This is a genomic window from Roseateles koreensis (assembly GCF_028595305.1).
Classification (GTDB): Bacteria; Pseudomonadota; Gammaproteobacteria; order Burkholderiales; family Burkholderiaceae_C; genus Paucibacter_A; species Paucibacter_A koreensis.
The window spans coordinates 1-57671 of record NZ_JAQQXS010000001.1 but is presented as its reverse complement, the minus strand read 5'-3'; the positions used below and the strand labels follow the sequence as shown (position 1 = coordinate 57671).

The 57671-nt window shown below is 60.8% G+C and carries 47 protein-coding genes, 1 tRNA gene and 1 pseudogene (1 of these 49 running past the window's edge); 24 read left to right on the top strand and 25 right to left on the bottom strand.

Annotated elements, in window-relative coordinates; translation table 11 throughout:
- From PRZ01_RS00240 to PRZ01_RS00220, 5 genes are all read right to left on the bottom strand, one after another.
- On the bottom strand, positions 1 to 48 hold the start of the coding sequence (locus PRZ01_RS00240; RefSeq protein WP_273594748.1) for a DEAD/DEAH box helicase. Its footprint begins 2817 nt before the window's first position; 48 of the gene's 2865 nt are visible here — the first part of the coding sequence; the start codon lies at positions 46 to 48; its stop codon lies off the left edge, out of view.
- A gap of 422 nt (positions 49 to 470) precedes the next feature.
- Complete coding sequence (locus PRZ01_RS00235) at positions 471 to 2240, bottom strand: EH signature domain-containing protein (RefSeq protein WP_273594747.1); 1770 nt, start codon at positions 2238 to 2240, stop codon at positions 471 to 473.
- The gene (locus PRZ01_RS00230) at positions 2210 to 2974 is read right to left on the bottom strand and encodes an OmpA family protein (RefSeq protein WP_273594746.1); all 765 of its coding nucleotides are present in this window, start codon (positions 2972 to 2974) and stop codon (positions 2210 to 2212) included. Before PRZ01_RS00230 ends, PRZ01_RS00235 begins: the two co-directional genes overlap by 31 nt.
- A 27-nt stretch (positions 2975 to 3001) precedes the next feature.
- Positions 3002 to 4816, bottom strand: coding sequence for an anti-phage ZorAB system protein ZorA (gene zorA / locus PRZ01_RS00225; protein WP_273594745.1), 1815 nt, complete (start codon positions 4814 to 4816; stop codon positions 3002 to 3004).
- A 542-nt stretch (positions 4817 to 5358) separates the two neighbouring features.
- Complete coding sequence (locus PRZ01_RS00220; RefSeq protein ID WP_273594744.1) at positions 5359 to 5796, bottom strand: hypothetical protein; 438 nt, start codon at positions 5794 to 5796, stop codon at positions 5359 to 5361.
- 365 nt (positions 5797 to 6161) lie between these two features.
- Between PRZ01_RS00220 and PRZ01_RS00215 the strand changes: the two genes are divergently transcribed.
- The 5 genes from PRZ01_RS00215 (at position 6162) to PRZ01_RS00195 (ending at position 10275) form a co-directional block, all read left to right on the top strand.
- Positions 6162 to 6776 carry a TetR/AcrR family transcriptional regulator gene (locus PRZ01_RS00215; protein WP_273594743.1) on the top strand — a complete coding sequence of 205 codons (615 nt, stop codon included), beginning with the start codon at positions 6162 to 6164 and terminating at the stop codon, positions 6774 to 6776.
- A gap of 99 nt (positions 6777 to 6875) precedes the next feature.
- The gene (locus tag PRZ01_RS00210) at positions 6876 to 7877 is read left to right on the top strand and encodes an NADP-dependent oxidoreductase (RefSeq protein WP_273594742.1); all 1002 of its coding nucleotides are present in this window, start codon (positions 6876 to 6878) and stop codon (positions 7875 to 7877) included.
- An 81-nt stretch (positions 7878 to 7958) separates the two neighbouring features.
- Positions 7959 to 8663 (top strand): SDR family oxidoreductase, encoded by a 705-nt coding sequence (locus PRZ01_RS00205; RefSeq protein WP_273594741.1) that lies wholly within the window; start codon positions 7959 to 7961, stop codon positions 8661 to 8663.
- Positions 8664 to 8702: 39 nt separating this feature from the next.
- The gene (locus PRZ01_RS00200) at positions 8703 to 9671 is read left to right on the top strand and encodes an alpha/beta fold hydrolase (RefSeq protein WP_273594740.1); all 969 of its coding nucleotides are present in this window, start codon (positions 8703 to 8705) and stop codon (positions 9669 to 9671) included.
- Between the two features lie 67 nt (positions 9672 to 9738).
- Positions 9739 to 10275 carry a PaaI family thioesterase gene (locus PRZ01_RS00195; RefSeq protein ID WP_273595032.1) on the top strand — a complete coding sequence of 179 codons (537 nt, stop codon included), beginning with the start codon at positions 9739 to 9741 and terminating at the stop codon, positions 10273 to 10275.
- A 156-nt stretch (positions 10276 to 10431) separates the two neighbouring features.
- On the opposite strand, the gene PRZ01_RS00190 is transcribed toward PRZ01_RS00195, so the two are convergent.
- Positions 10432 to 10974, bottom strand: coding sequence for a PEP-CTERM sorting domain-containing protein (locus PRZ01_RS00190; protein ID WP_273594739.1), 543 nt, complete (start codon positions 10972 to 10974; stop codon positions 10432 to 10434).
- 267 nt (positions 10975 to 11241) lie between these two features.
- Between PRZ01_RS00190 and galA the strand changes: the two genes are divergently transcribed.
- The gene (gene galA / locus PRZ01_RS00185) at positions 11242 to 14202 is read left to right on the top strand and encodes a beta-galactosidase GalA (protein ID WP_273594738.1); all 2961 of its coding nucleotides are present in this window, start codon (positions 11242 to 11244) and stop codon (positions 14200 to 14202) included.
- Between the two features lie 29 nt (positions 14203 to 14231).
- Here galA and PRZ01_RS00180 read toward each other — a convergent pair whose 3' ends face one another.
- Positions 14232 to 16001: a bifunctional metallophosphatase/5'-nucleotidase gene (locus PRZ01_RS00180; protein WP_273594737.1), complete on the bottom strand. Its 1770-nt coding sequence runs from the start codon at positions 15999 to 16001 to the stop codon at positions 14232 to 14234.
- Positions 16002 to 16782: 781 nt separating this feature from the next.
- Here PRZ01_RS00180 and PRZ01_RS00175 point away from each other — a divergent pair.
- Entirely contained in the window at positions 16783 to 19206 is a 2424-nt protein-coding gene (locus PRZ01_RS00175) for a TonB-dependent receptor (protein ID WP_273594736.1), read from the top strand.
- A gap of 144 nt (positions 19207 to 19350) precedes the next feature.
- On the opposite strand, the gene PRZ01_RS00170 is transcribed toward PRZ01_RS00175, so the two are convergent.
- A complete protein-coding gene (locus PRZ01_RS00170) occupies positions 19351 to 20838 on the bottom strand; it encodes an NAD-dependent succinate-semialdehyde dehydrogenase (RefSeq protein ID WP_273594735.1) in 1488 nt (495 codons plus the stop codon).
- A 210-nt stretch (positions 20839 to 21048) separates the two neighbouring features.
- Here PRZ01_RS00170 and alaS point away from each other — a divergent pair, with 210 nt between their 5' ends.
- Both alaS and PRZ01_RS00160 read left to right on the top strand, forming a co-directional pair.
- Complete coding sequence (gene alaS, locus PRZ01_RS00165) at positions 21049 to 23676, top strand: alanine--tRNA ligase (RefSeq protein ID WP_273594734.1); 2628 nt, start codon at positions 21049 to 21051, stop codon at positions 23674 to 23676.
- A gap of 77 nt (positions 23677 to 23753) precedes the next feature.
- Entirely contained in the window at positions 23754 to 24461 is a 708-nt protein-coding gene (locus PRZ01_RS00160) for a UPF0149 family protein (RefSeq protein WP_273594733.1), read from the top strand.
- 55 nt (positions 24462 to 24516) lie between these two features.
- Here PRZ01_RS00160 and PRZ01_RS00155 read toward each other — a convergent pair whose 3' ends face one another.
- Complete coding sequence (locus PRZ01_RS00155; protein ID WP_273594732.1) at positions 24517 to 25011, bottom strand: SET domain-containing protein; 495 nt, start codon at positions 25009 to 25011, stop codon at positions 24517 to 24519.
- A gap of 38 nt (positions 25012 to 25049) precedes the next feature.
- Complete coding sequence (locus PRZ01_RS00150; protein WP_273594731.1) at positions 25050 to 25268, bottom strand: hypothetical protein; 219 nt, start codon at positions 25266 to 25268, stop codon at positions 25050 to 25052.
- A 297-nt stretch (positions 25269 to 25565) separates the two neighbouring features.
- On the opposite strand from PRZ01_RS00150, the gene PRZ01_RS00145 reads away from it, so the two are divergent.
- The 3 genes from PRZ01_RS00145 to PRZ01_RS00135 are packed head-to-tail and all read left to right on the top strand — an operon-like array spanning position 25566 to position 27500.
- A complete protein-coding gene (locus tag PRZ01_RS00145; protein ID WP_273594730.1) occupies positions 25566 to 26033 on the top strand; it encodes a carboxymuconolactone decarboxylase family protein in 468 nt (155 codons plus the stop codon).
- Between the two features lie 48 nt (positions 26034 to 26081).
- Positions 26082 to 26669, top strand: a complete 588-nt coding sequence (locus PRZ01_RS00140; RefSeq protein WP_273594729.1) for a hypothetical protein — start codon at positions 26082 to 26084, stop codon at positions 26667 to 26669.
- A 54-nt stretch (positions 26670 to 26723) separates the two neighbouring features.
- Entirely contained in the window at positions 26724 to 27500 is a 777-nt protein-coding gene (locus tag PRZ01_RS00135; protein WP_273594728.1) for a DUF2987 domain-containing protein, read from the top strand.
- A gap of 22 nt (positions 27501 to 27522) precedes the next feature.
- Here the strand turns inward: PRZ01_RS00135 and PRZ01_RS00130 are convergent, their stop codons facing one another.
- Positions 27523 to 28002, bottom strand: coding sequence for a GNAT family N-acetyltransferase (locus tag PRZ01_RS00130; RefSeq protein ID WP_273594727.1), 480 nt, complete (start codon positions 28000 to 28002; stop codon positions 27523 to 27525).
- A gap of 117 nt (positions 28003 to 28119) precedes the next feature.
- Here PRZ01_RS00130 and PRZ01_RS00125 point away from each other — a divergent pair, with 117 nt between their 5' ends.
- Positions 28120 to 29070 carry an alpha/beta fold hydrolase gene (locus PRZ01_RS00125; protein WP_273594726.1) on the top strand — a complete coding sequence of 317 codons (951 nt, stop codon included), beginning with the start codon at positions 28120 to 28122 and terminating at the stop codon, positions 29068 to 29070.
- Positions 29071 to 29106: 36 nt separating this feature from the next.
- Here PRZ01_RS00125 and PRZ01_RS00120 read toward each other — a convergent pair whose 3' ends face one another.
- Entirely contained in the window at positions 29107 to 29418 is a 312-nt protein-coding gene (locus PRZ01_RS00120) for a DUF4212 domain-containing protein (RefSeq protein WP_273594725.1), read from the bottom strand.
- Between the two features lie 205 nt (positions 29419 to 29623).
- On the opposite strand from PRZ01_RS00120, the gene prfB reads away from it, so the two are divergent.
- The 4 genes from prfB to PRZ01_RS00100 all read left to right on the top strand — a co-directional run bounded on the left by prfB (position 29624) and on the right by PRZ01_RS00100 (position 34824).
- Positions 29624 to 30728, top strand: a protein-coding gene (gene prfB / locus PRZ01_RS00115; RefSeq protein ID WP_273594724.1) for a peptide chain release factor 2 whose coding sequence is annotated in 2 segments (ribosomal slippage) — positions 29624 to 29704 and positions 29706 to 30728 — 1104 coding nt in all. Because the reading frame shifts where the segments join, the coding sequence is not laid out codon by codon here.
- A 117-nt stretch (positions 30729 to 30845) separates the two neighbouring features.
- The gene (pepN, locus tag PRZ01_RS00110; protein ID WP_273594723.1) at positions 30846 to 33593 is read left to right on the top strand and encodes an aminopeptidase N; all 2748 of its coding nucleotides are present in this window, start codon (positions 30846 to 30848) and stop codon (positions 33591 to 33593) included.
- A 94-nt stretch (positions 33594 to 33687) separates the two neighbouring features.
- Positions 33688 to 34710, top strand: coding sequence for a class 1 fructose-bisphosphatase (locus PRZ01_RS00105; protein ID WP_273594722.1), 1023 nt, complete (start codon positions 33688 to 33690; stop codon positions 34708 to 34710).
- 38 nt (positions 34711 to 34748) lie between these two features.
- Positions 34749 to 34824, top strand: a tRNA-Thr gene (locus PRZ01_RS00100).
- A gap of 919 nt (positions 34825 to 35743) precedes the next feature.
- Here the strand turns inward: PRZ01_RS00100 and PRZ01_RS00095 are convergent.
- The 3 genes and pseudogenes from PRZ01_RS00095 to PRZ01_RS00085 form a co-directional block, all read right to left on the bottom strand.
- Positions 35744 to 36165 (bottom strand): annotated as a pseudogene (locus tag PRZ01_RS00095) (transposase); the annotation flags it as partial.
- A gap of 139 nt (positions 36166 to 36304) precedes the next feature.
- Positions 36305 to 36913 (bottom strand): type II toxin-antitoxin system RelE/ParE family toxin, encoded by a 609-nt coding sequence (locus PRZ01_RS00090; RefSeq protein ID WP_273594721.1) that lies wholly within the window; start codon positions 36911 to 36913, stop codon positions 36305 to 36307.
- Positions 36914 to 36949: 36 nt separating this feature from the next.
- Positions 36950 to 37102, bottom strand: a complete 153-nt coding sequence (locus PRZ01_RS00085) for a hypothetical protein (RefSeq protein ID WP_273594720.1) — start codon at positions 37100 to 37102, stop codon at positions 36950 to 36952.
- A gap of 437 nt (positions 37103 to 37539) precedes the next feature.
- On the opposite strand from PRZ01_RS00085, the gene PRZ01_RS00080 reads away from it, so the two are divergent.
- From PRZ01_RS00080 to PRZ01_RS00065, 4 genes are read left to right on the top strand one after another with little or no spacing between them, the layout of a single operon-like run.
- Entirely contained in the window at positions 37540 to 38913 is a 1374-nt protein-coding gene (locus PRZ01_RS00080; RefSeq protein ID WP_273594719.1) for an ABC transporter substrate-binding protein, read from the top strand.
- Positions 38910 to 39629, top strand: coding sequence for a response regulator (locus PRZ01_RS00075; RefSeq protein ID WP_273594718.1), 720 nt, complete (start codon positions 38910 to 38912; stop codon positions 39627 to 39629). Before PRZ01_RS00080 ends, PRZ01_RS00075 begins: the two co-directional genes overlap by 4 nt.
- Complete coding sequence (locus tag PRZ01_RS00070; protein ID WP_273594717.1) at positions 39619 to 41190, top strand: ATP-binding protein; 1572 nt, start codon at positions 39619 to 39621, stop codon at positions 41188 to 41190. The genes PRZ01_RS00075 and PRZ01_RS00070 overlap by 11 nt, the downstream gene beginning before the upstream one ends.
- A gap of 38 nt (positions 41191 to 41228) precedes the next feature.
- A complete protein-coding gene (locus tag PRZ01_RS00065; RefSeq protein ID WP_273594716.1) occupies positions 41229 to 42761 on the top strand; it encodes a tryptophan halogenase family protein in 1533 nt (510 codons plus the stop codon).
- A 54-nt stretch (positions 42762 to 42815) separates the two neighbouring features.
- Here the strand turns inward: PRZ01_RS00065 and PRZ01_RS00060 are convergent, their stop codons facing one another.
- The 7 genes from PRZ01_RS00060 to PRZ01_RS00030 all read right to left on the bottom strand — a co-directional run bounded on the left by PRZ01_RS00060 (position 42816) and on the right by PRZ01_RS00030 (position 52123).
- The gene (locus PRZ01_RS00060; RefSeq protein ID WP_273594715.1) at positions 42816 to 44177 is read right to left on the bottom strand and encodes a sugar MFS transporter; all 1362 of its coding nucleotides are present in this window, start codon (positions 44175 to 44177) and stop codon (positions 42816 to 42818) included.
- Positions 44178 to 44327: 150 nt separating this feature from the next.
- Complete coding sequence (locus PRZ01_RS00055; RefSeq protein ID WP_273594714.1) at positions 44328 to 46922, bottom strand: TonB-dependent receptor; 2595 nt, start codon at positions 46920 to 46922, stop codon at positions 44328 to 44330.
- 297 nt (positions 46923 to 47219) lie between these two features.
- On the bottom strand, positions 47220 to 48542 hold the full coding sequence (gene fahA / locus PRZ01_RS00050; RefSeq protein ID WP_273594713.1) for a fumarylacetoacetase: 1323 nt from the start codon (positions 48540 to 48542) through the stop codon (positions 47220 to 47222).
- A 5-nt stretch (positions 48543 to 48547) separates the two neighbouring features.
- Positions 48548 to 48814, bottom strand: a complete 267-nt coding sequence (locus PRZ01_RS00045) for a DUF2783 domain-containing protein (protein WP_273594712.1) — start codon at positions 48812 to 48814, stop codon at positions 48548 to 48550.
- A complete protein-coding gene (locus tag PRZ01_RS00040) occupies positions 48811 to 50553 on the bottom strand; it encodes an FAD-dependent oxidoreductase (RefSeq protein WP_273594711.1) in 1743 nt (580 codons plus the stop codon). The genes PRZ01_RS00045 and PRZ01_RS00040 overlap by 4 nt, the downstream gene beginning before the upstream one ends.
- Positions 50554 to 50583: 30 nt before the next feature.
- On the bottom strand, positions 50584 to 51120 hold the full coding sequence (locus tag PRZ01_RS00035) for a VOC family protein (RefSeq protein ID WP_273594710.1): 537 nt from the start codon (positions 51118 to 51120) through the stop codon (positions 50584 to 50586).
- 28 nt (positions 51121 to 51148) lie between these two features.
- Positions 51149 to 52123 carry an MBL fold metallo-hydrolase gene (locus PRZ01_RS00030; RefSeq protein ID WP_273594709.1) on the bottom strand — a complete coding sequence of 325 codons (975 nt, stop codon included), beginning with the start codon at positions 52121 to 52123 and terminating at the stop codon, positions 51149 to 51151.
- 137 nt (positions 52124 to 52260) lie between these two features.
- Here PRZ01_RS00030 and PRZ01_RS00025 point away from each other — a divergent pair, with 137 nt between their 5' ends.
- A complete protein-coding gene (locus PRZ01_RS00025; RefSeq protein WP_273594708.1) occupies positions 52261 to 53073 on the top strand; it encodes an IclR family transcriptional regulator in 813 nt (270 codons plus the stop codon).
- A 15-nt stretch (positions 53074 to 53088) separates the two neighbouring features.
- Here PRZ01_RS00025 and PRZ01_RS00020 read toward each other — a convergent pair whose 3' ends face one another.
- Positions 53089 to 53712, bottom strand: a complete 624-nt coding sequence (locus PRZ01_RS00020) for an N-acyl amino acid synthase FeeM domain-containing protein (protein ID WP_273594707.1) — start codon at positions 53710 to 53712, stop codon at positions 53089 to 53091.
- Between the two features lie 221 nt (positions 53713 to 53933).
- Positions 53934 to 55229, bottom strand: a complete 1296-nt coding sequence (locus PRZ01_RS00015) for an acetyl-CoA hydrolase/transferase family protein (RefSeq protein ID WP_273594706.1) — start codon at positions 55227 to 55229, stop codon at positions 53934 to 53936.
- Between the two features lie 394 nt (positions 55230 to 55623).
- Here PRZ01_RS00015 and PRZ01_RS00010 point away from each other — a divergent pair, with 394 nt between their 5' ends.
- Together PRZ01_RS00010 and PRZ01_RS19290 are read left to right on the top strand one after the other, a co-directional pair.
- The gene (locus PRZ01_RS00010) at positions 55624 to 56958 is read left to right on the top strand and encodes a tyrosine-type recombinase/integrase (protein WP_273594705.1); all 1335 of its coding nucleotides are present in this window, start codon (positions 55624 to 55626) and stop codon (positions 56956 to 56958) included.
- Between the two features lie 314 nt (positions 56959 to 57272).
- Positions 57273 to 57467: a helix-turn-helix transcriptional regulator gene (locus PRZ01_RS19290; protein ID WP_409993782.1), complete on the top strand. Its 195-nt coding sequence runs from the start codon at positions 57273 to 57275 to the stop codon at positions 57465 to 57467.
- 14 nt (positions 57468 to 57481) lie between these two features.
- Here the strand turns inward: PRZ01_RS19290 and PRZ01_RS00005 are convergent.
- A partial coding sequence (locus PRZ01_RS00005) for a hypothetical protein (RefSeq protein ID WP_273594704.1) occupies positions 57482 to 57671 on the bottom strand: 190 nt, incomplete at its 5' end.

Here is a 57671-nt window from a genome sequence, read left to right as displayed (position 1 = left end):
AGGAAGCAGCTGAACTGAGGTACCGGTGACCAGCACCTTGCCCTCCAAGCGCGGCGCTGGCTGCAAGGGGCGCCCATTGACGTCCACCCAGGCGTCCAACAGGACTGCAAAATTCTGGTCCATCAGCGCGCCGCGGCTGGTCAGCCTTGGGCGCGCTTGGGATTCAGCCGGTATCGACAATGCCTCTCTGAAACTGGTGAGCTCTGGATGCCTCAAGAGTGCATAGACATCCGTCCAGGAAAGCACGAAGTCCGTTTCGGCACGCTCACCCAAACCTTCAAGAAACACCTGCTGCAAACGCGCCCCGAGGTCTGCCGACGCTGGGAATTCGTAAGGCGTGGCCAACCACTGCGCTGTCGTCGGGGCGGGTGAACGATAGCGAATGCCCTTGGCATCAAACTGAACGGCGGGCGAAGTCACCTTCTGATCGGAACTTGCAGCACCGCGAGAAAAAAAACGATCGAACATGCTTATCTTTCGCCTCTCAACCAATAACCCTTGCCTTCGGCATGTCGAAAGCCATGGGCTACCAGCCGACTCGCAAAACTTCTGAACTCACTAGGGTCGTGCATCAAGACCCAGAAACTACCGCCCTTGTCACGCCGGTCCTCATATTTGAGGCCCACTGTGCGGCAGTGAGCAATGATCTGCATGGCGTCAAACACACTCAGCTTTGTGCCCGCGCCCTCAGCTGACGCATCGTCCAAACTGTCCAAAGACTCTGCTCGCCGCTGGGCCGTCTGAGCAATCTGCTGGGCTGCAGGCCAAGCGGTCTCCGGTCGAGGTTCCACAGGTGCAGGACGGACGCGCAAATGCCCCCTGGATGCAGGCGTGCTTCTCAATAGTCGGCTGAGCTCAGCGTCGAGCTTCCCCTCCCAAGGCCCACTGTGCGAGATTCGAGTCTCATCCACCCGCTGCTTCAACTGGGTCAAAGTGAACTGCGGCTCATCCAAATCGGTCTTGAAGTCACTTGCGGCAAATATGTAGCAGGCGTTGCCGGTTGCACCAAACTCGATGACCAACAGGGGCCCGATTCGCATCACGAACGCGTTGTTTAGGCCATTGGGGTCCGTCAAGACTCGAGCTCGCCCCGCCATCCGGCTACGCAAACCCTTGAACTCAGGACTCGGATTACGCCGAGCATCAGCGCCCAAGATGAACCACATATCTGAGATCTTGGGTTCCCACTTCAACCAGTAGTCCAGACGCCGAACATCGGCACCGCCGTCCTGGGCCAGCAGCTCAAAGAAGTCCTTAATCAAGCGCCGCTTCAGCCAGCCTTCCACCATCTGGCGCGCCGCCTCATCGTTGACTTCGGCGTCCCACGCGGAACGCGCAAGCCAAGGATTGCCCACTTTCGCCAATGCGGTGTCACGCAAACCGCCATGCTCGGTCCGGTCTTCGCACTTGGAGTAACGAGACACAGTCAAGGCCGTGGCCTTGGTCGCCAGTCGCTGCGGCAAACGCAGTTCAATGCGATCGTTCACCAAATCCAGAACACCGGGCAGCCCACGCTTGTATGCAGGATCAGAGCCCGAACATACCAAGCGGACGTAGGCCATCAAGGCATCGTCCCAGACCCAGGAACTACTCGGAATGCCCAGCCCTTCGCACACCGCGCGCAGCCCGCTGGTATCCCCATTTGCCAGCGCCCCGGCGTAAGGCGCACAGGGGTCCTCACCCAGGAGATTGCGATGCTCACCTAGTAGATCCAACCAAGGCGGTGGCTCACCGCGCTGGCGGGCGCCCTTGCGCACACCGTCTAGCTTGGTACCAAGGAAACCACGCAGACGTCGCCAATTGGCCGAACCAGAATCATCATCCTCGCCACTATCTGAAAACCCAAAGTAGGCACTCAGCAGGCCCTGATAACAGCGCCTGAACTGCTTTACCTGGCCTTCCCGCTTTTCCACCGCCGACAGGACCTGGCCAAACAAGGGCCGGCGATCAATTAGACGAACCTTGTGCTTGCCAATCGGCACCGTGACGCCGTAGCACACGTACTTCAGCTCGGTGAAACTGGCGAACGTCTGGGTCTCGTAGAAGCGCGTGAGTGCGGCCTGCATGACGTCGGCATTGGGCTTTGTTTCACCGCTACCAGCCAGATCCTTGCGTATCTCCCGCAAGGCCCTGCTCATGGCCTGCGGGTCACCCCACACTGGCGCGTGGAAAACCAGCTGCGGGTCCATGGCCTCGCCCAAAGCAAGCTTCAGCGCCCCAAGCGATCTTGAATTTGACATTGATTGTTCACATTCAGGGCGTGGGTCAATCGACCATCATCCACGGCAGGTGGTGGCGCCTTCTCCTCATCCTTGCGCTCTTGCCGCGTCTTGAACTCCAACTTGAACTCGATGCGTCGGCTCGCTTCGTCATCCGCACGCAAGGAGTTAAAGGAGGCCCCGCCCACGAAGAACTTGGTGGCAATGAGCTTCCTGTCGTCCTCAGAAAGCGTGTCCGTGAGCGTGGGAGAAGCCCGCAAGAGCTCACACAGAACCCGCCCGCTACGCTCCAGGCTAAGGTTTAGGTTGAACAGGTATGAACCGGTCTGGCTGGCATAACCTTCAACAACCGCACGCTTGAACCAGAGCCGACCTGCCTTTGTATTCCTGAGCTTATCCAAAAGGCTAGGCGTGAACCGTCGAATCACTTCTCGCTGCGGCGGTGAAAGCGTGTTCTGCCCTTCTCGCTCGAACTTGCCGCGGGGGCCAAAGTCAATGGTGTTGCCGATGATGCGAACGCCCTCGAACTCCTTTTGCGTAACGACCCTCTGGACTTCATCCATCAACTCCTCAATGGCCTCGATGCGCTCGCGTTCTTCCCTATCTGCGTCCGACACCTTTTTAGTCACAGCAAGCAAAGCCACGCTCATCGTCACAAGAAAGAGAACCATCAGTGCCGACATCAGATCCGAGAACGAGATCCAGAACGGCTTTTCTCCCTCGTCGCGCGCGCGCCGGCGGGAGGAGGCTTGCATACCTAACATGTTTCAGTCTCCGGCACGTCAAGCACTTTGGGGCATGCTATCCACCACATCACCCAGGTCGCGGATCGCGTCCTTGAGGTAGCCAGTAGCTTGAGCAAGCTCCTGATGGAAACTCCGGTTGCCCTCGCGCAAGGTGGTCTCCATATGCTTGGCGAACTCGGCATGGGCCTGCCCCAGCACCTCAGAAACGGAACCTAGGTAGCTGTCCGCCTCAGTCGCTGCAGCCCCCAGGGTTTCGCTGGCTTGCCGGAGCTGATTGACCAGTTGCGCCGTCATCGCCGCCTCACGCTTGGCTGTCTCGATCGTCTCGCGCAAGTCACGCACCATCGTTGCCAAGGTGTCGCGCACCGCCTTGTGATCACCCAACACCTGCTGTGTGGCGGCGAGAGCCTGGGTCAAAGTGCTGCTGGCTGCGTTCAAACCGCCCAGCGAATCGGTCACCGACCCAGCCGCCAACTTCATATCGGTCAAACGGTCGCCGAGCGTATTGCTGGCCTGGTAAAGCCGCTCAGCACCTGTCCCCATGCGTTCAATGTTCTGTTGGGTGCTGGTCTTCAGGCCGGCAATCGCATCACGCATGGCTGCGGCAGCCGCCTCAACGGCGCCCGTCAAATCATCGACAGCCTCCGCCTGCGCCTCAAGCAAGTCCCCCGTGTGCTTGGCGATCAAAGCCTGCTGCTGCGCCTGCTCCGCCTGCGCCGAGTGCGCCTGTTGCTGCAGGCCCTTGAGTAAGGCATTGGTGCTATCGCCCAACTCGCGCATCATGCCCAGCGTCAGCTCAGCAGACTCCGTCTGGCCCTTGGCCACATTGGACTTCAGCTCATCGATGAAAGCACGCATGTGTTCATTGGCCTCGGACTGACGCGCCTGCATCTGCTGCAAAGCCTCATCCATGCGTTTGGCCATGCCGTCCACTGCGCCTGTACCGGCCTGCTGAATCTGGTTCGCAAGTGCCTCGAAGCGCATCGACGCCTGCTGGATCGTGGCTGCAGTCTGGCCCAGCATCTCATTCACACTGGTCATCTGCGAGCCAAACATTCCCTCCATCTGCGCCATGAAGCCCGAGAGCACGTCGGTCAACAACTTGTTCACCGCCTCACCTTGACTGCCGCTGACGTTCTGCACAGCATCTGAGATGCGAGCCAGGGGTTCCTTGAGCCCTTCGCTGATGCTGCTGGTGATCGTCGAGCCCAGTTGCATGCTGTTAGCGTTCATGGTGGCGATCTGCTGCTGACTGATCTCCGTCAGCACCTGCTTCAAATCGGTGACCAGCGACTCCTTCATCTGCATGGCCTGCGTGGCAGACGTCTCGCTCGCTTCAACCAAGCGCTGCAAATACTCTTCACCAGCGCCTGAGTCATACAGGCTATCAATTAGCCCACATAGCGCCTCCACCTCGGTGTATCGCCAATTGACGAAGAGCTTTTCAAACGTTGTCACCACCATCGCCAACGCAATGGCGCAACCAGAAACAATGAACGCCCCACCAACGCTTGTGATGAGAGTCTCTAAGCTGTTGCGCACAACCCCGGCATCATCTGAGACCTTGAAGCCCTGCAGTCCAAGGATCAGTCCAGAGAAGGTTCCGATGATGCCGAGGCCCGTCAGAATTCCCGGCAAGTGCTTATAGAACTCGGTGCGCAGTGGCGCATCAACCAAAGCCTGCTCAGTAAAAAAGCTATTGGCCATCGCAGTGGCACGCCACCGGCTAACTTCCATCACGCCCATGGCGTTGGCTTGCTTCTGCGGGTGCAAGGTATCCCGAAATTCGTCCCATCCATGACGTAACTCGGTACTAGTCATGACCTCGGTGCCGATGCGATCCAAGTCCAAGACTGTCCCGCTCTGGTTCATCGTTTGGAGCAGTTTCTTCGCAGTACGAAGTTCCTGGCCCACCCGTCGACCGGGAAGGACGAACTGCCAGAGAAAGGCGAGCAACGCGGCCACTAGCAGGCTGCCGACACTCCAGTGCAGAACGGTTGAAATCAGTTCAAATTGATCAGACGACATTGGCAATAGACAGGTAAATGCACAAAAGGCACCCGAACCCAAAAGAGCACTGAATGCCGAAGACAGCAAATTAGGAGGAAGACTTCAAGCCACAACAGTGGTCTTGGGGCAAGGCTGGCCGAAAGCCAGCAAGCCACGCTGCTAGCAAGCCAAGTTACTGCGGGAAGGGATCGCCAGCTCGTTGGCAAAAGAGCTCTTGGCAAGTCTCAAGAGAGGCATCGCGCGCCCAGGGCGCGGCTTGCTGCGGCATGCAGGTGTATGACATAGACCCTTCCCTTCGCCAGTACGTGCCGGCGGCTTTTGGTATTTGCCAATCGACTGTTTTAATTGGCAGTTATGTCTCAATTCTAGTTCAGCCTAAAACCTCAAGGCCGAGTGACATCAACCAACATTTGCAAGAGATCTTTAACCAAACGAAAATCTTCAGCGGCACCTGCGCTGCCATATTGACCGGCGTGCCGATTGGCTTCGATGTGCCTGCTGAACCAGCCTTCCGATGTCAGCGCGAAATGGACTCGGAAAATACAGAAACCGGTCCAACTGCGATGCATGTGCAGCGCGGTGCTCTCAAAATAGATGAACCACTTCTCATCCATTCCGCGGGGCATCGAACCACGGATGAGCTTGGACATGTCCTCAAGGCTGAACTCGCTCTCAAATGGAATCAAGACTCGCTTGGCCGGAAAAGGTCGTTTTTTGAAGTCCGATCTGAGCGCAATTGGGTGTGCATCGCTTGGGAAGATTCGTAAACTCGCTTGAGCGTTGTCGAGAATATCCAGGTCGCCCTCCCTTTTGTCTCTCAATCTAAGTCGGTCAAACTGGGCTGCTGCCGACTTTGTCTAGTACGCGCGGCTTGCGATTCCTCGGCTTTTGAGAGGCCCGCTTGGCAAGTCAGAATTCATAGCGTCCACACGACAGGCAGACTTCGCAGTCGCCAAGTCAATCGCTTCAACTTGGCTCGCGGGACGGCGACTTAAACTTCTCGCCCTTTCTGACACGCCGAGTCGCCATTTGGACACCGAAAAGCTATGTGCAGGGCATCCGGCCCTAGCCAGCGGCGGATAAATATCCCTCATTTGAGGGATCATCACTGGCCGCTGTACAACCTGCCGATCAGCATCGCAACAACGTCTCAGCACAAACCTCAAGGTCTTTTCGCGCTTCGTGTATGATGAGCATCATGCGAAATGAACCCAACCGACGAACCGCCGCCAAAGAAGCTTCACACGAGCGCATCGTGGTGGCCGCGGCACGCGCCATCCGCCGTAGTGGCTATGACGGCACGGGGGTTGCTGACATCATGAAAGAAGCCGGGCTCACGCATGGCGCCTTTTATGCTCATTTCGAATCTCGCGAAGCCATGCTGGCCGAGGCGGCAGACCGTGCCGGCGCTGAATCCAATGCCAATGCAGCGAAGGTCATTGCCAAAGCACCGCCTGAGCAGGCACTGCAAGCGCTGATGCAGGCCTATCTTTCAAAAGCGCATCTGGAGGGCATCGAAACCGGCTGCCCGGTTTCAGCCCTGGGTTCTGAAATGCCCCGCCAATCGCCCGAGGTACGCCGTGCAGCCACGCGCCGCATCAAGGAGATGATTGACCTGATCGCCCGCCAGTTGCCGGACTGGGGGCACCCCAGCGCCCACGAGCGCGCGCTCGTGACCGTGTCCACCATGGTGGGCACCTTGATGCTGGCCCGCGCGGTCAATGACGACGCGCTGTCCGACGCGCTGTGCAGCGCCACCTTGAAAAGCCTCGCCTTGCCAAAAACTGAATCCGCAGGTTGAAGCCTTTTTTTACCCAAAAATATGATGATCATCATACAAAACAACAAGAACGAACGAATCACGGAATTCGCCTCTACCGCTCGTTGAGAAGAGAACACCATGAAAGCACTCACCTTCAAACGCTATGGCAAGTCGCCCGAAATTGGGTTCACCGACGTTCCCCTCCCCGCACTGAAGCCAGACGAAGTGCTGGTTCAGGTCTACGCGGTGGGCTTGAATCCGATTGACAACATGATTCCTACGGGGACGTTCAAACCCGTTCTGCCATTCAAACTTCCAGCGACGATGGGCAACGACTTGGCCGGTGTGGTGACGCAGGTGGGTGGCCGTGTGACGCGATTCAAGCCCGGTGATGAAGTCTTTGCCTGCCTCTTCGATCTAGGCAGGGGCGCGCTCGCTGAATTCGCCGTGGTCCCCGAGAGCGCCGCTGCGCTGAAGCCTGCCAATCTGGACTTCGTGCAGGCGGCCTCAGTCCCAATGGTTGGGCTCACCTCGTGGCAAGCCTTGAAGGAGCGGGCCCAGTTGCGGCCTGGGCAAAAGGTGTTCATCCCCGCTGGGTCCGGCGGCATCGGCACGTTCGCGATCCAACTGGCAAAGCAGCTCGGCGCCAAGGTGGGAACCACCACCAGTACAGGGAATGTCCCACTCGTTCGTCGCCTTGGCGCCGACGAGATCGTCGACTACAAAAAGCAAGAATTTGAGAACGTGCTGCAAGGCTACGACGTGGTGCTTGGCACGGTCCGAGGCGACGCTATCGAGAAGTCGACTGCCATCCTCAAGCCTGGTGGGCAAATCGTCTCCATTGTTGGTCCACTGGACGCGGCGTTTGGGCATGCCAAACGGTTGAACTTCGTCTTGAGGTTTGTGTTCGGCCTGATGAGCCACAAGATCACTCGCCTTGCCAAAAAGCGGGGCGCAAGCTACTCATTTCTGTTCGTGCGCCCCGATGGTGACCAGTTGCGCCAAATCGGCGAACTCCTCAAGGAAGAGCGCATCCAGCCGGTGATCGACAAGGTGTTTCCATTCGAGCAAGCCAAAGAAGCACTGGCGTACCTCGCCCAAGGACACGCCAAGGGCAAGGTCGTCGTCAAGCTGAAATAAAGCGCCGTCGTTCAACAAAAGGCACGTCATTTCATATGACGGCCATCATTCAATACCAATTTTCACTCCACGGAATCTCTCATGAAAATCGAAAACTCTGTCGTCCTCGTCACCGGTGCCAACCGCGGAATCGGGCTGGCGTTTGCGCGCGCCTTGCTCGCCCGTGGAGCCCACAAGGTCTACGCCGCCGCCCGCGACCCCGCAACCGTGAGCTTGCCGGGTGTCGAGGCTTTGCAACTCGATATCACCCGGCCTGAAGAGATTGCTGCCGCCGTTCAACGGGCGTCTGATGTGACGCTGGTGATCAATAACGCGGGCGTTGCCCAGCCCGGTGGCTTTCTGGCGCAAGACAGCGAAGCGGTCACGCGGCGCATCTTCGAGACCAACTTCTTTGGCATGCTGAACGTCAGTAAAGCCTTCGCGCCAGTACTCAAGGCCAACGGCGGCGGTGCGCTGCTGAATGTGCTGTCGGTGGCGTCGTGGGTCAACGGCGGCGAGTTGGCCGCATATTCAGCCAGCAAGTCGGCCGCATGGTCGCTGACCAACGCACTGCGGCACGAATTGGCAAGCCAGAAGACACAGGTGCTGGGTCTGCACATGGCCTATGTGGACACCGATCTCACGCGTGGCTTCGACGTGCAGAAAAGCAGCGCCGAAGCAATTGTTCAGCGTGCGCTTGACGGCTTGGAAGCCGGCGCCGACGAAGTCTTGGCCGATGCGCTGACCGAGCAGGTCCGCCAAGGCCTGGCAGCACAGCCACCGGTCTATCTGCCCCAAGCCCACTGAGACCCGATTGTGAAAGCCCATCCTATGAGAACCCACCCGATGCGACATTTTTTGAAAGCTATGGTGCTCGGGATCACGATCGCAACAACACTGCCTTCAACAGCCGTCGAAGCGGCCGAACCGGTCTCTGCAGGCCGCCCCCAAAAGCTGCAGGTGCCCAGCCAGGTGCCGGGAGACTCCTGGCGGACGGTGCCCACCCAAACCATCACGGCGGGCGGCGTGAACTTCGCGTACCGCGAGCTTGGAAAAAGCAATGGCGGCACGCCCGTGGTGTTCCTGGTCCATCTGGCCGCAGTTCTCGACAACTGGGATCCTCGGATCATGGACGGCATTGCTGCGAAGCACCATGTGATCGCCTTCGACAACCGGGGGGTCGGCGCATCCAGTGGTTCACCCTCGAATTCGATAGAGCAAATGGCTGACGATGCCCTCAGCTTCATCAAAGCCATGGGGCTCACGCAGGTTGACCTTTTGGGGTTTTCAATGGGCGGCATGATTGCCCAGGAAATGGTGCTGAAGGAGCCGCAACTCGTGCGCAAAATGGTTCTTGCAGGAACCGGCCCAGCGGGTGGCGAAGGCATCAGCGCCGTTGCCGGGGTCGCGAACTACGACCTCATGCGAGGCTTGTTGAGCGGTCAGGACCCGAAGCAATTCCTGTTCTTCACCCGCACCCCGAATGGCATCGAAGCAGGTCAAGCATTTCTGGCGCGATTGAATGAACGCACCGCAAACCGTGACAAAGAAATCAGCATAGTGGCCTACATCGCGCAGTTGCAGGCGCTGAGCGCCTGGGGCCAAAAACGGCCGGCCGACCTTTCCGTGATCAAACAGCCTGTGCTCGTCGTCAACGGCGAGGCTGACCGAATGGTGCCAACAACGAACTCCTACGACCTGGTGCGTCGGTTGCCGAACAGCCGTTTGATCATTTACCCCGATGCGGGTCACGGCGGCATCTTTCAGTTCCATGCCGATTTCGTGCGCAGCACGCTTGAGTTTCTCGCTCGATAGCTGTCGCTATTCGCGCGTGAAAAAGCAACTCCAGCGGTTTCAGCAATATTTGACCCAGGATATTTCCATGAATGTCGAACAGGTTGTAGCCCAGTGGATGGCCGAAGAAGAGGAAGCATGCGCGAATCTGATTGCGCCCGATATTGCGCCGCAAGATCAACTCGCGGGTCTCTCCGGCATGGAATTCTTTGAGGGGATACGGTCAGGAAAAATCCCCCCCGCCCCCATCGGTGAAACGCTTGATTTCGTTGCGATTCGCATTAAGCATGGCGCGGTGGTTTTCCAGGGTCGGCCGAACCGCCGGCATTACAACCCCTTGGGAACGGTGCATGGGGGATGGTTCGCCACATTGCTCGATACCGCCGTAGGCTGCGCCGTGCACTCGACCTTGCCGGTAGGAAAAGGCTACACCACGCTTGAATTGAAGGTAAATATGGTGCGCGCTTTGACTGACAAAGTCCCGCTCGTCCGCGCCGAAGGAAAATTAATCCATGCGGGTCGCCAAACCGCCACGGCGGAAGGCCGGATCGTCGGACCGGATGGAAAGCTGTACGCCCATGCAAGCACAACTTGCCTCATCTTCGATCATCCGATTCAGAAGTGAAAACAAGGGAGGCGACCCAAAGTTCTTCAGCGCCCTGCCATCGATGGGGCTGATGGCCTTGCCCCTTCCTGCTCAATTGTCGTCACAGCGTCGCGACAACTTCAGGCGCAAAAAAAGGGCGCCGCGGCGCCCTTTTTTTTGCAGCCTGACGACTGATCAGGCCCTCTTGCCTTGGCGGCGGATCGTCGCCAAGCCAGCCAAACCCAAGCCCAGCAGTGCCAAGCCAGCAGGCTCAGGGACGGTGCCAGGATTGGTATTGACAGCGAAAGCGCCCATGTCTGGGTAACTCCCGACATCGGTCTGAGAATAGGCCCAAACGCCACTTTCATTAGTGCTCCATTTCCAAGTGTATTCACTCAGGTCGCCGTAGACACCCCAGATCAAATCGCGATTGAGAGGTGTCGGCTGGGGAGCACCCATAGCTGCGGCGTCAGCGTAAAAGTTTGCGGCAATTGCAGGGGCATCTGCCTGAAGTTGCTGAACTTGGGACAAGTTGGCGAACTGGAAGCCTGACAGCAACAAGGCATTCATGGACACTGTTTGAACACCCCAGAATGTGCTGATGTTCTGCCACTGATAGCCCGTACTCGTATCAGTGAAGGTTCCGTTTCCATTCTGAACCAAGGAGGCATTGGCGGCGCCAACAGCCCCGAGGCTCATGACAACGGCAGCGAACAGTGCAACTTTTTTAGTAGACATGTCAGTGTTCCTCAGTGGTGTTTGATTTGACTGTCATAAAAAAGTAATATTTGTTCCATCCAATAAAATCAATAACTTACCTTGTTTGCCGCGCAGAAGTGTTAAAAATTTCGACACATGACTGCTGTCACGCACCCTTTGCCCGCCATCATTTGACATATCTAGACGCAAAAACAACATAGATCGAGGAGCCGTCGTCTTCGTACATTGAAGCTGGAGCCCGTGCGCTTGACGCGAGCTTTAGCCAAACTGGCATGGACGCGACACATGGGAGATTTTCATTTGGCACGCTTGGCACGCTTGGCTCACTTTGCAGGGCTTTGGCGCTGCTTACTCATGGTGTTCGTCGGGTTCGTGGGGTTCACGTCACTGGACGTGGCCCTGGCTATGGACACCCCGCTGCTGCTGGACAAAGGTTGGCGTTTTCATCAGGGTGATTTGCCGCTCAGCCCGGCGGTTGGCCACGAGCAGACCTATCTGCAGATGAAGGCCGGCTATGCGGGCGGCCCCGCTGGCATTGACTTCGACGACTCGAACTGGCGCACGCTGGACCTGCCACATGACTGGGCGGTTGAAGGGCCGTTTGATCCCAGCGCCAATATGGACCAAGGCTATCGCCCCCGGGGATTGGCCTGGTACCGGCGCTATCTTCGGGTGGATGCCGCGCAGCGCGGGCGCCATATCGAGTTGCAGTTCGACGGCATTGCCAGCCAAGCCGAAATTTGGTTCAACGGGCATCTGCTGCACCGCAGTTTTTCGGGCTACACCGCCAACCACCTCGACCTGACGCCCTATCTGCGTTTTGGCGATGAAATCAACACCATCGCCGTGCGTGTGAATGCCGAGGCCATGGAGGGCTGGTGGTATGAGGGTGCGGGCATCTATCGCCATGTGTGGCTGTCGCAAACCGACGCCTTGCATCTGCACACGGATGGGCTGCATCTCACCCCCATGCCTACACCCACGCCGCTAAAAAATGCCCCAGCGAAGGACCGCTGGCGCCTGCCCATGGCTGTGTCGCTCGCCAACGACGGTCCCGCACCGGCCTCGGCCACGTTGGAAGTCACGCTGCTGGACCCCACGGGGCGCCAAGTGGAGCAACGCCGCGCCGAATTACACGTCGCGGCGCAATCTTCACTGGAAACAGCCTTACCCATCGACGTGACGGCCCCCCAGCGCTGGTCAGTCGACCACCCGCAGCTGTACCAGGTGCATTTACGCCTGCTGCGACAGGGCCAGGTGCTTGAACACCGCAGCTGGCACACCGGTTTTCGCACGCTGAAGTTCGACGCCCAACAAGGCTTTTTTCTCAATGGCTTACCACTCAAAATCAAGGGCGTTTGCATCCATCAAGACCACGCTGGCGTGGGTGTTGCAGTGCCTCAATCGATCTGGGCCTACCGGTTGAAGCGGCTCAAAGCGATGGGGGCCAACGCGGTTCGTTTCGCCCACAACGCGCCTCCGCCTGAAGCGCTTGATCTGGCCGATCAACTCGGCTTGATGGTGATGGACGAAAACCGGCATTTCGGCGCCGATCCTGAGACGCTGCAGCAACTGCGGTGGCTGGTACGCCGAGACCGCCACCATCCCAGCGTGATCTTGTGGTCGCTGTTCAATGAAGAGCCTTTGCAAGGGGGCGAGACCGGCTACGAGATTGCCCGGCGAATGACTGCCGCTGTCAAAGCGCTGGACACGACCCGGCCTGTCACTGCGGCCATGAATGGCGGCTTTTTCAGTGACCTGAACGCCAGCCATGCGCTGGATGTGATCGGGCTCAACTACCAGCACACCGACTACGACCGCCTGCATGCGGAGCGCCCCCAAACGCCGCTGATCAGCACGGAAGATGCCTCCGCCTTCATGACGCGCGGCGTGTACGCCCCCAGCCACGACCCGGACCGCATCCCGGCGGACGACGAGCACGCGGCGGACTGGGGGCTCAACCACCGGGCGTCTTGGACGATGCTGGCCGAACGCCCTTTCATGGCCGGCGGATTTGCTTGGACCGGCTTTGATTACCGGGGTGAGCCCACGCCCCAAAGTTGGCCGGCAGTGAGCTCGATGTTCGGCATCATGGACCTGGCCGGCTTTGCCAAGTCGGCGTTTTACATCCGGCAAGCTCAATGGCGCGAAGACCGCCCGGTGCTGCACATCGAGCCGCATTGGAGCTGGCCGGGGCAGGCCGGGCAGATGATTCCCGTCATGGTCATGAGCAACGCCCAACGCGTGGTCTTGAGGCTGAATGGCCAACCCATTGGCACGCAACACCTTGACCGGCCTGGCGTGGCGCGCTTTGACGTGCCCTACGCACCCGGCCTCCTGGAGGCGGTGGGCTACGACCACGAACACGAAGTTTCAAGAGACGCAGTTGAAACCACCGGGCCAGGGGTGTCACTGGCGCTGCAGGCCGATCGCCCCGCCCTGGCCGGTGACGGGCAAGACGCCGTGCCGGTGACGCTGTGGGTACGCGACGCGCAAGGCCGCGCCGTACCCGACGCACAAACACGGGTGCACATTGAGGTGCGCGGCGCGGGCCGCAGCCTGGGCCACGGCAATGGCGACCCGCTCTCGCATGAGGATGAAAAAGGTGCCCACCGCTCGCTGTTCCACGGGCTGGCGCAAGTGATTGTGCAAAGCCATTTCACCACCACGCCGGGGGAGATTGAGATTGAAGCTCAAGCCGAAGGCCTTGCGCCGGCAGTCTTGAAGCTTCCCGTCAAAGCCTCTAGGCTCGGCACAGACCCGGCGGCGTTGCTTGACCATGCCCTGCCCGCTGCGTTCGCGCCTGAGCAAGATCCGCCCGCCACCCGGCTGACGGAGTGGCGCACTTCTCCACTCACAAGCCGCCCGCCGGGCCCGCCGCAGCCCCTGGCTGACCAAGACATGAACACCTGGGGATGGGGCGCGCCACCCATGACGCGCGCGGCATCAGCACAAGCCACTTGGCAGCAATACCGCACCCGGTTCACGCCCCGCAACGACGTGGCGGACGGCCGGGGTGTGCTGGCGTTTGCCGCCATCCAGGGTCGCGCCGAGGTGTGGCTGGACGGCCAATGGCTCGGCCGCAAAACCGACCCCGCACCCCAGGCCCTGACCCTGCCACTGCCTGCAGGCGCGGTGCTGCGGGAATTGCGGGTCGTGATTCAATCCGACGCCGGCATGGCAGGCGGCATCATCGGAGCCGTGCAATTGCTCAAGGCACCCACCGGGCCGAGCGTGCCGCCTTGAAATCACCGGTACGCTCCAACCCCAATGGATCAGTCACGCACGATGCGCCCGGCCTTGGCTTGGGACACAGCCGCCGGGTTGTCGCTCAACCAAGCCACCAGGGCGTCGATGTCCTGGCCCAGCGTAACCCGCTCGCGGCCTCGGCCCAAAATGCTGTTGCCGTCGCCCCCTTCAGCCATGAAGTTATTGACGACCACGCGGTACGCGCGCGCCGCCTGCAAAGGCTGCCCGTTCACCTTGACCTCACCCAACTGCGGCTGGCCGTCCGGCCCCGAATGCCAGTGGTAGCGCAGGCTGCTGGACACCTGCAAAAAGCGCCATGCACTGTCACCCTTGGGCAATTGATGTTGCAGCAACTCCCGCAGCTGCGCCCCGGTCAGTGTCAGCGCCACCAACTCATTGCCAAAGGGCTGAATCGCCACCAGATCGCTCAAGGTCACCGGCTGGCCAGGCTCCACCACCAGATCAGCGCGGATACCGCCCGTGTTCATCAGTGCAATGTCCGCCCCGCCATGCTTCTTGGCATAAGCCAGTTGCGAGTCAGCAATCAGGTTGCCCAAGGTTGAATCCCCCAAGGGCGGCTTGATGGCGCGGTTCGCCCCCTCCGCCAGCAAGGCCACCGGTTTGAGTCGCACCGGCGCGGTCAAGGCCGCCGCGCGGTCCACCAAAGCCGCCAACTCGGGGCTCGGCACATAACGCGATTGCAAGACGGGGTGATTGATCGCCTGTGCATCCAGCACCTTGCCGGCGCCGTCCAGCGTAAGCCGGCTCTCGGTAATCCATCCCCCATAACTCCCACCCTGCACCAACAAGCGCCCTGCCACCTTGCAGGTATACGCCTGATGGGTGTGCCCTGTGATGATGAGGCCGTAGGCGGCGTCCAGCTCATGCGCAATTTCCACCCCACGCCCCTGCAGGCCCGGACAGGCATAACTGGGATCATTGGCGGCACCGCGGTACTCGGCGCCCTCATGAATGACGGCCACCAAAAGCTGCGCGCCTTCGGCCCGAAGTTGCGGGACCAAAGCGTTGAGCGTGGCCGCTTCATCCGCAAAACGCAGGCCGACAATTGCACGCGGCACCACCACCGATGGCGTGTCTTTGGTGATCGCGCCCACGAACGCAATCTTGACCCCATCCACCTGCTTGATGACGTAGCTCGGCAAAATGGTTTGCCCAGTTTTGGCGTCCAACAAATTGGCCGCCAGGTACGGAAAGCCTGGCCCCTTGAAATCAGGCCACAAACAGCCCTGGGGCAAGCAGTCGCCGTGCGCCTTGCGCAGCAACTCCGGCAAGCCGGCATCCAGCTCATGGTTGCCCAATGCACTGCCCACCAAATCGAGTTGTCCCAAGGCGGCCAGCGTGGGCTCGTCCTTCAGCAAGGAGGAAATCTGCGGCGACGCCCCGATCAAATCACCAGCCGCCACGAACAGCGAATTCGCCCGCTCGGCCCGCAAGCGCCGAATGGCTGTTGCCAGATAAGCCACGCCGCCCGCCGGCTGCGCCTTCAACTCGCCCGAATACGCGTCGGGCAAGCGCGGCGACAAGGGTGTCGGCAACTGTGACTGGATATTGCCGTGGAAATCGTTGATCGAAAAAATACTCAGCTCATGGGTGAGCGGTGCGCGAAGCAACACGGCCTGAGGCACAGAGGCCGCGGCACTTGCGGCGGCTGGGGGCTTGGCATCGGCCGGCGTTGACCCGGGTTGGGCGCAGGCGGCCAGCAAACTGACCAACGCAAGACTGGCGCCGGTGCGGCGCCACTGGACAAATGCGGACATACGGGCGGTGAACAGCAAGGCGTAACTCCAACAGGTGGATGACCGGTCGCACCCAAACTCTCTTGAGTTTTAAAAGGCAAAACGACCCATCTTGAATACAGAAGAAAGCATATAGGCGACAAAATCATGTCAAAGCCATTGGCGACCACGACCGGCTTCGGCCGGCTCCGATGCTCAGGCGGCGGATATTAACGCCCCAAATTGCCCCTGCGAAAAGACATACGAAACGCAACCTGTCGCAGCAATGCAACAAGTTCTAGTCCAAATGGCACATGTCACCAAACCAGAATATTCACAATTCAAAATCGCGGTCGCAGTCCCTGCTTGCACTTGCGTGTGGGCTGGGATTGGCTTGCCAAAGCGGTGCCCTGCGGATGCCCTCCGAGAACAAGATGGAGTGCACTGCGCCGGGGTCGCCATCAAGCGTGGCATGCATTGTGCTTATGACGATCCATTGACGCATCGCCATTTGCTTGTGCTGTCCTTGAGGGTCGAAGCGTCTACTGGGCGCCCGCTTTGAAGGTCAATTTTGGCCTGAAGTAGTAATCCGCAAACGTTTTCGTGCATCAAAAACGAGCGCGCCTGCGGGTTCATGGCTTGAATTGATGCGTGCGCTGCACCCTTGTTGGGCGCGGCAACTGGGCAAGCTGATCCACTGCATTTCGATGAATTTTTGGGCGAAGTCAAAAACAAGCAAACGTTTGCTTGTGCCAGGTCACCCCAACAAGTGATCCAACTGAATTTCTAAGTTTTGTTTTGTTTCGCATTGAGGACTTTTTCAGACATGAGTACACAAGCCATGGGGATTTCCCTTTTCTCGAAAACAGCGCTGAGCATTGCCATCACCTTGCTCGCTTCCTCGGCAGCACTGGCCCAAGCCGCCGCTCCAGCAGCGGCTGCGGCCGAGGAAGCTGACAGCGGCATGCCGCGAGCCAAAGAGGACAGCGTGCGCCTGGGCACCATCACCATCGTCGGTGAAGGCGGCAAGCTCGGCGCCGGCCAAATGCTCAACGAAGACGCCGTGAAAGGCCGCAGCACCGTCACCAAAGCCGCCACGGAAAAAGACCGCTCGACCGGCAACCCCTTCCAGGCACTGGCCCTGCTGCCCGGCATCAACACCTTCAACCACGACGCCACCGGCTTGTTCGGCGGCGGCTTGACGGTGCGCGGCTTCAATTCAGACCAATTGGGCTTCACGGTCAACGGCGTGCCGGTGAATGACTCGGGCAGCTACTCGGTCTATCCGCAAGAATATGTGGATCAGGAAAACGTTTGCACCCAAAGCGTGACCCAGGGCAGCCCGGATGTTGAATCCCCTCACTCCGGCGCCACCGGCGGCAATATCAGCATCAACACCTGCGACCCTGAAGACAAACGCCGCGTGCGCGTTTCGCAAACCCTGGGTGGATTGAAACTGACCCGCACGTTTGTGCGCTTTGACAGCGGCCGCTTTGCCGATGACAAGTTCAAGCTCTTCATGAGCTACTCGCACACCCAGGCCGACAAATGGAAGGGCGAAGGCTCGGCCAAGAAGGACCATGTGGACGCCGGCTTCCGCTGGGACTTGTCGCCCGACAGCACCATCTTGGGCACGGTGCTTTACAACCGCGCCATCAACAACAACTTCTTCGCACCCACGCTGGCGCAGCTCAACACGTACGGCTACAACGGCGACTTCTCGTCCACCTTCACGCCTGGCCATCTGACGGGTGTCAAGGGCACGGCGCAAGTTGAAACCGGCCCGACCCCGGCCTACTACAAGCTCTCGATGAACCCCTTCGAGAACGTGGTGGCCTCGGTTTCCGGCTCGTTCAAGCTGGCCGAAGACACCTACCTCAAGGTGCAGCCCTATTTGTGGACCGGCTTCGGCACCGGCGGCACGCAGCAGGCCGTGTTGTCTGAAACAGCCTTCTTGAACACCAGCACCGGCAAAACGGGTGCGGGCGTTGACCTCAACGGCGACGGCGACACGCTGGACAAAATCATCGTGGCCCGCGGTAGCGTGACCAAGACCTCGCGCCCCGGCGTGACGGCAGAAGTGAACAAGACGATGGGTGCCCATCAGCTGAAATTTGGCCTCTGGTACGAGCGCGCCACCCACCGCCAGACCCAGCCCGCGGTGGCCGTGGATGCCGCTGGCAACCCTAGCGACATCTGGCTGCAAAGCGGCCAGATCACCCGCCCTGACGGATCCACCTACGAAGGCCGTGACTGGAAAACCATCAGCACCGCCTACCAGGCCTACGCGGCGGACAGCATCAGCTTCATGGGCGAGCGCGGCTTGTTCACCGTCGGCTTGCGTGCACCGCACGTGACGCGTGATGTCACGAACTACGTCAACGAGAACTTCACAACCGCCTACAACATGAGCAAGGGCTTCAACGAACTCTTGCCTCAGGCGGGTGTGCGCTTCAACCTGGACAAGAGCCAACAGCTGTTCATGAACGTGGGCAAAAACTTCCGCGCACCGCCCAACTTCGCCTTCACCGGCAGCAACGTGAAATTGGACCCCACGACGGGCCAGGTGACTCTGGTGACGGCCACCAAGGCTGAAACGTCCGTCATGACGGACGTAGGCTACCGCCTGCAAACCCGCGCCCTGTCGCTGTCGGCCACCTTCTTCAACGCCGACTTCAAGGACCGCCAGGCCAACGCCTATGACTCGGCCTCACAAACCAGCACCTATACCAATGCCGGCAATGTGAACACCCGAGGCCTGGAGTTCGAAATCGGTAACGCCCCAATCGGCGGTTTCACGGCCTACGCCTCGGCCACGCTGCAAAAGAGCCAAATCAAGAACGACATCTCGGCCTTGGGGTCGGACAACCAGCAGCAAGTGATCGCCACCAATGGCAAACAGTTCGCGCTGACACCGGAGACCCTGTTCGGCGCCTCGCTGCAGTACGCGGTGGGCCCGGTTTATGCCCGCGTCAAACTCAAGTACACCGGCAAGCAATACGCCACGCTATTGAACGACGAGGAAGTACCGGCCTACACCGTGGGCGACTTCGACGCCGGCTACAACTTCGGCAACGTCGGCGTGATGAGCAACACGCAACTGCGCTTCAACGTCAGCAACATTGCCAACACGCAATACCGCAACTCCAACTCCGGCACCCGCATCAACGCGGTGGCCGTGGGCAAGGTCAAGGCCGACACACCCGCTTACTACCTCGGCGCACCGCGCTTTGTGTCCATCAGCCTGAGCGCTGACTTCAACTGATTTCGGCAGCACCCTGAGGCCCACAAGGCCCCAGGTGCCGAAACGCAGCAGCCGCTGGATCAGCGGCTGCTTTTTTTTCTCACCGCTGGATCAGCGGTTGCATTTTTCCTGTCTGCGCCGCTAGATCAGCGGCAACTCAAACGCTCATTTCTGGATATCACCCAGACACAGGTACTTGATTTCCACATAATCGTCCATGCCTTGGTGCGCGCCCTCGCGGCCCAGGCCCGATTGCTTGACGCCTCCAAAAGGCACTTCCGCCGTGGCGATCAGGCCGGTGTTGACACCCACCATGCCGTACTCCAGCGCTTCACCCACGCGGAAGATACGGCCAATGTCGCGGCTGTAGAAATAGCTGGCCAGCCCGAATTCGGTATTGTTGGCCAGCGCAATCGCCTCGGCCTCGGTGTTGAACTTGAACACCGGCGCCAGGGGACCAAAGGTTTCTTCACGCGAGCACAGCATTGCCGGCGTCACATCCGCCAGCAAGGTCGGCTCAAAGAACTGCGCACCGATTGCGCTGGCCGGCTTGCCGCCCACCAGCAGGCGCGCCCCCAGGGCTAACGCGTCATCCACATGGCGCTGCACCTTGGTCATGGCTTGATCATCAATCAGCGGCCCGATGTTCACGCCACTTTCAAACCCGTTGCCCACCGTGAGTGCGCTGACTTTGGCCGTCAGCTTTTCCAGGAAGGCGTCGTACACACCGGCCTGCACATACAGGCGGTTGGCGCAAACGCAGGTCTGGCCGGCGTTGCGGTACTTGCTGGCAATCGCGCCCTCCACTGCGCTGTCGAGGTCTGCATCATCAAACACAATGAACGGCGCGTTACCGCCCAACTCCAGTGACAGCTTTTTCACCGTGCCGGCGCATTGGCGCATCAGAATGCGGCCCACCTCCGTGGAGCCCGTGAAGGAGAGATGGCGCACCACATCGCTGTCGCACAGCACGTGGCCAATGGCCACCGAGTTGTCGGCGTCCGCCGTCAGCACGTTCAACACACCGGCTGGCATGCCAGCACGTTGGGCCAACTCGGCCACCGCCAAGGCGCACAGCGGGGTGGCCTCCGCCGGCTTGATCACCACGGTGCAGCCTGCGGCAAGCGCTGGCGCAACTTTGCGGGTGATCATGGCGATCGGAAAATTCCAGGGCGTGATGGCCGCGCAAACGCCCATGGGCTGCTTGATGACCAAATAACGCTTGTTGTTGTCGGTAGTGGGAATGGTTTCGCCGTAGACGCGCTTGCCCTCTTCCGCAAACCAGTCGATGAAGCTGGCGCCGTAGGCCACCTCGCCGCGCGCCTCGGCCAGGGGCTTGCCTTGCTCGGCCGTCATGATGCGGGCCAGATCATCGGCATGCTTATGCAGCAGTTGCGACCAGCGCGTCAAAATGGCGGCGCGCTCCTTGGCGGTTTTGCTACGCCAGGGACTCCAGGCGTTTTGGGCTGCGTCAATGGCGGCTTGCGCCTCGCTGGCACCCAGGTTGGCCACATCAGCCAGGGTTTCGCCCGTAGCAGGGTCTGTCACGGCAAACTGGCTGGCGCCACTGACCCACTCACCGTTGATCAAGGCTTGGGTGCGCAACAGGCTGGCGTCGTTCAGGGCGGACAGCGGGGATGTCTTGCTGGTCATGGTCGAAACTCCAAAAATTCAGGCTCAGGCACGAGCGGCCCGCCCTTGTACCTGCACTCTAACTGAGGCGCCCCCACCTCATCGGGCCAGGGGCCACCCATATAATCGGCGACAAGCGAAACCAGTCATGACGCGGGCCAGGCCCGCGTTTTTTGCGCCGCCGACACCCGCGGCGCCCGAATATTCAGCCGACCCGAAAGCAGCCGCCGCATGAAAGCAGCAGAAATCCGTCAAACCTTCTTGAAGTTCTTTGAATCCAAAGGACATCAGATCGTGGCCTCCAGCCCCGTGGTGCCCGGCGATGATCCAACGCTGCTGTTCACCAACGCGGGCATGAACCAGTTCAAAGACGTGTTTCTGGGCTTCGACAAGCGGGCTTACTCACGCGCCACCACGAGCCAGAAGTGCATCCGCGCAGGCGGCAAGCACAATGACTTGGACAACGTCGGCTACACCGCGCGTCACCACACCTTCTTCGAGATGCTGGGCAACTTCAGCTTCGGGGACTATTTCAAGCACGACGCCATCAGCTTTGCCTGGGAGTTGCTGACCGAGCACTTCCACCTGCCCGCCGAAAAGCTGTGGGTGACCGTTTACGCCGAAGACGACGAGGCCTACGACATCTGGAACAAGGTGGTCGGCGTACCGGCGGAGCGCATCGTGCGTATCGGCGACAACAAGGGCGGACGCTATATGTCCGACAACTTCTGGATGATGGGCGACACGGGCCCCTGCGGCCCCTGCACCGAGATCTTCTTCGACCACGGCCCTGAAGTGGCCGGCGGCCCTCCCGGCAGCCCGGACGAAGACGGTGACCGCTACATCGAGATCTGGAACAACGTCTTCATGCAGTTCAACCGCACGGAAGACGGTGTCATGCACCGCCTGCCCAAGCCCAGCGTGGACACCGGCATGGGCCTGGAGCGCCTGGCCGCCGTGCTGCAACACGTGCACTCCAACTATTCCATCGACACCTTCGTTGCCCTGCTGGAGGCCGCCAAAAAGGCGGTGGACGAAGCTGGCGCACTGAACTGCGACGCCGAAAGCGCCTCGCTCAAGGTGATTGCCGACCACATTCGTGCCTGCAGCTTCACCATCGTCGACGGCATCATCCCGGGCAATGAGGGTCGGGGTTATGTGCTGCGCCGCATTGCCCGCCGCGCCATCCGCCACGGCTACAAGCTGGGCGCCCGCACGCCTTTCTTCCACAAGATCGTGGGCGAATTGGTCACCCAGATGGGCGACGCTTACCCCGAGTTGCGCCAAGCCCAAACCCGTGTGACCGAGGTGCTGAAGCAGGAGGAAGAGCGCTTCTTCCAGACCATCGCCAATGGCATGGAAATCCTCGAAGCGGCGCTCGCCAAGGGCGACGCACAGATCGACGGCGAAACGGCCTTCAAGCTGCACGACACCTACGGCTTCCCGGTTGACTTGACGGCCGACGTTTGCCGTGAACGCGGTGTCACCGTGGACCAAGCCGGCTTCGACGCGGCCATGACCCGCCAACGCGAGCAAGCCCGCGCCGCCGGCAAGTTCAAGATGACCCAAGGCCTCGAGTACAAGGGCGCTGCAACCACCTTCCACGGCTACGACCATCTGGTGTGCGAAACCAGCAAGGTCACCGCCGTCTACATCGACGGTCAATGGGTGAACGAAGCCAAGGCCGGTGATGACGCCGTGGTGGTGCTCGACCACACCCCCTTCTACGCCGAAAGCGGCGGCCAGGCGGGCGACAGCGGCGAGTTGCGCAACGCCAGCACCCGCTTCGCGGTGGAAGACACCATGAAAATCCAGGCCGACGTATTTGGCCACACCGGCCGCGTGCTGGAAGGCGCCATCAAGGTGGGCGACAGCTTCAGCGCCCGTGTCAACGCCGAGGCCCGCGCCAAAACCGTGCGCAACCACAGCGCCACCCACTTGATGCACAAGGCCCTGCGCGAGGTGCTGGGCGCCCATGTGCAGCAAAAGGGCTCGCAAGTCACGACCGACCGCACCCGCTTCGACTTTGCCCACAACGCGCCGGTAACGACCGAAGAAATCCGCAAGGTCGAGGCCTTGGTCAACGCTGAAATTCTGGCCAATGCCGCCGCCCGCGCCGATGTGATGAATCTGGACGACGCGCAAAAGAGCGGCGCCATGATGCTGTTCGGCGAAAAGTACGGCGAGACCGTGCGCGTGCTGTCCATCGGCTCCTCCAAAGAGCTGTGCGGCGGTACGCACGTCAAGGCAAGCGGCGACATCGGCCTGTTCAAGATCGTGGCCGAATCTGGCGTAGCCGCAGGCATCCGCCGCGTGGAAGCCCTCACCGGCGACAACGCCCTGGCCTATCTGCAAGGCCTGGAAGACACCGTGCACGCCGTGGCCGGCACGCTCAAAGCCGCACCTAACGAGCTGGAACAACGGGTTCAGGCCGTGCTTGAGCAACTGCGCACTGTCGAAAAAGACCTGGCCGCCGCCAAGAGCAAGCTGGCCTCCGCCCAGGGTGACGAGTTGCTGAGCCAGGCCGTCGACATCAAGGGGGTCAAGGTGCTGGCCGCCACCCTCATCGGTGCTGACGCCAAGACCCTGCGCGAAACCATGGACAAGCTCAAGGACAAGCTCAAGAGTGCCGCCATCGTGCTGGCCGCCGTAGATGGCGACAAGGTGCAACTCGCCGCGGGCGTGACGGCTGACAGCACGGGCAAGGTCAAGGCCGGCGAGTTGGTCAACTTCGTCGCCCAGCAAGTGGGCGGCAAAGGCGGCGGCAAACCCGATCTGGCCATGGCGGGCGGCACCAACCCGGCCGCCCTGCCCGCCGCCCTTGCGGGCGTGCAAGCCTGGGTCACTGAACGGCTTTAACTTCTAAATTCAACTGACACTCTCAAGGGCTCTCGTCAATCGAACCGAGAGCCCTTGTTCTTTCTGAAGGACTCATCATGACCGACGCTTACCAAGACATCGACCACGCCAACGCGGAGCGCCTGGCCGCGCTGCTGCAGATCCTCGTGGCCGCGACGCCCGAAGACATGGACGCCGTGCCCATCGACACGCTCGACGGCTACATGACCGCGCTGATCTGCGGGCCGGTGGTGCACAGCCCCATCGCCGCCATGGACGGCCTCTTTGGCGAAAACTGGGCCGCCGTACTGGACGAACAAGACGCCACCGAAGAGTTCATGCAAGTGCTGATGACCCGCTGGAACGAAATCGCCGACAGCCTCGACCCCGAAGCCCTCTCCGCCGACCCGGAAGCGATTTTGCTCACGCCGCTGATCACCGAGTTCGACGAAGCCACCAAGGCTGACCTGCTGGCCCAGGGCGTGCTGACAGAAGAGCAGCTGAGCGAACTGCCCCCGCCCGGCGTGATGTGGGTGGAAGGCTTCATGCAAGCCGTTGAAGACAATGAGCAAGCCTGGTACGTGCACGACAGCGACAGCGAAGCGGGCCAAATGTTGGATGCCATGCTGATGTCGGTCGCCGCCGTTGCCATGCCGCCAGGCGACCAGCGCCAGGCCTATATCGCTGAGCAGTACGAGCCGGACGACGTCATCGACCAAGACGTGTTGTTGGACGACGCCCTGTTCTCCGCCCAAGACCTGCGCCTGTTCTGGCTGCAACCGGCGCCGGGCCAAACCTTGTCCTGATCCCACCGGGGCGCCACAACCCCAAGACTGCCCCAGGCACCCAGGGCGACTTGGTTCAAAGGCGCCCTGCGCAGTTGGGCGCGCCACAACGGCAACGCAGCCGCCCTTCGTGGTGGCTTTCGCCGTAGTCGCAGCTCAACTCCTCGCCGGGCTCAATATCGCGCAATGCATAAAACTCGACGCGGCCCTGGCTGATGCGCAGTTGCGCATTCGGTGCACAACTGTGGTTGATGTGCCGCAGCGCGTCTTTCGAGTCGGTAGCATCCACCGCACGTGTCTCCGACACCTCAACAATGTGGATTCGGGCCCGGCCCTTGGCACGACGCCTGGCCTCCCGCACCGAGATCGCCTCACCGCGCAATTCGCCAATCTTGCGCCGCGCAGGAATGGGCTCGGCCGCAAAAACCCCCAAGCCATCGATCACGCTATCCGCTACCGTCAGCGCAAATCGCTCGGCCGGCAAGACTTGGCCCTTGGCGGGCCGAATGGGCGCCTCGTCTTGTTTTGACGGAGAGGGTGCGGGGGGCTGGATTTCGGTCAGGCGGGGCATGACGTTATTGTCGCAGCCCGGCTCTATTCAGCTCGTCCTCAAATCGGGCGAAAAACCCCACGCCGCCCGTCGGGCGAGGCCTCGTCGTCGCTCTGCTGGCTGACAATCTGCGGCCGGGGGCCGGAGGGTCCGCCGGAGCGAGAGGCCATGGGTGCACCCAGGCGTTTGCCCGTGATCACCAAACGCGCCAATTTGACGACCTCACTGGCTTGGGCCGCCAAGGGCAACAGAGTGCCTGTGCTCAGGATCACGGCCATGAGCAAGGCTCTTGGCAACCCATTGTTGCTGCGTTGACGGCTGGACGACATTCGACACCTCCACCAGCGCCATGCTGGCTTGAAGTCGAGCAGTATTCCGGCAAGTGCCGGCAATCGCCACCCCCAAGCGACGAACTGCGGTTTCAGCCGATGGGCTGCGGCTGCAGTTGCAACTGCGATTGCAGTTGGGCATCAACGCCCCCTTGCCCCCCCCCCAAACTTGCAGGATCGCGACGGTCTGCGCTCGCGCACAGCGAGTCAATAATGCGACCACTCTGATTGAACGGACCCCGCACCATGACCGCTCCTCGCATTTCCTATGCCGACTTCGCCAAACTCGCACCCGGTGTGCCCGAGGGCTTGGCGGCGATTGGCAAGGCCGTCGGCACGTCCGGGCTGGGCAAAGACCTGCTGGAGTTGATCAAGCTGCGGGCTTCGCAGCTCAATGGCTGTGCTTTTTGCCTGCAGTTTCACCTGAATCTGGCCCGCAGCCTGCAGGTGCCCGCCGAAAAGCTGGACTTGCTGGCCACCTGGCACGACGCCCCTGTCTACTCCGACCGCGAGCGCGTGGCCTTGGCCTATGCCGAACAACTCACGCTGTCCGCACGAGGCGACATCAGCGACGCGCTGTATCAGCAGACGCTGGCTGAATTTGGCCCGGGCGATCTGAGCTTTCTCACCGCCTCCATCGCCCACATCAATGCATGGAACCGAATTGGCAAGGCGCTGCGATTTGCGCCGCCCATCAAGGCCGGCACACCATGACGTCAAGGGTGCCCAGCCAGCCCTGACGCATCCGCAATGACCGGCCCGATGGCTTTTGATACCCGCTCACGTGGGCGCCCCCTTCTGCTGGGCCTGCTCGCGCTGCTGCATGCGGCGGGTCTGTTATTTCTGCAGCACCTTCTTGCAACGCCTCGACCCGCCGCCGTGCACACGAGGCAGAGCACGCTCGTTGCGGTGCGGCTCTTGAAGGCGCAAACGGCCGCGCCCAAACCAGCGCAGCGGGAAATCAGCGCGCCGCCGGTCGATCGTCAAAATCATCTCCCCACACAGGAATCGCCTGGGGCGCCGGCAATTGCCGTACAAACGACCGAAGCACCCGCACCCAGCCCCATCGCAGGCCCGGCGGCAAGTATCGCGCCGCCAACAGCGCGACTGCTCGACAGTGCGGCCACGCGCCACGCGCTCCGCGAGGCGGCCCGCGCGCCCCTGTTGTCCGAACGGGCAGCTTCAGCCATGGGTGATGAGCCCGTCAACGCCCAGCAAAAACTGGCGCAATCCGTGCAACAGGCCGGCCATGGCGACTGCGTGAAGGGTGAGTATCTCGGCGGCGGCCTGGGTTTGCTCAGCACGCCCTTTTTCCTGCTGGCAGAGCTGCGCGGTCAGTGCAGCAAGTAATGCGTTATTCAAACGGCTACGCCATCCTTCCACCCCTCACCGACCCTCGATTCTATGAACCGCTGCACTCACTCTCACCTTCATCAGGCACTGGTCTGCGCGGTCTTGTGGACCTGCTCCTTCAGCGCTTGCGCCGAGGACGCCAAGCCCGCCACCGAACAGCTGGAAACCGTCACGGTGCAGTTGCAAAAAGACCCAGCCATCATGCCCTACGCAGAGATGAACGAGGTGCTGACCAAGCTGCAGCGGGTGGGTGAAGGGCTGGTGCGACTGGACTTCAAAGTGATGTCCAAAGACACGAAGAAACCGGTGCTTACAGCCAAATTGGCGCTCGCCACCGACGAGCGCTACCTGCCCATACCACTGGCGGCCGATGGCACTTTCTCATTGCCCCTGCTGCCCGAGGATCAAGCCAAAAATGCGGAGTTGGCCACCAACCAGACCAAAGGCAGCCTGCACATCATGGGCACGCTGGAGTTGACCGTGACGGCCGATCAACTGGACATGAAAACCGTCCGCCGCATGATGCGCGTGGGCCACAGCCTGCGCACCGAGATGTTGCCCTTTTACCTGCGCTGGATGATGCCGCAGGTCGAAGGCGTGCGCATCTGCAGCCCCGCGGCAGCCTGGCAACTCGAGTGGCCCGAGGGCCAACAAACCATGGCCCTGCCCCTGGCCGCAGATCCCCAGGAAAAAGACCCCCATCAAGAGAAGAGCCAAACGCCGCTTCGCCCTTTTTGCACCGTGCTGTCAGGCCAGGAGCGGTGGCCCGATTCGGCTCGTTTGATTTCGCCTGCTGGCAGCAAGCTCAGCGTCAAGATGAGCCGGTGACAGCACAAACGACCTGTCCCAATCAGGGCCGGAACTTCTCCAACGCCGCACCGCTGATGCGGCAGATGCGCCAGTCAGGCAGCACGGTGGCGCCCATGCGCTCGTAGAAGCGAATAGCATTTTCATTCCAGTCCAGCACGCTCCATTCAAAGCGCCCGTAGTCCCGCTCAACGGCCAACTGCGCTAGGCGGGTCAGTAAACCCTTGCCCAGACCCGAGCCGCGGTGCGCGGCACGCACGTACAAATCTTCAAGATACAGGCCCGGCTTGCCCAGGAAGGTGCTGAAATTGGTGAAGAAAAGAGCAAAGCCTTCTACCTCGCCATCGATCTCACCCACCAGGGCCTCGACCACCGGCTTGTCGCCAAACAGGTGCTGGTGCAGGCTTTCGCGGGTCAGCGCCAGCATGTGCGTCAGGCTCTCAAATTCAGCCAATTCTTCGACCAGAGTCACAAGAACGGCAACGTCGCGGGCTTCCGCAGGGCGCAAGGTGTATGAAGTCATGGCGCTATTCTGCACACTTCACACGACAGCGATGTCACCCGCGGCAGGGGCGACGCCGCCCCCCCCCCTGTCACGCGCTCGACAGTACCCGGCGCTGCACTCCCCTATATTTCAGGCATGACGCCTGACACCCCCCTTGCCTCGCCCCCCGTTTACTCGCCCCGCCGCATTGCCCGCAGCGAATTCATCTTCTTGCGCGGCCTGCAGCACCACCTGCTGCGCTGGGATGGTGACGCCGCAAGCGCCTTCACGCCTGAGCGTCCCTTGCTGGTGATGTTGCACGGCTGGATGGACGTTGCCGCGTCGTTCCAGTTCGTGATCGACGCGATGCAAGAAAATCGACCCATCGTCGCCATGGATTGGCGCGGTTTCGGCCTGAGCGATGCCGGGGGGGCTGACAGTTACTGGTTTCCCGACTACCTGGGCGATCTTGATGCGCTGCTGGACGCCGTAAGTCCCGATCAGCCCGTAGACCTGCTCGGTCACAGCATGGGCGGCAATATCGTCATGACTTATGCCGGTGTGCGCCCAAAACGCATCCGCCGACTGATCAACCTGGAAGGCTTTGGCCTGCCCGATACCCAGGCGAGTGCTGCGCCTGAACGCCTCGTGACTTGGCTGGATGAGCTCAAGCAAGCCCCGCAGCTCAAGCCCTATGCCAGCCTGAACGATGTGGCTGCACGCCTGAGCAAGACCAACCCCCGGCTCTCCGCCGACAAAGCGGCCTGGCTGGCGCCACGCTGGTCCGCGCAAGCGACCTTGCCCGATGGCAGCCAGGAATGGCGCATTCTGGCCGACCCCGCCCACAAAAAAACCAACCCGGCCCTCTACCGGCGCGAAGAAGCCATGGCCTGCTGGGCACGCATCACCGCACCCACCTTGTGGGTGGAGGGCCATGACACCGACATGATGCGCTGGTTCGGCAAGCGCTACCCGCGCAGCGATTTCGAAGAACGCCTAGCCCTGGTGCAATCCCTGCGCCGTGTAGGCCTGAGCGATGCCGGCCACATGCTGCACCACGACCAGCCCGATGCGCTAGCACGGGCGCTAGAAGATTTTTTGGGCTGACGATTGGCTGAAGGTGGGCGGAGGTTCGCCAGACGTTCAGATGATGTCTCGGCCGGCGCCGAGTGCCGCATCGTCCAGCCGGTTCATGGTCCAGGCGTAGCCCGCCACGATGCAGCAAAATACCAGCAATGCACCTTGCGAGGCCACCCAAAAGCCAAAAGGCCAGCCGAAGAATTCAAACGACAGCTCGCGTGCGAAATAGATCAGACCAAAACTGACCAGCGCCCACAGCACCAACAGTGCCAAGGTCAACTGACAGGTACGGCGCCAATAGCGCACATGCGCGGCAGGGGTCGCTGCGCGGCGGGGTGCGGGCTGATCGGGAGTCTCAAAATTGCGAAGATCCATGGCTCGCAAGTGTGCCCCAAATGGGGCGCCACGTGCCACGCAAAGCAGACGCCCTCCACCGCTAACGCCACGCGGCCCTGGGAACTGTTTCGGGCCGGCCCCTCGCCCGGGATGCAGCTCATGTAAAAATGGCGGATTCCGCGCGCGCAAGGTTGGCGACGCGCTTTGCACACGCGGCTGACTCACAGGTCTGACAGGATTTCATATGGACATCGAACGCATCAACACCATCGGCACCACCTTGGCCGACCTGACAGCGCGTACTGACGCGCTAAGGGGGTATCTTTGACTACGATCGCAAAGCACTGCGACTGAACGAAGTCAACGCCGCGCTGGAGAACCCCAGTGTCTGGAACGAGCCCAAGCGCGCCCAAGAATTGGGCAAGGAAAAGCGCACGCTGGAGAACGTGGTCAGCACCATCGACCACCTGACCAGTAACTTGGCCGACAGCACCGAGCTGTACGAGATGGTCAAGGAAGAACAGGACTTTGAGGGCCTGGAAGCCATTGAGGTCGACGCCGCCAAGCTGAACGAAATCGTCGAGCAGTTGGAATTCCGCCGCATGTTCAACAACCCGGCCGACCCCAGCAACTGCTTCATCGACATCCAGGCCGGTGCCGGAGGCACAGAAGCCTGCGACTGGGCCAGCATGCTGCTGCGCCAGTACCTCAAGTATTGCGAACGCAAGGGCTTCACCGCCACCCTGGAAGACGAAACCGCAGGCGACGTGGCCGGCATCAAGAGCGCGACCATCAAGGTGGAAGGCGAGTACGCCTTTGGCCTGCTGCGCACCGAAACCGGCGTGCACCGCCTGGTGCGCAAGAGCCCCTTCGACTCGTCGGGCGGCCGCCACACCAGCTTTGCCTCGCTCTTCGTCTACCCAGAAATTGATGACTCGATCGAAATCGACATCAATCCGGCCGACGTGCGCACCGACACCTTTCGCGCCTCGGGCGCTGGCGGCCAGCACATCAACAAGACCGATTCAGCCGTGCGCCTCACGCACATTCCGACCGGCATCGTGGTGCAGTGCCAGGACGGCCGCAGCCAGCACAGCAACCGCGATGTGGCCTGGAAGCGCCTGCGCTCGCGTCTGTACGACCACGAGATGCGCAAGCGTGCCGAAGAGCAGCAAAAGCTCGAAGACACCAAGACCGACGTGGGCTGGGGTCACCAGATTCGCAGTTATGTGTTGGACCAGAGCCGCATCAAGGATCTGCGCACCAACTACGAAACCTCCGCCACCCAGAAGGTGCTGGACGGTGACCTCGACGCCTTCATCTCCGCCAGCCTCAAACAGGGCGTCTGACCTGCCCTGACATGCAGGCACATCGACACGGCCACCTCCGGCTCCCACAAAGATCCGCCAGGCCGTGCCCATGAAGCCCGCCCCTGAACTTTCCTTCAACCCACAAGGATGCCCGCCATGCGTGAAGGCACTGCCACACTGATTCGCCGTGAAGACTACCAAGCGCCGGCGTTCTGGATTCGTACCGTCGACCTGACGTTCGACCTGGACCCCGCCAAGACCCTGGTCACCGCCAGGATGCAAGTCGAACGCAACACCGCGGTCGCCCACAGTGCTTTGCGCCTGCATGGTGAAGAGCTGAATCTGCTGCGCGTGTTGATCAACGGCGAGAGCGTATCCTTCCGCCAGGAAGGTCATGAGCTGATCATCGACAACGCACCGGACGCCGACTTCGCGCTGGAATTGCGCAACACCTGCGCACCCGAGAAAAACACCACCCTGAGCGGGCTCTACACCTCGGGCGGCAGCTTTTTCACGCAGTGCGAGGCCGAAGGCTTCCGCCGCATCACCTACTTCCTCGACCGCCCGGACGTGATGGCCATCTACACGGTCACCCTGCGTGCAGACAAGAGCAAGTATCCGGTGCTGCTGAGCAACGGCAACCTGCTGGAGTCCGGTGACCTGGAAGAAGCCGGCAACAAGGCGCGCCACTTTGCCAAGTGGCACGACCCCTTCCCCAAGCCCTCTTATCTGTTCGCCCTGGTGGCGGGCGACCTGGTGGCCCGTGAACAACGCGTGAAGACACGCGCCGGCAAAGAACACCTGCTGCAGGTGTATGTGCGCCGGGGCGATTTGGAGAAGACCGAGCATGCGATGAACTCGCTGATCGCCTCCATGGTGTGGGACGAAGCGCGCTTCAAGCTGCCGCTGGACCTGGACCGTTTCATGGTGGTGGGCGTCTCCGACTTCAATATGGGAGCCATGGAGAACAAGGGGCTCAACATCTTTAACACCTCGGCCCTGTTGGCGTCGCCGGCCACGGCCACCGACCAAGACTTCTCGCGCATCGAGTCCATCGTCGCCCACGAGTACTTCCACAACTGGACTGGCAATCGGGTCACCTGCCGCGACTGGTTCCAGCTCTCGCTGAAAGAAGGCCTCACCGTCTTCCGCGATCAGGAGTTCAGCATGGACATGGCGGGCAGCCCCTCGGCACGCGCCGTTTGCCGCATTGCCGATGTGCGCCAGCTGCGTGCCGCCCAGTTCCCTGAAGACTCCGGCGCTATGGCCCACCCCGTGCGGCCTGACAGTTACTCCGAGATCAACAACTTCTACACCGCCACGGTTTACGACAAGGGCTCGGAAGTCGTGCGCATGTACCAGACCCTGGTAGGCCGCGCCGGTTTCGAAAAGGGCATGAGCCTCTACTTCGAGCGCCACGACGGCCAAGCCGTCACCTGCGATGACTTTGCCCAAGCCATTGCCGACGCCAACCCCGGCTCGGCCTTGAGCGTTCGCCTGGATGCCTTCAAGCGCTGGTATTCACAAGCCGGCACGCCGCGCGTGCAAGCCCGAGGCGTGTACGACGCAGCGGCCCAGACCTACACCCTCACGCTGACCCAGCACAACCCCGCCACACCTGGGCAAGATCAAAAGCTGCCCCAGGTGATCCCGGTGGCACTGGGCCTTCTGAGCCAAGAGGGTCAGGTCTTGCCTCTGCAACTGCAAGGCGCCACCGAAGTGTTGAACGAGCAAGTGCTGGTGCTTGAAGAAGCCCAGCAGAGCTATGTCTTCATCCATGTGACTAGCGAGCCCGTGCCCTCTTTGCTGCGTGGTTTCTCCGCCCCGGTGGTGCTGGACGACGGCCTGAGCGACGCCCAACTGCTGGTGCTGCTGCAGCACGATGTGGATGCCTTCAATCGCTGGGAAGCCGGCCAGCGCCTGGCCTTGAATCGCATTCTCGGCGCCGTGCGCAGCGGCACGCCGCTGCAACTGGACGCCGCCTATCTCGACGCCGTGCGCAAGGTGCTGCGTCACCCCGAGCTGGACGCCGCGTTCAAGGAAATCACTCTGACCCTGCCGGGCGAAACCTATATTGCCGAGCAACTGGATGTGGTCGACCCACAGGCCATCCACGCCGCCGTGGAAGCCGCCCAAGTTCAAATGGCTGCAGCCCTGCGCGACGATTGGACCGCCGCCTTCGAAGCCAACCAGATCAAAACCGGCTACACGCCAGACCCGGTTTCCAGCGGCCGCCGTGCGCTGGCCAACCTGGCCCTGGCCATGTTGGTGCTGGATGCCCGCAGCACGGGCGACACCGTTTGGCCGGGCCGCGCCTACCAACGCTTCAAAGACGCCGGCAACATGACCGAGCGCCTCGGCGCCCTGTCGGCCTTGGTGGCCGCCCACGCCGATCTGGCCGAACCGGCCCTGGCCCGCTTCCATGAACTGTTCAAGGACGACGCCCTGGTCATCGACAAGTGGTTTGCGCTGCAAGGCCGCACACCGGAATTGGCGGGTGAAAAATCGGGCCGCACCTTCGCCCGTGTGCGTCAGTTGATGCAACACCCGGACTTCACGCTGAAGAACCCCAACCGCGCGCGCAGCCTGATCTTCTCGCTGTGCATGTTCAACCCGGCTGCCTTCCACCGCGCTGATGCAGCGGGTTATGTGTTCTGGGCTGAGCAAGTACTGGCCCTCGACGCCATCAACCCGCAAGTGGCCAGCCGCCTGGCACGCGTGATGGACCGCTGGAATGTGCTCGCCGAGCCCTATCGAAGTGCGGCGCTGCTGGCGATCCGGCGCGTGTCGGCCAAGCCAGATCTCTCGCCCGACGTTCGCGAAATCATCTCCCGCGCCCTGGCCTCGGCCCCGGATGCAGACACGGCACCCGCAGCCCCTGCTGTGGCCACCCAGGCCGTCTGATCGTCCGGACGCCCTCCCCTCGACCGATCGCCACAGCAGTCTGGCCGAGGGGCGCCGCCGGCTCCACCCTCTTCAAAACCAAGCAAGCAGCATCATGACCCGACGCATCAGCCTGACCCAGTATCTGATCGAACAGCAACGCGAACATGGCCACATTCCTCAGGAACTCCGCCTGTTGATCGAAGTGGTGGCGCGTGCCTGCAAGCGCATCGCCATCAGCGTCAACAAGGGCGCCCTGGGTGAAATCCTGGGCAGCGCGGGCAGCGAAAACGTCCAAGGCGAGGTTCAAAAGAAGTTGGACATCATCGCCAACGAGGTGCTGATCGAAGCCAACGAATGGGGCGGCCATCTTGCCGCCATGGCCTCTGAAGAAATGGAGGGCATCTACGTTGTGCCTAACCGTTATCCTCAGGGTGAATACCTGCTGATGTTCGACCCGTTGGACGGCTCATCCAACATCGACGTGAACGTCAGCATCGGCACCATTTTCTCGGTGCTCAAAAAGCCCGAAGGCTCCGCCGGCGTCAGCGAAAGCGATTTTCTGCAACCCGGCTCCAGCCAAGCTGCCGCAGGCTACTGCGTGTACGGCCCGCAAACTACCCTGGTGCTCACCGTGGGCGATGGCGTGGTGATGTTCACGCTTGACCGCGAACAAGGCTCCTTCGTGCTGACCGAAGACCAGGTTCAAATCCCCGAAGACACCAAAGAGTTCGCCATCAATATGTCGAACATGCGGCACTGGGACACCCCCATGAAGCGCTACGTCGACGAATGCCTGGAAGGCAGCACCGGCGTGCGCGGCAAAGACTTCAATATGCGCTGGATTGCCTCCATGGTGGCCGACGTGCACCGCATCCTGACCCGCGGCGGTGTCTTCATGTACCCCTGGGACAAGCGCGAGCCCAACAAGGCCGGCAAATTGCGCCTGATGTATGAAGCCAACCCCATGGCCTTCCTGGTCGAGCAAGCCGGTGGCGCAGCCACCAACGCACGCCAGCGCATCATGGACCTGCAACCCACCCAACTCCACCAACGCGTGGCCGTCGTGTTGGGCTCGAAAAACGAAGTGGCACAAATCACCCGCTATCACCTCGAGGCAGAACAACAAGGCGCTTGAATTGCGTCAAAAATCCTTGCTATAATCATAGGCTTGATGCCGGTGTAGCTCAGTCGGTAGAGCAGCTCATTCGTAATGAGAAGGTCGGGTGTTCGATTCATCTCTCCGGCACCAATAAAAACAAGCACTTAGCCCAGCCTCCCCGGCTGGGCTTTGTTGTTTCTGGGCACGATGTAACGGCGGATGTAAGAGCATTTTCTAAATCCAGCCAGCAGAACTTGGCTTCTGGCCCCAGCGGCTTTAGGTTTTGATGTGACCGAATCACTCTCACTTGGGAATTCCCAAGTGACCAGCAACGCACGGAGTATTCAGGCGGAAGGGTCTAGATTTCCTTCACGGCAAGTCCCATTGCTTGTTGCGCCGCTGTTGCTGCTTGTTGCACCGCTGTTGCAGTGGTGAGCTTGGAAGTAGCGCCAGCCTTCGCGCACTTGCGTACTTTGCAAACTTAGGTTGCCTGCCACAAGCAACAAAGCCCGCGCAGTGGCGGGCCCGGGTGTTCTCTCGCTTGGCTTTAGCCTGCTGGCGCTGCCTTCCTGCCGCGCCTCGGCGGAATCAGGCCAGGAACCAAAGCTTTGAACGCCTGGAACGCCTCATCTTCGCAAGACTTCCCATAGCGCAGCCAAAGCGCCCCCCGCTCGCGCATTGCTGCGGGGGATTGGCTGCGCAACGCTGCGGCCAGTTCGGCTTGCTTCTTCAAGATGGGTCGAGCCATATGGTCAGGCAAGTCCGTCCGGTTCCAACTCAAGTCCCACCAGTCCCCCTTTAGCCAATCCCTCATTGGGCCTTTCATGCCATCCGGTCGGGCGCGGCGCAAGCGGAACCCTAACTTGCCTGCCGTCCATGCAACGGCTGTCTTACCTTCCGGCCATTTGGTCCCGGGCGGGATTACTCCCTCGGCCTCGAGCTGGGCGCGTGAACCTTGGTACGCGGACATGCCGAAACAGTCGGGACTGATCTGCACAACTAGCTCGCGCTCGGGTTGCTCAAGCTGCTTGACGTTGTTTTGGGTGCCGGCGCTAGTGGCGGATTCACGCAGACGCTGGCGGGCCGCGTAGAAGCCCGAACGGCTCACACCCAGCACCCGGCACCATTGGCTCACAGAGGCCTTCTTCGCATCGACTGAGGTCTCAGTCAAATGATGAATCACTTCATCTCCCGGGCGAAGAAGGCAGAGGCTTTTTTTAGTAATGCGTTGTCCGATTTGAGCTGCTGGTTCTCGGCTTCCAATTGGCGAATACGCTGCTGCTCCGGCGTCAGCGGCTTGCCCACTCCTGGGCGACCGGCAGCCTCTTCGCTGACCTGCTTGAGCCACTTGCGTACGGCGCTGTCGGTCAAATCCAGATCCTTGCAGACCTGCGAAACGCTCAGGCCTTGTTCGCGGATCATCTTCACTACTTGAAGCTTGAACGCGGGCTCGATCGTGCAGCGTTCTCGGCGGGGTGTCTTGTCTGTCATGCTCGTCTCGGTCTCGGGGGGGGGTACAGGCCCTCATCGAGCTGTCCGATTTAATTGGACCATGACACCCCGGCCAGTCGGTGAAGGACTCCGACTTGTCGCCCGCTAAAGATAGGCCAGGGCAAAACAATTCAAGCGCTCATAAAGCCACCGGCACCGGCTCAATCCGCACCACAACACGCGCCCCAAGGGCTTGTGCGTAGCGTTGCACGGTACGCAGAGACGGCACCCGCTTGCCACCCTCCAGGCGGGCAATCACGCTCTGCGTGGTTCCCATCAACTCGGCCACATCGCTTTGAGTCAAGCCAGCGCGGGCACGGGCGGCAATCAGTTCGCGGGCCATGTCGAACTCGTCGGCCTGTGCCTCGTACTCGCTGCGGGTGGCGGGGTCGGCCAGCAGGTCGCGCTTAAGTTCCTTGAGCGTTTTCATGATGTTCTCGCGTCCAGTCTTTTGCGGGCGATTTCCAATGCACTGCGGGGCGGGGCGGGGCGGGGCCTGAGTCTTTTTGACAAACACATGCAACACCAACAGGCGGCGGCCTTGAACAGCGGCATATAAAGCGCGGGCAATGCCGTCGCGGCCTTGCATTCGCATCTCCCAAAGCTTGCCTTCCAGCGGGCGGATATGCGGCAGGCCGACATGCTGCGAGCCAAAGCCTTCAAGCAGCTCTGCGATATGCACAAAGCGGGCGCGCATATCGGCGGGGAGTGCTTGCAGCTCGGGCTCTGCCAGCGGGTGTAAGGTCACTGTCCAATTATTCAAAGTATAGCCTTTTTGCTATCTTTAAGCCACCAGCTTCAAGCCACCAGCGCCAGCAGCGACAGGCTCAAATGCAATCCCGGCCTTCTCCAGAATGAAGGCCTCAATCTGGGCAAGATAGGGGCGCAGGGCGTCAATCGAGCGGGGCCGGTATTGCCAGCAGCCCGCGCCCGCCATCGTGTTCCCCAAAAAAACGAGCCGCCTCGCATTGGTGGTGAGGCGGCTCGTCAACATCGAGGAGCACTTTGTCGAGCGCAGGCTCAATGCGGCCTCACTTTGCCGCATCCGGGCCTGTGCCGAGGCACGTTCAAACGTGTCTATCGCGTCAGCGTACCCGAGATCAACCGGCGTGCCGAGCCCCCTAGAAATGCAACAACGTGTGGTGCGCAGGCGTCGTGTTACCTTATTTAACCAAAGCAGCAAACACGCTGTTCATGGGAGAACGGCCAACTCGGCGGGCTTGTGCAGCGAAAGTCCCAATCGCCAATGCCGCCTGTGTCGGTCGAAAATCGTCACAACCGCCGTAGCCGCCCAAACCCGTGTCTTACACAACATCACCAAAGTCCAACATTTACTCAGCCAGTGCGCACGGGCCCCGGGGCAAGATGATTCGCATGCTTGCTCGATTTCTTGTCACCACCCTGCCGTCGGTTGGCTTGCTGGCAGGTGTTACGCCGGGTATTGCAATGGCCGCACCCACGCCGGTGGCGGCAGACGGCGCGGGCGATCTCAATGTGCTGCACTGGTGGACCTCCGCCAGCGAGCGGGCCGCAGCCAACCACGTCGCAGCGCGCATGGCCGAGGTGGGGCTGCATTGGGTGGACGGCGCGGTGGCGGGCGGCGGTGGCAGCGCGGCCATCAAGGTGCTGAATGAGCGCATCCTGCGCCGCATGGCGCCCAAGGTGGCTCAGCTCAATGGGCAATCGATGACGGAATGGGCCGACATGGGATTGCTGCTGGAGCTCGACAGCGTGGCCCAGAAGCGCAACTGGTCGCGCACGATGTTCCCGCAAGTCATGGCGCAACTGACGGTGCATGAGCACGTGGTGGCGGCGCCCTTGGGCATTCACCGTATCAACAACCTGTATCTCAACAAAGCTGTTTTTAGGCAGTTGAAGATCGAGCCCCCCACCGACTGGGAGGGGCTTGAACGTGCCGCCGTGGCGCTGCGTGCTGCAGGCTTCACCCCGGTGGCATTCAGCGACGAGCCCTGGCAAGTGGCCACCGTGTTCGAGGCCTTGTTGCTGGGTGAAGCCGGGCCGGCGCTGTACCGCCGCATGCTGGTCCAGCGTGACCCGCAGGCCTTTGCCGACCCGGCCCTGGAGCGTGCCTTCAAACGGCTGCGCATGTGGCGCAATCTGTCCTTGCCGGTGGCTGCGGGCACGGCCCCGTTGCCACTCGGCGCCGGTGCGGCCAGCGCCACGGCGCAGTCCACAACGCCAGGTGAGCGTCCCTGGACCGAGCTGGTGGCCGACTTTGCGGCGGGCCGCTCCGCCATGTTGATCATGGGCGACTGGGCGCGGGGCGAGCTGGGCACCCTGGGTCTGGAGGGTGGACGGGACTTTGAATGCAAGGCGGTGCCCGGCACGGCGCAGGCGCACCTCTTCAGCATCGACACCCTGGCCATGCTCGCCGGTAACAATAGCGCGCAGGCTGAACAAGAAAAAATGGCCGAGCTGCTGGGCAGCGCCGCGCTGCAACTCGGCTACAACCGCATCAAGGGGTCGGTGCCGGTTCGGCGCGACGTGCCGGTGGATGAGCTGGACCCCTGCGCACAGCAATCTTTTCGCCTTTTTGCCAACCCAAACACACCGCGTGTGCCCAGCTTGGTTCACCGCATGGCTTTTGGCGAGGTGGGCAAGAACGCCATCATTGAAACCGTCCACCGCTTTGCGCTGGACCCCAACCAGACCCCCGCCGCCGCACAGCGCAAGCTGCAAGGCCTGTTGCGGGCGCTGGGCCCCAAGTCTTTGAAAGCTGCCTCATGAGCAACCGCACGATCCTGATCGTGGACGACGATCAGAAAATCCGCACCCTGCTGAAAACCTATCTCGAAAAGAACCAATACGAAGTCTTGCTGGCCCACGATGGCGCGAGTTTTTTGGCGGAGTTCGAGCGCAACCGCGACAGCATCAGCCTGTGCATTCTCGACGTCATGTTGCCCGACACTGAGGGCTTTGCCTTGTGCCAATCAGTGCGCCGCCGCTCCGATGTGCCCGTCATCATGCTGACAGCCAGCGCCGAAGAAACCGACCGCATCGTCGGCCTGGAGCTGGGTGCGGACGACTACATCGGCAAGCCCTTCAACCCCCGAGAGCTGCTGGCCCGCATCAAGGCCATCCACCGCCGGGCCGGCCATGAACGAGGGCAAACACCGCGCTACTTCCGCTTCAACGGCTTTGTACTGGACATCCTGGAGCGCAGCCTGATTGATCCGGATGGGGTGAGCTCAGCACTCTCTGGCATGGACTTTCAACTGCTCAAGCTGCTGGTAGAGCACCCCGGCGAAGTGCTTGACCGCAGCCGCCTGGCGGAGGTGACACGCGGCCGCGACCTCGGGCCGCTGGACCGCTCGCTGGACGTGCAGGTCAGCCGCCTGCGCCAGCGCTTGCAAGATGATGGCAAGCAGCCGGCTTTGATCAAGACCGTGCGGGGATCGGGTTATGTGTTCTCAACGACGGTCAGCACGGGCCATGCGCTCTGACATTCGGCGTGAGGTGTTGTCGGAGTCCGGGCATTCGGGCTCGCTGAGGGGCAGCAACTGGCGCTACCGCTTCGGCGCTTTTTTGTTCGACAGCTTACAGGGCCGCTTTGTGTTGGCGATGCTGGGCGGCCTGGCCTTGGTGCAGTTGTTGATCAACCTGCTTTGGTACCACCAAATTCAGCAGCGCACCAAGCATCAAACCGAGCTGGCGGCGCACTTCGTGGCGAGCGGCGCCTTGGGCGCGGTAAGGGCCTTGCGCGAGCTGCCCAGCGCCTATCGCCCACTGCTGATCGAGCAATTGCGCACCATGGGTGGCACGCGCTTTTTGGTGTTCTTCAACAGCGCTGAAGTGCCCGTGCGCCCCTTGCCCGAGCAATCGCTGGCGCGTTTGCTGGAAGCCGATGTCCTCCAAGAATTGAGGGCGCAACTGGGCCAAGCCACAGCCCTGCGCGTCACGCTGGCATCGCCCGTGGGCCTGCAGGTCGCGCCCAGCGGCGCCCTGCTCTCTGAGCTGCCGGAGAGCTGGGTGGACCCCTCTTTGCTGGCCGCCGACCGGCCCGCACCATTTTTGGTGATCCAGGCAGAGACCGAGCCCGGGCAATGGCTGTACCTCAGCAGCGCCCTGCCCGACCCCTATTTTCTTGAACAGCTGCAGTTCTTCACGTGGCAGCGCATGGCGCCGCAATTGATAACCCTCGGCCTGGCCTTGCTGATGACGCTGTTCGCCGCCCGCGCGCTCACCCGGCCTTTGTTGGGCTTAAGTCGCGCAGCAGCCCGCATGGGTCACAAGGCCACACCCAAGCCGCTGAAGGTGAGCGGTACGTCGGAAGTGCGGCGGGCGATCCAGGCCTTCAACGAGATGCAAGAGCGCATCCGCCGCTACCTGAGCGACCGGGAGCGCCTGTTTGCCTCCATCTCGCACGATCTGCGCACGCCCATCACGCGCCTGCGCCTGCGCAGCGAATTGCTGGATGACCCAGCCGTGCAAGACGAGTTCCACGAAGATCTCGACGAGTTGGACATGATGGTGAAAACGGCTCTGCAAATCGTCAAGGACACCGACATTCACGAGAACCGCGTGCCCGTGCGCATCGACCTCGTGCTGCAGAAAATGGTGCGCGACGCCCGCATGGCCGGCCAGCACATCGAGTTGATGGACCAGCCCCTGACCGTCTTCGGCAAACCCCTGGCCTTGAAGCGCGCCTTGGGCAACCTGATTGACAACGCCATGTTCTACGGCGGCGATGCCGAAAAAACCCAGGCCGAGCTGACCATGCATGAAGGTGCGGCAGGCAGCCCCGATGAGGGTCATGTCTTGCTCACGGTGCGCGACCACGGGCCGGGCGTGCCCGAGAACGCCCTGGCCAAGCTGGGCCAGCCCTACACACGCCTGGCGCACGGCGCCAAAGTGCGCAATGACGGCCTCGGTCTGGGCTTGTCCATCGTGCGCGACATCGTGGCCGACCACGGTGGCACGCTGCGCTTTCGCAACCACCCGCAAGGGGGCTTCGAGGTGCGCATGGCGCTGCCCAGCCGCCCGGGTGTACTCCTCAATCCTTGATTTGGCCATTTGCTCGTTTGACGCTTGGCGAAGATTTCATGAGTCCTTCAAGACCTCCTCAACACGTGGTGATCGTCGGCGGCGGTAGCGCGGGCTGGATGACGGCCAATCTGCTGATGCACCAATGGCGCGAACGCGGCGTTCGCATCACCTTGATCGAGTCCAGCGAGATCGGCACGATCGGCGTAGGCGAAGGGTCCACGCCCTTTCTGCGCGACTTCTTTCGCCACTTGGGCATCTCCGAGCAAGATTGGATGCCCGCCTGCAACGCCACGTTCAAATGCGGCATCCGCTTCCCGAACTGGTCGACTGTGCCGGGCTACGCGTCATACGTGCACCCCTTCTTCAATCAAGAGGATCTGGCCATCGGCTCGCAGTTTTTCACCAACGCCTGCCTGCGCCGGCGTGGTACGGCCGCAGATGCCAATCCGCAAGATTTTTTCATTGCCGCTGAACTGGCCCGTCAGGGCAAGGCACCGCTGTACGCGCCGCAGCACGGTGGGCCATCGAACCCGGGTACCGACTACGCCTACCATTTCGATGCGGGCCTGCTCGGCCAATTTTTAAAAGCACATGCCGAATCCTTGGGTGTGCGCCATCAGGTGGGCACCGTGGCCGAAGTCAACCGCCACGAGAACGGCGACATCGCCGCGCTGCGTCTGCACGACGGCACGGTGCTGGCCGGCGACTTCTTTGTGGACTGCAGCGGCTTCAAAGGGCTGTTGATCAACGAGACGCTGGGCGAGCCCTTCGTCTCCTACCAAGACAATTTGTTCAACGACCGGGCCATTGCCATCCCGACCGCCTTGGACCCCGCCGCGCCCTTGCCTTCTGAAACCGTGTCCACCGCGCTGACATGTGGCTGGGCCTGGAAGATTCCCTTGAGCTCGCGCTTTGGCAATGGCTACGTCTATGCCTCGCAATTCATCAGCGACGATCAGGCCGAGGCCGAATTGCGCCAGCACCTGGGCCCAGCCGCTGACGGCCAAACTGCACGGCGCCTGAAAATGCGCGTGGGCCGGGTCGAACAGCATTGGCGCAACAACTGCCTGGCGATCGGCTTGTCGCAGGGCTTCATCGAACCCCTGGAGGCCACGGCCTTGATGCTGATCCAGTTCTCGGTGCAATGCTTTGTTGAGTCACTGGAGCAAGCCGAATTCAGCCGCCGCAACCAGGCGGCCTACAACCGCCGCATCAATCAAATGTTTGAAGGCGTGCGCGACTATGTAGTGGCGCATTACCACTTGAACACCCGCCAAGACACCGCGTATTGGCAGGCCAATCGGGCGCATGGCCGCATCTCGGATCGTTTGGCCAGCATTCTGGAGGTGTGGGACCGAGGTGGCGATTTCGAGGCCGAGTTGACGCGGCACGGCAATGCCTTGATGTACTTCCGCCCGTCCTGGTATTGCCTGCTGGCGGGCATGGGCCGCTTCCCGGCCACGTTGCAGCCGCCACGCTTGGGGCACGTGCCGCTGAGCGCCCTGCAAGCGCGCAAAGAAACGGCCGGGATCGCCGGCCGTTTTCAGGATCATCGCGCCGGTTTGGCGCAAGGGCTCAGCCTGGCCTGACCCGGCTGAAGGCCCCCGGGTCAACTCCGGGTTCAGCCCCACTGAGCCTTCAGGTCAGCCCTGCTGAACCTTCAGGTCAGCCCCGCCAGCCCGCCAACTGCGGATCTTGTGGCCCACCAGGGCGTACAACAAAATCGCGGTGTAGCAAGGCAGCAGCACCCAGTAGCCGGCCTGCGGGCTCGCGGCGTCAGACAAGCGCCCGTACAACATCGGCAACAAGGCGCCACCGGCAATGCCCATGATCAACAGGGCCGAACCTGCGGCGGTGTACTTGCCCAAACCCTCCAGGGCCAGCGGCCAGATGGCAGGCCACACCAGCGCATTGGCCAAGCCAAGCAGGGCCAGGAACATCACCGAATTGGGCACCAAGGGCACGCCCGCCCAACCCAGCAGGGCCTGGCTCACAGAGGTATCGGTGCCCGAGCCCAGCACCACGCCTAGCGTGAACGCCATGCCGCACAGGGCGGATATGAGCAGGGCCGTTTTCTGCGCAACGAAACGCGGAATGGCCACCACGCCGAGGCAGTAACCCAGCACCATGAAGCCCATGGTGTAGGACGTCAGGATGGCGAAATTCGTCACGCCGAGATTGCGCCCGTACAAGCCGATGGTGTCGCCCGCGATCACTTCCACACCCACGTAGCTGAACAAGGCCAAGGCCCCCAGCACCACCTGCGGGAACTGGAACACCCCGAAGCGGCGCAGGGTCTGATCCTGCTGCTGTGTGTCAGCTTGTTCCATCGTCAACTCAGGCAGCGGCGCGAAGCGGATGATCACCATGAACAGCACCAAACCCGCGGCCATGACGGCATACGGAAACACCAGCCGCTCCGACAACTCCGCCCGCATCAGCGCACGGCCCGCAGCGTCTACCGAGGCCAGCGCCGCATCGGAGTATTTGTCGATGCCCGACAGGATCAGGGCCGAAAACACCAAGGGCACCACGATGCCAGCACCCTTGTTGAACAAGCCCATGATGCTGATGCGCATGGCTGCACTTTCACGCGAGCCGATACACACGATGTAGGGATTGATGGCCGTCTGCATCAAGGTCATGCCGGTGGCCAAGGTGAACAAGGCCAGCAAAAAGATGCCGTAATAGCTGGACCGTGCAGCAGGGATGAACAACAAGGCCCCCAACGCCATAACACCCAAGCCCAACGTCATACCGTTCTTGTAGCCGATGCGGCTCAAAATGGCCGCCGAAGGTAGCGCCATCACCGTGTAGGCAATGTAGAAGGCGAAGGTCACCCACAGTGCCTGGAAGTTGCTGAGGTTGCAAACAATCTTCAAGAATGGAATGAGCGATCCATTCAACCAGGTCACAAAGCCCAGGATGAAAAACATCAGGCCGATGAACAGCATGGGCAGGACCACGCCGCGCGCCAATCCCGCCGGTTGATCAGTTTTTTTCATGACGGAATCCAAATATTTTTTCGAGAAATTCACGCGATTCGAGGACGAAACTCCAACCCGGCCTTGAAAAAAGCCTCCCTCGAAGAGGGAGGCTTTGCAGCTGGCTCCGACCGAAGCCGGAGACCCTCGTCAGCTGTGCCGAAGCCGGGATCAGTACTTGATCCGCAGGCCCAGGCCGTAGCGTGCGCCGTTCTCGTACACGCCGATTGGCAAGCCGTCGGTGGTGTTGATGCGCACCAACTCGTTCGTCAGATTGACGGCCGAGGCATACACGCTCAGCTTGGGCGTGATGTCGTAGTTGGCGGTGGCATCCCACTGGCCGTAGGCGCTGTTGACGTCTTGGCCGCCCATGTCCAGATTGCCGTAGGACTTGGAGCGATAGTTGTAAGACAAGCGCAGACTGAGGCCGTTCTTCTCGTAGTAACCGCTCCAGTTGAACTGGTCACGCGAGTTGCCCAAGACTTGCAGACGCGGCTGGCCCGCGACAGCACCCGCCTTGGCATCGGTGTAGGTGTAGTTCACCACCGTGCCGAAGCCCGTGTTGCCAAAGGCCTGCTGGTACTGCAACTCAAAGCCCTTGATGTCGGCGCCGTTGTCGGCGTTGTAGGGACGTGTGACCGTCAATGTTTCGCCGTTCACCACTTCAGACTGCGCGTTCTTGTAGATGAAGGAGTCCAGCTTCTTGATGAAGGCCGTACCCGACACCATCGACGCATCCGCAAAGTACCACTCCGCACCCAACTCGGCTTGGTTGGAGTGCACGGGCTTCAACATTGGATTGCCAGCGGTGGCCTTGGACAGCACCGTGCCGTCGCGCACCATGCCGGGGTTCAGCAGGTCGAAGGACTGGCGTGCCATGGCGCGTGACACGGCACCGCGCAGAATCACTTCCTTGCTCAGGTCATACACCACGTTGAGGTTGGGCAGCGCGTCGGTGTAGCTGTTGGTCTGGCTGGTGGGTGCAAACGACCCGCTGGCAAGTTGCGCAAAGCCTTCCGAGGTTTGCTCGGTACGCACCAAACGCACACCAAAGTCGCCGCGCAGCTTGCCGGTGGCGTATTCAGCCTTGGCGTAGGCGGCCGAGATTTTTTCGTGGATCTTGTAGTCCTCGCTCAGCACATCGGCGTAGACCATGGACTTTTGGTACATGGGGATGCCTTTGCTGGCCACCAAGCCATCGTCAAACCAAGCGTATTGCGTCAGCGCCCCAGGTGAATTGGCAGCTTGGCTCAGCTGCGGCGACGCACCACTGGAGAGGTCTGCCAGCGAGAACGACTGCCAGCCCGCAGAGCCCGGACCCGCCGTGCCCTGGATGCGTGTGTTCTGCAGCGTGTTGTCGCGGAACTTGACGCCCACCTTGACGGCGTTGATGACCGAGTTGTCCACGTCAAAGGTCACGTCGCCCTGGGCATAGTTCTCCTTGCCCGTCATCTTGCGGATGCGGTCGTTGCCGCCCTTCAGCGTCAGCGCCTTGGGGTCCAGCGGGTTGATGTCCAGGTACTTCACGCCATAGGTGTCGGGGCCCATATTGATCTGGGTGCGGGTGTCGCCTTCCATCCAGAAGTGGTAGTCGTGGCTGCTGCCGCCTTCACTGGAGGTGCTGCCCACTTGGCCGTGTGCTTTCCAGGTTGAGCCCTGGTAAGTGCCGTCAAGATCCAGCACATCCGACTTGACGTAGGAGTTGCGGTAGATGGGCTCGAAGGACACACCTGTCTTAGGGCCCACCGTGCCGCCCACCAAGGCCTTGGTGCCGTCAGAGGTGGTAATGAACTTGGGGTCGGTCACGGCGATATTGCCGTTCACCGCCAAGCCCCCCGCCTGCCACAGGTAGTTCTGGTTGTTGTTGTCCATCTTCATGTCCGAATTCATGTAATTCAGGACGATGTCGGTGGCTGAATTCGGGCGGAATTGCAGAGCCAGATTGGCGGTGGTGCGCTCACGGTCCTGACGGAAGATGGCCGAGCCACCGCCCCAAGCCGCGTAGGCTGGTGTGTTCACGCCGTTCTGGTCAACGATGTTGTATTTGCCGTCGGAGAACATCTCCAAGCCGTCGCGGCGCATGGTGCGCTTTTGCTTGTTGACGGCCACCATCACGCCAAAAGTCTTGTCGTCGTTCTTCCAGTTCAGCAGACCGGAGAGTTGCGGGTCAGTCTTGCCGGGCAGCTTGCTGTAGATGGCCTCCACCGAGCCTTGCAGCGTCAGCTGGTCTTTGAACTCCATGGGCTTGCGGGTACGCACGATCACCAGACCGCCCACGCTGCCTTCGTCCAGATCGGCCGAGGGGCTCTTGAAGACATCCAAGCTACCAACGATTTCAGACGGCAGCATGTCGTAGTTGAAGCTGCGGGTTTGCGGCTCGTTCAACCACCACTCCGACGAGGACACGGCCTGCCCGTTCAACTGCGTCATGTTGAGGTTCTTGTCAGTGCCGCGCACGAAGATGGCCTTGCCCTCGCCCCAGCTGCGATCCACCGAGATACCAGGCACGCGTTGCAACGAGTCGGCCACGTTCTTGTCGGGGAACTTGCCCAGATCTTCAGCGCGGATCGAGTCAACGATGTTCAGCGATTCACGCTTTTCCGCCAGGTTCTTTTTCAAGGTGGCGCGCACGCCGGTGATCTCCACCAGATCGAGCTTTTCAGCTTCGGCGGCTGAAGCAGCGACAGCAGGTGCAGCGGCCTGATCCGCAGCTTGAACGGCTTGCAAGGCCAAGGCGCCCAGCATCGCGGTCAAAAGTTGGGGCAAAAGTTTCTGCTTGAAAATAGGTTCAGCCACGAGATCACTCCTTATTAGAAATTTGAAATTGGGACGTCCGGTTTGGTGAAGCTAATTTAGCGGCTGGACAGTCCCTTGCGCCACCGCGTTGCGCTTTGATGGACTTCATTGCATCCAAGTTACAAAGCGTGTCGACAGGGCAAGAATTTCAAAGGGAAAACCCGAGCTTCGCGGGGGCGAAAACTCGGGTTTTCCCTTTATTCATCGACCCTGTGCGCGTTCAATGCACGCATGCCGCCACGCGTGCGCGCCGTGAATTTGCTCAGCTCATGGCAGCTCTGGCGCGGGCATCACCGTCGCGCTGCAATCCCCAAAACCGATACGCCGAGCACCCGGTCGAGTGGCGTGGCCGCGAATGATCACTGTGTCGCCATCTTGCAAAAACCGTCTAATTTCGCCGTTAGGCAAAATGACATCCTGCTTGCCGCCGAGAGAAAGCTCCAGCAGCGAGCCGCCTTCACAAGCTTCTGGCCCCGATTGCGTGCCGGTGCCCAGCAAATCACCGGGCTGCATATTGCAGCCGTTGCTGGCGTGGTGGGTCAGCATCTGCGCCAAGGTCCAGTACGCGTGCTTGAAGTTGGAGCGCATCAGTCGCACCGCCGACAAGCCCGCCACCCGCATGGCTGCGGTTTGCAGGAAGACTTCAAGCTCGATGTCGTAGCCGCCTTCGCTGCGGTTCTTTGCACTGTCCAGATAGGGCAGCGGCTGCGGGTCGTCGGCCGGGTGCGCAAAGGCGATGCGGAAGGGTTCCAGCGCTTCCATGCTGACAATCCACGGTGAGATCGTGGTGCCGAAATTTTTCGCCAGAAACGGCCCCAGCGGCTGGTACTCCCAGGCCTGCACGTCGCGCGCCGACCAGTCATTGAGCAGCGTCAGCCCGAACAAATGCTCGTCCGCTTGCGCCATGGGGATGGGCTCACCCAAAGCATTGCCGCCTGCCACAAAGACACCCAGCTCCAACTCGTAGTCCAGGCGTTTGCAGGACGCCAGCACGGGCACGTCAGCGTCCGGCGCTTTCAACTGCCCCAGGGGCCGGCGCACCGCTCCACCACTCACCCCGATGGAAGAGCTGCGTCCGTGATAGCCGATAGGCACCCATTTGTAGTTGGGCAATAACGGGTTGTCTGGGCGGAACAGCTTGCCCACTGTCGTCGCATGATGAATGCCGGTATAGAAGTCGGTGTAGTCGCCAATACGGCAAGGCACCGCCATCTGCGCCTCGGACTGGGGCAGCAAGGCGGCACGCAAGGCGGCCTCCTGCGGGCTGCCCGCCAACAAGGCATCAAACAAGGCATGACGCAGGCGCCGGCGCCGCGCAGCAGCTTGCGCCATGAAGGTATTGAGATCGCCTTGCGCAAGCGCTTGCAACATCACTTCAACATCGGTTGCCCAGCGGCCCAGCGACGCAGCCTTGCGGAGGTCGAGAATCTGCTCGCCAATGGCGATGCCCACCCGCGCGTCTTCGTTGGAGCCCGTGCGACGGAACAAGCCGTAGGGCAGGTTCTGAATGGGGAAGTCTGTGTCCGGCGCGTTGGCGCTGGTCACCCAGCTTTGTGCATCGGCTTGGTGGGTGTGGTCGATCAAACTCATGGCATTTAAAGGTTGGAAGGGGTTGTACCGGGCAGCGCAGCGGCGCCGCGAGCACTTGGCAAGAACGCGGTCTCACGCGCAAGGGCCAGCGCCTCACCCAGCACGGCGGCATCGCCGATATGGTTGGCCAACACCAGCACCAGCCGGGCCAACAAAGCGTCGGCCTGCTCGTCATTGAGGTCGCGCTGGGTGTGGATCAGAGCCTCGTAGAAGGCATCGGGGTCCGCCATATTGGGGCTACGGATTAAACGCTTGATGTCTGGGTAATTCATGCGAAAGCCTCAGTCTCCTGCGCATCAAGCGCCAAACTACGGCGCAACGCGACCCGCATCAAATGCGGCTGCGGGGCGCGCCATCGCGCCGCCACGATTTGATCGGGGCGGATCAAATACACGGTACCGGGCCGGGCGTCATAACGTCGAGTCAGCACGCCATCAGTGTCATGCACATCCCGCCCTACCACCAGGGCTTGGGCGTTGATGCGGCCCACTGAGACGGGTGCCACCGCGCACCAACTCAACAAGACAAAGCCTTGCCCGGCGCGCGCCAACTGACGCAGCAGCCAATCGGCCTGCCCGTCCACCAGCAAGGGCGCATCAGGGCAGGCACTGCCGGGGGGAGGCGCTTCGGCAGCAAATGCATCGGCGGCGCCCGGGCTTTCCACATCAGCGCTGATGAGGGGTGAGTTCGCATACACGGTCGGTGTCGACAGGCGCCCACTGTTGACGAACGGGCGGGCGAAAGGCTCGGTGCGCGCCAGCGTCAGCACGGCATTGCGCAGGCGCAGCGAGGCCCGGCTCTTGGGGGTGATGAAGTCGGTGGAGCGGGTGCTTTGACGCAGGTTGTCGTCCGCTGCCCAGGCGCGCTCCAGGTGGTAGCTGTCCAGCAGCGCCTCCGGGGCGGCGCCCGCCAGCACGGCTTGCAACTTCCAACCGAGGTTGTCGGCGTCCTGCACGCCGGAGTTGGCGCCGCGCGCACCGAAGGGCGAAACCTGATGCGCGGCATCCCCCGCAAATAGCACACGCCCGTGGCGAAATTGGTCAATGCGACGGCAGGCAAATTGGTAGACCGAAACCCACTCCAGCTCAAAGGCCACATCGGGGCCGAGCATGGCCTGGATGCGGGGGATGACGTTCTCCGGCTTTTTCTCTTCAACCGGATCAGCCTCCCAGCCCAGCTGAAAATCGATGCGCCACACGCCGTGGCTTTGCTTGTGCAGCAACACCGACTGCCCCGGATGAAACGGCGGATCGAACCAGAACCAACGCTCAGGCTCCCCCCCCAATCGCCGCAGGCTGCCTCCCGCACGGGCATCGGCGGGCAACAGCGCGTCGGTGTCGATCACCACGTCGGCAATCAAGAATCGATCTTGAAAAGCTTGTCCACTGAAGTCAGCCCCCACCATGCGGCGGGTGTCGCTGCCCGCGCCGTCGCAGGCGACCACCCAATCGGCGCCCATATCGAATTCACCGTCGGGGGTTTCAACGCGCAGCCGGGCGCCCTGCACGCCCTTTGCGTTTTGTGTCAGCGCCAGCAATTTGTGCTTCCAGCGCAGGTCGATCAGCGCGTGTTGCTCGCAGGCCCTCACCAAACTTTCTTCCAAGTAGTACTGCTGGAGATTGATCATGGCGGGCATCTCATGCCCGGGCTGCGGCTGCAGATCGAACTGGTAGCTCAAGCCTTCACCAAAAAAGACTTTGCCCACGCGCCAGCTCACCCCTTGCGCCAGCAGCGGTGCTGCCACGCCCAGGCGGCCCCACACCTCCAGCGTGCGCTGGGCATAGCAAACGGCGCGCGACCCGATGCTGACGCTGTTGTTGTCGTCCAGCACGACGGTGGCAATGCCGCGTGCCGCGCAGTCCAACGCCATGCTCAAGCCCACAGGCCCGGCGCCAATGATCACCAGCGGGTGTTGGCGAAATTCCGCCCGCGCCTGCTCCTCGCTCTGCACATAGCTGAACTCTGAATAGTTGTAGGTCTTTTGCACGGCCACCTCCTGGCTCATGGACATTGACAGTGACAGATGAGCCAGCGCTGCGGCTCAGGCGTGCAGGCTGTGGTCGTGCATCCAGGCCGCGTGCTTGGGCGCGCGCTTGGTACGGGTCCATTCCTCCAGCATCTCGCGCTTGCAGGCATCGAGTTTGGCGTACATCTCGGGCGTGCCAACATCGGCGGCCAACTCCAGGCGGTGGCCGTTCGGGTCGAAGAAATAAATGCTCTTGAAAATGGTGTGGTCGGTGATGCCGATGACCTCAATGCCCGCGGCCTGCAGACGCGTCTTGGCCGCCTCCAACTCAGCCACACTGCCCACCTTCAAGGCGATGTGCTGCACCCATTCCGGCGTGTTGGTGTCGCGCCCCATGGCAGGTGAATTGGGCAGCTCGAAGAAGGCCAACACATTGCCGCCGCCGGCGTCCATGAAGATGTGCATGTACGGGTCGGCCGCCTGGGTCGAAGGCACTTTGTCCTCCGCGATGGCCAGCACAAAGTTCATGCCCAAATGCTTTTCATACCAGTCGACCGTGGTCTTGGCGTCTTTGCAGCGATATGCCACGTGATGGATGCGTTCGATGTTCATGGTGAGGTCTCCGTCTTTGAGCAAAGGTTCAGGCGCCTTCCAGCGCCTGCCACATGGCCACGTCGCGCTCGGCAGTCCAGATGCGCGGATCCACTTGACCGCTGGCTTCGTCATAGGCGCGGGTCACGTCGAAAGGCATGCAGTGTGCAAAGATCACCCAGTGCCCGTAGTCTTTGACCATGCGCTCGAAAGTGCGCTGGTACACCCGCTTCAAGTCTTCGCCAGCCGCCGCCCCGGCCTTCACGCTGGCGTACAGCTCGCTCACAAAAGCACGCGTGCCTGCCAAGCCGGCAGCCACCTGCTCGGGCGTTTGCAGCGCGGCGCCGCGCCCGGGCACCAGCTTGGCGGGCTGCAAGGCGGCGAGTTGGTCCAGCGTGTGTGGCCAGTCCTGAAAATAGGCATCGCCGGCATAGGGTGTGGCATCAAACTCCACCAGGTCGCCCGAGAACAGCACCCGATCTTGCGGCAACCACACCACCGTATCGCCCTTGGTGTGGCCACGGCCCAGCTGCAGAATTTGCACCTCCAGCTTGCCCATCCACAGAGTCATTTTTCCGGTGAAGGTGAGCGTCGGCCACGTCAGGCCCGCCGGCACCGATTCAACATTGGCAAACAACCGGGGGAAGCGGCCGATCTCGCTCGCCTTGTCTTGCTCGCCTCGCTCCGTGATCAGGTCGAAGGTGTCTTGGCTGGCAATGATTTGCTCGCAGCCCTCTGTCTGATAAGCCGAGGCACCCAGCACGCGCACGGCGTGATAGTGGCTCAACAACACATATTTGATGGGCTTGTCGGTGACCTCGCGGATGCGGCGGATCACGTCTTGCGCCATGGCTGGCGTGGCCTGGGTGTCGATCACCATCACCGCGTTATCGCCGATGACGATGCCAGTGTTCGGGTCTCCTTCGGCCGTATACGCATAGGCGTGCTCGGACAGCTTGTCAAAGCTGACCCGCTTGATCTCCAGATCGGCTTGAGAGGCAAAGCTCTTGGGTGTTGATGTCATGGCGGCTTCACTGAGTTCACACAGAACCTTCGGCGACCCCGAAGTTTCAAGCGATGAATTTAATCAAAGTTTAATTAATTTGTCTATTGCTAATTTTTAACCCTCATCCCAAAACAAGTTCGGTTCTAATCGCAGCCATGATTTCGCCCTCCTCCCTCCCGCCCGAAGACAAGCAAGGTCCGCGCGGTATCCAGAGCATTGAAGTGGGCGGCCAGTTGCTGATCGCCCTCGCCCATCACGGCCGGCCCATGGCCTTGAAAGATTTGGCGCGTGAAAGCGGCATGGCTCCCGCCAAGGCGCACCCCTACTTGGTCAGCTTTATCAAATTGGGTTTGGTCGAACAAGAAACCAGCAGCGGGCGCTACGGCCTGGGGCCGCTGGCCTTACAGCTGGGCCTGATCAGCCTGCAGCAGTACGAGCCGGTGCGGCTGGCCACGCCGCGCATCGAAGAATTGGCGCAGCAGCTAGGGCACACCGTAGCCATCGCGGTGTGGGGCAATCGCGGCCCCACCATCGTGCGGGTGGCGGAAGCGCCTAGCCCCGTGCACATCAGCATGCGCCATGGCACCGTCATGAGTTTGACGGGAACCGCCTCCGGCCGGCTGTTTGCGGCCCACCTGCCCGCAGCCATGGTGCAAGACGCCTTGGCCACTGAACGGGAGATCCAGGGCGGTCACCCCTCCACCGCGATCGACCCCCACTTCAACGCCCAATTGGCGCAGGTGCGCGCTGCGGGCATGGCCCAATCGTCAGACGGTGTGGTGCAAGGCGTCAGCGCGCTGGCCGCGCCGGTATTTGACGATCAAGGCCGCATGGTGTTGAGCCTCACCGCCATCGGCCCCAGCGGCAGTTTCGAGGTGGATTTGAACGGTGACACGGCCCGCCGCTTGCTCGCCGCCGGCCTGGATCTGTCGCGCCAGTTAGGTTGGCGCCAAGATCCCGTGCGCTAAAGACCAAGCACAGATTTACTGACGCAGCTTGGCCAATAAGGCGGCCTCGGCGGCCGCGTCGTAAAAATAGGAATACAAGGTGCGCGCTGCTTGCGCACCAGCCGCGCTTCCACCCAAACGACCGATTTGCTCACGCGCCCAGATCAAGTCCAGCGTCATCAGCACCGCAGGCGCGTTGACGCGCGGATTCAGCCGGGCCTCCGCGTGGACCTTGAAGCCCAGCATGCGGCGGTAAAACGCCACATGCCGCGGGTTCACCTCGATCACCAGCAGATTGCAGCAGGCAAGCCGGTGGGCATGCAGATAGGCAACATGGAACAAATGTCCCAGCAACCCCTTGCTTTCCGCAATGTCGTGGTCCAGCGCCAAGCGTCCAAACTCGCACAAACGCAAGCCTTCGGCTCGCAAAGCATGCAGTTCGTTCGCGAAAATAGCGTCGGCGCGCAAACCGTGTGCGTCATCAAAACGAACAGCGATGGTGCCCACCGTGCACGCGCCTTCAAAAGCAGAGCAGATGATCTCTGCCCCATCCGGCTGGGTACTGAGGTCGTTGCACAGATACCCGCGATCCGCATAACGACGGGCCACGAGACCACGGGCCTGACCCCAGTGCTCATGCTGCGCAGTCTGAATAGTCAATCCGTTCGCCAGGCGCCGTGGGGAGGCAAGTTCGGTGCAATCAGTCATCAATGGCTCGCGTGTATCTGTCAGCGATTTCAAGAAGCTTTGAAACCGGACGCAAGTCTAGCGAGCAATTCGTGAAAAAATTACTGAAAAACAAGAAGTTACAACAAACAGATGAGGTGATGGATCACAGTTTGCTGTAGCGCCTCGCGCCCGCACGGGTGGGGCATGCGCGCTCACAGCAAGTTTAATTTTTTGGCTTCTGCGCTGAGCTCCTCTCGGAACTTGGGGTGCGCGATGGCGATCAACTCCTGCGCCCGCTGTTTGGCGGACTTTCCACGCAGCTGAGCCACGCCAAATTCGCTCACCACATAGCTGATGTCGTTCTTGCTGGTGCTCATGTGGGTGCCGGGGGTCAAAGTGGGCACGATGCGGCTGATGGCATCGTCTTTGGCCGTTGAAGGCACAACGATAAAGGCCTTGCCCCCCTTTGAGCGATTGGCCGCACGCACAAAGTCGCTTTGCCCACCGGTGCCTGAATACGGCCTGGGCCCCAGACTCTCCGAGCCACACTGGCCGAGCAAATCGATCTGCAGCGTCGCGTTGATGGCCACCAGATTGTCATTGCGGCTGGCCAGATAGGGGTCATTGGTGAAGTCGACCGGATGCATTTCAAGCGCCGGATTGCGGTCGATGAAGCGGTAGAGCTTTTGCGAACCCAAAGCGAAGGTTGCCACCATCTTGCCAGGCAGGTAATTCTTGCGCCGGTTGGTGACCGCGCCGCTTTCAATCAGCGTCAAGATGCCGTCGCCGATCATCTCAGTGTGAATACCCAGATCACGCTTGGCCGTGAGTTGCATCACCACGGCGTCGGGAATGCCGCCGTAGCCTATTTGCAGCGTAGAGCCGTCATCAATCATGTCCGCCACATACTTGCCAATGGCTTGCTGCACCGGCCCAATCTTGGGCAAACCGACCTCCTGCAAAGGATCACTGCTTTCAACCAACGCACTGATCTGCGAGATGTGCACATGGCAGTTACCGTAAGCGAACGGCACATGGGGATTGACCTCCAACACCACCACCCGGGCCTTGGCCACCGCTGCCATCGTGTAGTCGGCCCCCAGGCTGAGCGAGAAATAGCCGTACGCATCCATCGGCGATGCCATGGCGAACACCACATCCGCCGGAATCAAGCCGCGCTCAATCAGCGAGGGCATTTCTGAAAAATAGCTGGGGATGAAATCAATCCACCCCTCTTTGCCACCAAGTCGCGACGCAGCGCCATAAAAATACGACACGTGCCGCACATGCTCGGTCGTTTCCGCGTCGAAATAGCCGAACTTGCGCACCGGCAAAATCTGCCCGACCTTGATGTCACGAAACTGGCGCCGTTGTTCGGACAAAGCCGTCAGCAAGGCTGGTGGCTCACCCACACCCGTTGGCACCACAATGAAATCGCCTTGACGCAACAGCGCAAGCGCGTCGACTGCGCTGCGCAGCTTTTGCTTGTAAAGGTCTTGAACGGACATGATGGGACAACTCTCCGGAGGACTATCCACCCGAGTGTGCCTCCCCAACCCTGTGACCAACCTTACATCGCAGCCGGGCACTCACCTTTGCCAGCGACCTGAATTGCTGAAAGCGCAACGCAAAATGAAAATGGACCTGAAAGCCTGTGCCTTCAAGTCCATTTTTTCTTCTAATTTTTGGTCGGAACGGTGGGATTCGAACTCACTACCCCTTGCACCCCATTCAGTTATATCGGAATACCGACAAGCACCAAACAGCATCACATTGCACTCTAACAGTTTGTTTTTAAATACATTTTTGCACCACCAAACACCATCCAGTACCAATGAGCGTCAGTGAATCCCATCAAAAAGTGTCACAATAAGTGTCACAGAAACGAATTGCGGCAAAAGCATGGCGAAGCTCTCAGACAGACTCATTAAGGCAGCCAAAGGTGAAGGCAAAGACCAATTCCTCGGAGATGGCGGCGGACTCTATCTCCGCGTCACACCTGTTGGCACCAAGGTCTGGATGTACCGATTCAAGAACGCCACCAATCAGACCAAGTGGCTTGACCTTGGCACTTACCCCTCAAAGAGTCTGGCCGAAGCTAGAGCCGACGCAACGTCATTGAAGGTAAAGCGAAGAGAGGGAATCGACCCGGTAGAGGAGCGGGCGCGGCTAGCCGACGCAAATCGCGCAGCCGAGGCAGAAAGCAAAGCAAAGCTGGCAGCATTCAATGCCCGGATGAAAGTACAAGAGTTGTACGAGCGATGGATCGCACTTGAAATCTCCAAGCGCAAAGACCAAGGTGCAGGAACCCGCCGAATGTTCGAAAAGGATGTGTTGCCGGACTTAGGTGAAATGGCCGTCGAAGATGTTCGCAAGGGCCACATTGCGGCAGTCGTAGACAAAGTGCTAGCCCGTGGCGGCAATGGCCGGATGGCTGCACTTGTGTTGTCCAGTATGCGGCAAATGCTGCGCTTTGCAGTGGAGCGCGACGTTATCGATGGCGACCCGACCGCGACGATCTGCAAGAGCCGCATCCATAAGCCCACAGAACGCGAGCGAGTGCTATCAGCCGAGGAACTTGCCATCTTGATTGCAAGATTGCCAAATGCGGGCCTTTGCGAGTCATCCCAGCTTGCTGTACTTGCGATGCTTTCGACCTGCTGTCGGGTTGGTGAGTTGTCAAAGGCCAATCTGAAGGACTTGGATTTGGACAAAGCCACTTGGCGCATCCCTGCCGAAAACAGTAAGAACAAACGCGAGCACATCGTCGCACTGTCCGACTTTTCGATTGGCGTAATGAGAACACTCAAAGACCGCGCAGACCGAATCGGCAGTGAATGGCTCCTGCCCGCCCGCAATAAGTTAGACCCGCACAAGAAGCCCCTCCCCGTCTGCGAGAAGTCGCTATCCAAACAGATCGGTGACAGGCAGCGTCCTGGCCAAAAACCCATGAAGGGGCGCTCTCCCTTGGTGGACGCACTTGTCCTAGCCGGGGGGAAGTGGACAGCGCATGACCTTCGACGAACGGGCGCTACCCTTATGGGGGAATTGGGCGTACGCCCAGACGTGATTGAGCGGTGCCTCAATCACACCGAGCAAGACCGTATGAAGCGGACATATCAGCGGCACTCCTACCAAGAGGAAATGCGGGCCGCCTGGAGCCTTCTAGGCGACCGGCTGGCACTGATTTCATGCCCACAAGCCAATATCACTGTACTGCCGATGCGGGCAGCCTAAATTTATCTCTCAAGATAAGTTGGTGCCTAGCTATAATTAATAGAGCAGCATAGGACAACGCTTATGCACAGCATGTTTGGCGTCGTTTTCTCGCCGGGAGAATTCGTTACGCCAAATGGGCAGGGCCTCGAAAACCCAACTGAGCAACTTGGAGCCAGCGTTCCATCAAGACAGCGGTAGTCAAACCACTACTGCCTCAGTCCTTGAAAATCTGGGTGTCAGCGCACGCACACTGCTACCGGCCTTATCAATTGTTTATCAATTGTCATAGGCCGTTCCTTTTCGAACGCCTATGGCGCACAGGACAGGAAAATATGCACCCAATTACACGAAAAATTTACCGCCTCAAAGATGTTTGCGCAGTCTATGGGCTCTCGCGCAGCACGATCTATCGTTTGATAGAAAGAGGTCTATTCCCCAAGCCCATCAAAATCGGCCTCAGCGCGGTCGGCTGGGATGCGGATGATCTATCGACTTGGTATTGCGAGCGCAAATTTGAGCTAATTTGACCGGAGCCGCAATGTCAACACAACAGCCTAGAACCGTCAGGGAACTGCTCGCAGCACTCATCGACACTCAAAACGTGAGTATTCAGTCTGACCTGCAATACCTCGCCAACCCGCATGAACACTGGTGATTTGGGGTGAATGCCGATGGTCGGAACTCCCAGGAAGATATCCAATCGATATTGATTTCTGGGAGTTCTGGAGGGG

Coding starts and splice junctions, on each gene's coding strand:
- PRZ01_RS00235 (WP_273594747.1), bottom strand. CDS start 2,240: ATGTCAAATTCAAGATCGCTTGGGGCGCTGAAGCTTGCTTTGGGCGAG.
- PRZ01_RS00230 (WP_273594746.1), bottom strand. CDS start 2,974: ATGCAAGCCTCCTCCCGCCGGCGCGCGCGCGACGAGGGAGAAAAGCCG.
- PRZ01_RS00215 (WP_273594743.1), top strand. CDS start 6,162: ATGATGAGCATCATGCGAAATGAACCCAACCGACGAACCGCCGCCAAA.
- PRZ01_RS00210 (WP_273594742.1), top strand. CDS start 6,876: ATGAAAGCACTCACCTTCAAACGCTATGGCAAGTCGCCCGAAATTGGG.
- PRZ01_RS00205 (WP_273594741.1), top strand. CDS start 7,959: ATGAAAATCGAAAACTCTGTCGTCCTCGTCACCGGTGCCAACCGCGGA.
- PRZ01_RS00200 (WP_273594740.1), top strand. CDS start 8,703: ATGCGACATTTTTTGAAAGCTATGGTGCTCGGGATCACGATCGCAACA.
- PRZ01_RS00195 (WP_273595032.1), top strand. CDS start 9,739: ATGAATGTCGAACAGGTTGTAGCCCAGTGGATGGCCGAAGAAGAGGAA.
- PRZ01_RS00190 (WP_273594739.1), bottom strand. CDS start 10,974: ATGTCTACTAAAAAAGTTGCACTGTTCGCTGCCGTTGTCATGAGCCTC.
- galA (WP_273594738.1), top strand. CDS start 11,242: ATGGGAGATTTTCATTTGGCACGCTTGGCACGCTTGGCTCACTTTGCA.
- PRZ01_RS00175 (WP_273594736.1), top strand. CDS start 16,783: ATGGGGATTTCCCTTTTCTCGAAAACAGCGCTGAGCATTGCCATCACC.
- PRZ01_RS00170 (WP_273594735.1), bottom strand. CDS start 20,838: ATGACCAGCAAGACATCCCCGCTGTCCGCCCTGAACGACGCCAGCCTG.
- alaS (WP_273594734.1), top strand. CDS start 21,049: ATGAAAGCAGCAGAAATCCGTCAAACCTTCTTGAAGTTCTTTGAATCC.
- PRZ01_RS00160 (WP_273594733.1), top strand. CDS start 23,754: ATGACCGACGCTTACCAAGACATCGACCACGCCAACGCGGAGCGCCTG.
- PRZ01_RS00155 (WP_273594732.1), bottom strand. CDS start 25,011: ATGCCCCGCCTGACCGAAATCCAGCCCCCCGCACCCTCTCCGTCAAAA.
- PRZ01_RS00150 (WP_273594731.1), bottom strand. CDS start 25,268: ATGGCCGTGATCCTGAGCACAGGCACTCTGTTGCCCTTGGCGGCCCAA.
- PRZ01_RS00145 (WP_273594730.1), top strand. CDS start 25,566: ATGACCGCTCCTCGCATTTCCTATGCCGACTTCGCCAAACTCGCACCC.
- PRZ01_RS00140 (WP_273594729.1), top strand. CDS start 26,082: ATGGCTTTTGATACCCGCTCACGTGGGCGCCCCCTTCTGCTGGGCCTG.
- PRZ01_RS00135 (WP_273594728.1), top strand. CDS start 26,724: ATGAACCGCTGCACTCACTCTCACCTTCATCAGGCACTGGTCTGCGCG.
- PRZ01_RS00130 (WP_273594727.1), bottom strand. CDS start 28,002: ATGACTTCATACACCTTGCGCCCTGCGGAAGCCCGCGACGTTGCCGTT.
- PRZ01_RS00125 (WP_273594726.1), top strand. CDS start 28,120: ATGACGCCTGACACCCCCCTTGCCTCGCCCCCCGTTTACTCGCCCCGC.
- PRZ01_RS00120 (WP_273594725.1), bottom strand. CDS start 29,418: ATGGATCTTCGCAATTTTGAGACTCCCGATCAGCCCGCACCCCGCCGC.
- pepN (WP_273594723.1), top strand. CDS start 30,846: ATGCGTGAAGGCACTGCCACACTGATTCGCCGTGAAGACTACCAAGCG.
- PRZ01_RS00105 (WP_273594722.1), top strand. CDS start 33,688: ATGACCCGACGCATCAGCCTGACCCAGTATCTGATCGAACAGCAACGC.
- PRZ01_RS00085 (WP_273594720.1), bottom strand. CDS start 37,102: ATGGCGGGCGCGGGCTGCTGGCAATACCGGCCCCGCTCGATTGACGCC.
- PRZ01_RS00080 (WP_273594719.1), top strand. CDS start 37,540: ATGCTTGCTCGATTTCTTGTCACCACCCTGCCGTCGGTTGGCTTGCTG.
- PRZ01_RS00075 (WP_273594718.1), top strand. CDS start 38,910: ATGAGCAACCGCACGATCCTGATCGTGGACGACGATCAGAAAATCCGC.
- PRZ01_RS00070 (WP_273594717.1), top strand. CDS start 39,619: ATGCGCTCTGACATTCGGCGTGAGGTGTTGTCGGAGTCCGGGCATTCG.
- PRZ01_RS00065 (WP_273594716.1), top strand. CDS start 41,229: ATGAGTCCTTCAAGACCTCCTCAACACGTGGTGATCGTCGGCGGCGGT.
- PRZ01_RS00060 (WP_273594715.1), bottom strand. CDS start 44,177: ATGAAAAAAACTGATCAACCGGCGGGATTGGCGCGCGGCGTGGTCCTG.
- fahA (WP_273594713.1), bottom strand. CDS start 48,542: ATGAGTTTGATCGACCACACCCACCAAGCCGATGCACAAAGCTGGGTG.
- PRZ01_RS00045 (WP_273594712.1), bottom strand. CDS start 48,814: ATGAATTACCCAGACATCAAGCGTTTAATCCGTAGCCCCAATATGGCG.
- PRZ01_RS00040 (WP_273594711.1), bottom strand. CDS start 50,553: ATGTCCATGAGCCAGGAGGTGGCCGTGCAAAAGACCTACAACTATTCA.
- PRZ01_RS00035 (WP_273594710.1), bottom strand. CDS start 51,120: ATGAACATCGAACGCATCCATCACGTGGCATATCGCTGCAAAGACGCC.
- PRZ01_RS00030 (WP_273594709.1), bottom strand. CDS start 52,123: ATGACATCAACACCCAAGAGCTTTGCCTCTCAAGCCGATCTGGAGATC.
- PRZ01_RS00025 (WP_273594708.1), top strand. CDS start 52,261: ATGATTTCGCCCTCCTCCCTCCCGCCCGAAGACAAGCAAGGTCCGCGC.
- PRZ01_RS00015 (WP_273594706.1), bottom strand. CDS start 55,229: ATGTCCGTTCAAGACCTTTACAAGCAAAAGCTGCGCAGCGCAGTCGAC.
- PRZ01_RS00010 (WP_273594705.1), top strand. CDS start 55,624: ATGGCGAAGCTCTCAGACAGACTCATTAAGGCAGCCAAAGGTGAAGGC.
- PRZ01_RS19290 (WP_409993782.1), top strand. CDS start 57,273: ATGCACCCAATTACACGAAAAATTTACCGCCTCAAAGATGTTTGCGCA.